The organism is Chromobacterium sp. CCUG 30098, from assembly GCF_059916605.1.
In genome coordinates this window covers 1,093,586-1,150,022 of record NZ_JAUCGS010000001.1, presented here as the reverse complement: position 1 = coordinate 1,150,022, position 56,437 = coordinate 1,093,586, and the positions used below count along the sequence as shown (strand labels likewise).

At 64.7% G+C, this 56,437-nt stretch carries 56 protein-coding genes and 1 tRNA gene (1 of these 57 only partly in view); 19 read left to right on the top strand and 38 right to left on the bottom strand.

The features are described 5' to 3' along the window. The 15 genes from nuoL to tpiA all read right to left on the bottom strand — a co-directional run. Positions 1-1,023: the 5' portion of an NADH-quinone oxidoreductase subunit L gene (gene nuoL / locus QUG03_RS05395; protein WP_107800398.1), read on the bottom strand. 1,011 nt of this gene lie to the left of the window's left edge; 1,023 of the gene's 2,034 nt are visible here — the first part of the coding sequence; it begins with the start codon at positions 1,021-1,023; its stop codon lies off the left edge, out of view. A gap of 32 nt (positions 1,024-1,055) precedes the next feature. Next, positions 1,056-1,361 carry an NADH-quinone oxidoreductase subunit NuoK gene (nuoK, locus tag QUG03_RS05390; RefSeq protein ID WP_019102195.1) on the bottom strand — a complete coding sequence of 102 codons (306 nt, stop codon included), beginning with the start codon at positions 1,359-1,361 and terminating at the stop codon, positions 1,056-1,058. A 26-nt stretch (positions 1,362-1,387) separates the two neighbouring features. Then, positions 1,388-2,047 (bottom strand): NADH-quinone oxidoreductase subunit J, encoded by a 660-nt coding sequence (locus QUG03_RS05385; protein WP_107800399.1) that lies wholly within the window; start codon positions 2,045-2,047, stop codon positions 1,388-1,390. Positions 2,048-2,056: 9 nt separating this feature from the next. Then, on the bottom strand, positions 2,057-2,536 hold the full coding sequence (gene nuoI / locus QUG03_RS05380) for an NADH-quinone oxidoreductase subunit NuoI (RefSeq protein WP_196783887.1): 480 nt from the start codon (positions 2,534-2,536) through the stop codon (positions 2,057-2,059). A gap of 28 nt (positions 2,537-2,564) precedes the next feature. Further along, complete coding sequence (gene nuoH, locus QUG03_RS05375; protein ID WP_048413406.1) at positions 2,565-3,611, bottom strand: NADH-quinone oxidoreductase subunit NuoH; 1,047 nt, start codon at positions 3,609-3,611, stop codon at positions 2,565-2,567. Between the two features lie 3 nt (positions 3,612-3,614). Further along, entirely contained in the window at positions 3,615-5,945 is a 2,331-nt protein-coding gene (nuoG, locus tag QUG03_RS05370) for an NADH-quinone oxidoreductase subunit NuoG (protein ID WP_500819591.1), read from the bottom strand. Positions 5,946-5,948: 3 nt separating this feature from the next. Then, complete coding sequence (nuoF, locus tag QUG03_RS05365) at positions 5,949-7,244, bottom strand: NADH-quinone oxidoreductase subunit NuoF (protein ID WP_107800401.1); 1,296 nt, start codon at positions 7,242-7,244, stop codon at positions 5,949-5,951. Further along, complete coding sequence (gene nuoE / locus QUG03_RS05360; protein WP_107800402.1) at positions 7,244-7,744, bottom strand: NADH-quinone oxidoreductase subunit NuoE; 501 nt, start codon at positions 7,742-7,744, stop codon at positions 7,244-7,246. The genes nuoF and nuoE overlap by 1 nt, the downstream gene beginning before the upstream one ends. Next, the gene (locus QUG03_RS05355) at positions 7,744-8,997 is read right to left on the bottom strand and encodes an NADH-quinone oxidoreductase subunit D (RefSeq protein WP_227104751.1); all 1,254 of its coding nucleotides are present in this window, start codon (positions 8,995-8,997) and stop codon (positions 7,744-7,746) included. Before QUG03_RS05355 ends, nuoE begins: the two co-directional genes overlap by 1 nt. Further along, positions 8,990-9,586: an NADH-quinone oxidoreductase subunit C gene (locus tag QUG03_RS05350; RefSeq protein ID WP_500819590.1), complete on the bottom strand. Its 597-nt coding sequence runs from the start codon at positions 9,584-9,586 to the stop codon at positions 8,990-8,992. Before QUG03_RS05350 ends, QUG03_RS05355 begins: the two co-directional genes overlap by 8 nt. An 11-nt stretch (positions 9,587-9,597) precedes the next feature. Then, positions 9,598-10,074 carry a NuoB/complex I 20 kDa subunit family protein gene (locus QUG03_RS05345; protein ID WP_019103471.1) on the bottom strand — a complete coding sequence of 159 codons (477 nt, stop codon included), beginning with the start codon at positions 10,072-10,074 and terminating at the stop codon, positions 9,598-9,600. Further along, positions 10,065-10,421, bottom strand: a complete 357-nt coding sequence (locus QUG03_RS05340; RefSeq protein ID WP_019103472.1) for an NADH-quinone oxidoreductase subunit A — start codon at positions 10,419-10,421, stop codon at positions 10,065-10,067. The genes QUG03_RS05345 and QUG03_RS05340 overlap by 10 nt, the downstream gene beginning before the upstream one ends. A 90-nt stretch (positions 10,422-10,511) precedes the next feature. Beyond that, positions 10,512-10,596: transfer RNA gene (locus tag QUG03_RS05335), tRNA-Leu, on the bottom strand. A gap of 17 nt (positions 10,597-10,613) precedes the next feature. Further along, positions 10,614-10,964, bottom strand: coding sequence for a preprotein translocase subunit SecG (secG, locus tag QUG03_RS05330; protein WP_500819589.1), 351 nt, complete (start codon positions 10,962-10,964; stop codon positions 10,614-10,616). 1 nt (position 10,965) lies between these two features. After that, positions 10,966-11,712, bottom strand: a complete 747-nt coding sequence (tpiA, locus tag QUG03_RS05325; protein WP_500819588.1) for a triose-phosphate isomerase — start codon at positions 11,710-11,712, stop codon at positions 10,966-10,968. Positions 11,713-11,900: 188 nt separating this feature from the next. Here tpiA and pstS point away from each other — a divergent pair, with 188 nt between their 5' ends. The 5 genes from pstS (at position 11,901) to QUG03_RS05300 (ending at position 17,393) form a co-directional block, all read left to right on the top strand. Beyond that, positions 11,901-12,944: a phosphate ABC transporter substrate-binding protein PstS gene (gene pstS, locus QUG03_RS05320; protein WP_107800407.1), complete on the top strand. Its 1,044-nt coding sequence runs from the start codon at positions 11,901-11,903 to the stop codon at positions 12,942-12,944. A 70-nt stretch (positions 12,945-13,014) separates the two neighbouring features. Continuing rightward, complete coding sequence (pstC, locus tag QUG03_RS05315; protein ID WP_107800408.1) at positions 13,015-13,977, top strand: phosphate ABC transporter permease subunit PstC; 963 nt, start codon at positions 13,015-13,017, stop codon at positions 13,975-13,977. A gap of 35 nt (positions 13,978-14,012) precedes the next feature. Next, a complete protein-coding gene (pstA, locus tag QUG03_RS05310; protein ID WP_233246796.1) occupies positions 14,013-14,906 on the top strand; it encodes a phosphate ABC transporter permease PstA in 894 nt (297 codons plus the stop codon). A gap of 12 nt (positions 14,907-14,918) precedes the next feature. After that, entirely contained in the window at positions 14,919-15,683 is a 765-nt protein-coding gene (gene pstB / locus QUG03_RS05305; RefSeq protein WP_043590752.1) for a phosphate ABC transporter ATP-binding protein PstB, read from the top strand. A gap of 255 nt (positions 15,684-15,938) precedes the next feature. Continuing rightward, positions 15,939-17,393, top strand: coding sequence for an inorganic phosphate transporter (locus QUG03_RS05300; RefSeq protein ID WP_107800410.1), 1,455 nt, complete (start codon positions 15,939-15,941; stop codon positions 17,391-17,393). Between the two features lie 273 nt (positions 17,394-17,666). On the opposite strand, the gene recG is transcribed toward QUG03_RS05300, so the two are convergent. From recG to dusA, 9 genes are all read right to left on the bottom strand, one after another. Beyond that, positions 17,667-19,715 carry an ATP-dependent DNA helicase RecG gene (gene recG / locus QUG03_RS05295; RefSeq protein ID WP_107800411.1) on the bottom strand — a complete coding sequence of 683 codons (2,049 nt, stop codon included), beginning with the start codon at positions 19,713-19,715 and terminating at the stop codon, positions 17,667-17,669. A gap of 87 nt (positions 19,716-19,802) precedes the next feature. Next, positions 19,803-20,231 (bottom strand): DUF2147 domain-containing protein, encoded by a 429-nt coding sequence (locus QUG03_RS05290; protein WP_227104759.1) that lies wholly within the window; start codon positions 20,229-20,231, stop codon positions 19,803-19,805. Between the two features lie 187 nt (positions 20,232-20,418). Beyond that, positions 20,419-21,255 (bottom strand): PhzF family phenazine biosynthesis protein, encoded by an 837-nt coding sequence (locus QUG03_RS05285; protein WP_500819587.1) that lies wholly within the window; start codon positions 21,253-21,255, stop codon positions 20,419-20,421. Next, positions 21,252-21,710, bottom strand: a complete 459-nt coding sequence (locus QUG03_RS05280) for a DUF4124 domain-containing protein (protein WP_500819586.1) — start codon at positions 21,708-21,710, stop codon at positions 21,252-21,254. Before QUG03_RS05280 ends, QUG03_RS05285 begins: the two co-directional genes overlap by 4 nt. Positions 21,711-21,951: 241 nt before the next feature. Then, the gene (locus tag QUG03_RS05275) at positions 21,952-22,332 is read right to left on the bottom strand and encodes a RidA family protein (protein ID WP_043642167.1); all 381 of its coding nucleotides are present in this window, start codon (positions 22,330-22,332) and stop codon (positions 21,952-21,954) included. After that, entirely contained in the window at positions 22,332-23,540 is a 1,209-nt protein-coding gene (hemW, locus tag QUG03_RS05270; protein ID WP_227104765.1) for a radical SAM family heme chaperone HemW, read from the bottom strand. The genes QUG03_RS05275 and hemW overlap by 1 nt, the downstream gene beginning before the upstream one ends. Before the next feature lie 58 nt (positions 23,541-23,598). Next, positions 23,599-24,192, bottom strand: coding sequence for an RdgB/HAM1 family non-canonical purine NTP pyrophosphatase (rdgB, locus tag QUG03_RS05265; protein ID WP_107800416.1), 594 nt, complete (start codon positions 24,190-24,192; stop codon positions 23,599-23,601). A gap of 346 nt (positions 24,193-24,538) precedes the next feature. Next, positions 24,539-25,609 carry an ABC transporter substrate-binding protein gene (locus QUG03_RS05260; protein WP_474454385.1) on the bottom strand — a complete coding sequence of 357 codons (1,071 nt, stop codon included), beginning with the start codon at positions 25,607-25,609 and terminating at the stop codon, positions 24,539-24,541. 318 nt (positions 25,610-25,927) lie between these two features. Next, positions 25,928-26,932, bottom strand: a complete 1,005-nt coding sequence (gene dusA / locus QUG03_RS05255; RefSeq protein ID WP_500819585.1) for a tRNA dihydrouridine(20/20a) synthase DusA — start codon at positions 26,930-26,932, stop codon at positions 25,928-25,930. Between the two features lie 474 nt (positions 26,933-27,406). On the opposite strand from dusA, the gene QUG03_RS05250 reads away from it, so the two are divergent. The 10 genes from QUG03_RS05250 to QUG03_RS05205 all read left to right on the top strand — a co-directional run bounded on the left by QUG03_RS05250 (position 27,407) and on the right by QUG03_RS05205 (position 40,433). Further along, positions 27,407-29,434, top strand: a complete 2,028-nt coding sequence (locus QUG03_RS05250; protein ID WP_500819584.1) for a glycoside hydrolase family 3 protein — start codon at positions 27,407-27,409, stop codon at positions 29,432-29,434. A 156-nt stretch (positions 29,435-29,590) separates the two neighbouring features. Continuing rightward, positions 29,591-30,352: an AraC family transcriptional regulator gene (locus QUG03_RS05245; RefSeq protein WP_048415427.1), complete on the top strand. Its 762-nt coding sequence runs from the start codon at positions 29,591-29,593 to the stop codon at positions 30,350-30,352. Positions 30,353-30,507: 155 nt separating this feature from the next. Further along, on the top strand, positions 30,508-31,464 hold the full coding sequence (locus QUG03_RS05240; protein WP_500819583.1) for a DMT family transporter: 957 nt from the start codon (positions 30,508-30,510) through the stop codon (positions 31,462-31,464). 44 nt (positions 31,465-31,508) lie between these two features. Then, the gene (locus tag QUG03_RS05235) at positions 31,509-32,330 is read left to right on the top strand and encodes a beta-keto acid cleavage family enzyme (RefSeq protein ID WP_374420307.1); all 822 of its coding nucleotides are present in this window, start codon (positions 31,509-31,511) and stop codon (positions 32,328-32,330) included. A gap of 159 nt (positions 32,331-32,489) precedes the next feature. Beyond that, complete coding sequence (locus QUG03_RS05230) at positions 32,490-33,158, top strand: alpha/beta hydrolase (protein ID WP_048415425.1); 669 nt, start codon at positions 32,490-32,492, stop codon at positions 33,156-33,158. A gap of 12 nt (positions 33,159-33,170) precedes the next feature. Next, positions 33,171-34,373 (top strand): 3-oxoadipyl-CoA thiolase, encoded by a 1,203-nt coding sequence (gene pcaF, locus QUG03_RS05225; protein ID WP_500819582.1) that lies wholly within the window; start codon positions 33,171-33,173, stop codon positions 34,371-34,373. Positions 34,374-34,425: 52 nt separating this feature from the next. Beyond that, positions 34,426-35,637: an 8-amino-7-oxononanoate synthase family protein gene (locus QUG03_RS05220; RefSeq protein ID WP_048415423.1), complete on the top strand. Its 1,212-nt coding sequence runs from the start codon at positions 34,426-34,428 to the stop codon at positions 35,635-35,637. After that, complete coding sequence (locus QUG03_RS05215; protein WP_500819581.1) at positions 35,630-36,841, top strand: MFS transporter; 1,212 nt, start codon at positions 35,630-35,632, stop codon at positions 36,839-36,841. Before QUG03_RS05220 ends, QUG03_RS05215 begins: the two co-directional genes overlap by 8 nt. A gap of 17 nt (positions 36,842-36,858) precedes the next feature. Then, complete coding sequence (locus QUG03_RS05210) at positions 36,859-38,463, top strand: carboxyl transferase domain-containing protein (RefSeq protein WP_048415422.1); 1,605 nt, start codon at positions 36,859-36,861, stop codon at positions 38,461-38,463. A 5-nt stretch (positions 38,464-38,468) separates the two neighbouring features. Beyond that, entirely contained in the window at positions 38,469-40,433 is a 1,965-nt protein-coding gene (locus tag QUG03_RS05205) for an ATP-binding protein (protein WP_500819580.1), read from the top strand. Positions 40,434-40,502: 69 nt separating this feature from the next. On the opposite strand, the gene cyoE is transcribed toward QUG03_RS05205, so the two are convergent. The 14 genes from cyoE to QUG03_RS05135 all read right to left on the bottom strand — a co-directional run bounded on the left by cyoE (position 40,503) and on the right by QUG03_RS05135 (position 53,551). Then, positions 40,503-41,423, bottom strand: coding sequence for a heme o synthase (cyoE, locus tag QUG03_RS05200; RefSeq protein ID WP_500819579.1), 921 nt, complete (start codon positions 41,421-41,423; stop codon positions 40,503-40,505). A gap of 7 nt (positions 41,424-41,430) precedes the next feature. After that, positions 41,431-41,751 (bottom strand): cytochrome o ubiquinol oxidase subunit IV, encoded by a 321-nt coding sequence (gene cyoD, locus QUG03_RS05195; protein WP_048415419.1) that lies wholly within the window; start codon positions 41,749-41,751, stop codon positions 41,431-41,433. Beyond that, on the bottom strand, positions 41,748-42,362 hold the full coding sequence (gene cyoC / locus QUG03_RS05190; protein WP_500819578.1) for a cytochrome o ubiquinol oxidase subunit III: 615 nt from the start codon (positions 42,360-42,362) through the stop codon (positions 41,748-41,750). Before cyoC ends, cyoD begins: the two co-directional genes overlap by 4 nt. 15 nt (positions 42,363-42,377) lie before the next feature. Beyond that, the gene (cyoB, locus tag QUG03_RS05185; protein ID WP_048415417.1) at positions 42,378-44,420 is read right to left on the bottom strand and encodes a cytochrome o ubiquinol oxidase subunit I; all 2,043 of its coding nucleotides are present in this window, start codon (positions 44,418-44,420) and stop codon (positions 42,378-42,380) included. A gap of 7 nt (positions 44,421-44,427) precedes the next feature. Next, positions 44,428-45,360 carry a ubiquinol oxidase subunit II gene (gene cyoA / locus QUG03_RS05180; protein ID WP_048415431.1) on the bottom strand — a complete coding sequence of 311 codons (933 nt, stop codon included), beginning with the start codon at positions 45,358-45,360 and terminating at the stop codon, positions 44,428-44,430. A 727-nt stretch (positions 45,361-46,087) separates the two neighbouring features. Then, positions 46,088-48,004, bottom strand: a complete 1,917-nt coding sequence (locus QUG03_RS05175) for a BglG family transcription antiterminator (RefSeq protein ID WP_259041237.1) — start codon at positions 48,002-48,004, stop codon at positions 46,088-46,090. A 47-nt stretch (positions 48,005-48,051) separates the two neighbouring features. Then, positions 48,052-48,786, bottom strand: a complete 735-nt coding sequence (gene dagF, locus QUG03_RS05170; RefSeq protein WP_500819577.1) for a 2-dehydro-3-deoxy-phosphogluconate aldolase — start codon at positions 48,784-48,786, stop codon at positions 48,052-48,054. Then, positions 48,783-49,901: a DgaE family pyridoxal phosphate-dependent ammonia lyase gene (locus tag QUG03_RS05165; protein WP_500819576.1), complete on the bottom strand. Its 1,119-nt coding sequence runs from the start codon at positions 49,899-49,901 to the stop codon at positions 48,783-48,785. The genes dagF and QUG03_RS05165 overlap by 4 nt, the downstream gene beginning before the upstream one ends. Then, on the bottom strand, positions 49,885-51,018 hold the full coding sequence (locus QUG03_RS05160; protein WP_500819575.1) for an amidohydrolase/deacetylase family metallohydrolase: 1,134 nt from the start codon (positions 51,016-51,018) through the stop codon (positions 49,885-49,887). Before QUG03_RS05160 ends, QUG03_RS05165 begins: the two co-directional genes overlap by 17 nt. A gap of 10 nt (positions 51,019-51,028) precedes the next feature. Continuing rightward, on the bottom strand, positions 51,029-51,682 hold the full coding sequence (locus QUG03_RS05155) for a DUF4310 family protein (protein ID WP_019101591.1): 654 nt from the start codon (positions 51,680-51,682) through the stop codon (positions 51,029-51,031). 17 nt (positions 51,683-51,699) lie between these two features. Next, a complete protein-coding gene (locus QUG03_RS05150) occupies positions 51,700-52,476 on the bottom strand; it encodes a DUF4311 domain-containing protein (RefSeq protein WP_166452683.1) in 777 nt (258 codons plus the stop codon). 34 nt (positions 52,477-52,510) lie between these two features. After that, the gene (locus tag QUG03_RS05145; RefSeq protein ID WP_043591096.1) at positions 52,511-52,813 is read right to left on the bottom strand and encodes a DUF4312 family protein; all 303 of its coding nucleotides are present in this window, start codon (positions 52,811-52,813) and stop codon (positions 52,511-52,513) included. 3 nt (positions 52,814-52,816) lie between these two features. Then, positions 52,817-53,179, bottom strand: a complete 363-nt coding sequence (locus QUG03_RS05140; protein WP_107800435.1) for an SFCGS family glycine-rich protein — start codon at positions 53,177-53,179, stop codon at positions 52,817-52,819. Between the two features lie 39 nt (positions 53,180-53,218). Further along, entirely contained in the window at positions 53,219-53,551 is a 333-nt protein-coding gene (locus QUG03_RS05135) for a hypothetical protein (RefSeq protein WP_235086937.1), read from the bottom strand. Between QUG03_RS05135 and QUG03_RS05130 the strand changes: the two genes are divergently transcribed. The 4 genes from QUG03_RS05130 to QUG03_RS05115 all read left to right on the top strand — a co-directional run. After that, on the top strand, positions 53,550-53,741 hold the full coding sequence (locus QUG03_RS05130) for a hypothetical protein (RefSeq protein WP_146176699.1): 192 nt from the start codon (positions 53,550-53,552) through the stop codon (positions 53,739-53,741). The two genes, QUG03_RS05135 and QUG03_RS05130, sit on opposite strands and share 2 nt — an antisense overlap. Before the next feature lie 17 nt (positions 53,742-53,758). Next, complete coding sequence (gene rstA, locus QUG03_RS05125; protein ID WP_500819574.1) at positions 53,759-54,478, top strand: two-component system response regulator RstA; 720 nt, start codon at positions 53,759-53,761, stop codon at positions 54,476-54,478. A 6-nt stretch (positions 54,479-54,484) separates the two neighbouring features. Then, positions 54,485-55,756: a two-component system sensor histidine kinase RstB gene (gene rstB, locus QUG03_RS05120; RefSeq protein WP_107800437.1), complete on the top strand. Its 1,272-nt coding sequence runs from the start codon at positions 54,485-54,487 to the stop codon at positions 55,754-55,756. 147 nt (positions 55,757-55,903) lie between these two features. After that, on the top strand, positions 55,904-56,437 hold a 534-nt coding region (locus tag QUG03_RS05115), incomplete at its 3' end, for a hypothetical protein (protein WP_500819573.1).

Below are 56,437 nucleotides of genomic sequence, written 5' to 3'. Positions count from 1 at the left end.
CGAGTAGGCCGAGGCGCCCAGCGCCACGGTCATATAGCCCAGCTGCGACAGCGTGGAGTAAGCCACCACGCGCTTGATGTCGTTCTGGACCACGCCGAGGAAGCCCATGAACAGCGCGGTGATGGAACCGGCGACCATGATCACGTTCAGCGCGGTGTCGGACAGTTCGAACAGCGGGCTCATCCGCGACACCATGAAGATGCCGGCGGTCACCATCGTGGCCGCGTGGATCAGCGCCGAGATCGGCGTCGGGCCTTCCATCGAGTCCGGCAGCCAGACGTGCAGCGGGAACTGCGCCGATTTGCCCATCGCGCCGATGAACAGCAGGATGCAGGTCACGCTCAGCAGCGACCATTCGGTGCCCGGAATCAGGCTGATGGTCTTGTTAGCCAGCGCCGGAGCGGCGGCGAACACATCGCTGTAGTTCAGCGAGCCGCCGAAGTAGGCCAGCACCAGGCCGATGCCCAGCAGAAAGCCGAAGTCGCCGACGCGGTTGACCAGGAAAGCCTTCAGGTTGGCGTAGATCGCGGTCGGACGCTTGAACCAGAAGCCGATCAGCAGATAGGACACCAGGCCCACCGCTTCCCAACCGAAGAACAGCTGGATGAAGTTGTTGCTCATCACCAACATCAGCATCGAGAAGGTAAACAGCGAGATATAGCTGAAGAAACGCTGATAGCCCGGGTCTTCCTGCATGTAGCCGATGGTGTAAATGTGCACCATCAGCGACACGCTGGTCACCACCACCAGCATCATCGCGGTCAGCGAATCCACCAGGAAGCCTACGGAGAACTCGTAGCCTCCCACCGTCAGCCAGGTGTAAACCGGACCGTTGAACACTTCAGCCTGCCCGGTCAGGAAGGCGTGAAGCACCTTGAGCGACAGCGCGGCGGACAGCGCCACGCCGGCTATCGTCACGACGTGCGAAGCGCGCCGGCCGATGGCCCATCCAAATAGGCCTGCAATGATGGAACCCGCCAGCGGGGCGAGTGCAATCAGCAGGTATAAGCTCTTCATATCCATGCTTGTGTGCTTTGTGTAGGTTCCGGTTTGCCTTAGCCTTTGAGGCTGCCCAAGTCTTCAACGTTGATGGTGCGCAGATTGCGGAACAGCACCACCAGGATGGCGAGACCGATCGCGGCTTCGGCCGCGGCCACCGTCAGGATGAAGAATACGAAGATCTGGCCCGCCGTATCCGACAGGTAATGCGAGAACGCGATGAAATTGAAGTTTACCGCGAGCAGCATCAGCTCGATGGCCATCAGCAGCACGATCAGATTTTTCCGGTTCAGGAAAACGCCCAGCACGCCGATGGCAAACAGGATTGCGGCCAGCACCAGGAAGTGAGTCAGTGTCAGCACATTTCCTCCCTTATGTTGATTGGCCGTCAGGCCTGTTGCTTACCGGATTCGGCCTCGGAGGCCTCCTCCACCGTGGATTCTTCAGCAGGCTGTTCGGCCTGCATCTTCACCAGACGCACGCGGTCGTTGCGCTTGACCTTGACCTGCAGCGCCGGATCGATAGCTTTGGTGTCCTTGCGGCTGCGCATGGTCAGACCGATGGCGGCCACCATGGCCAGCAGCAGCACCACCGCCGCCACTTCGAAAGGCAGCAGATAGGTGGTATACAGCTGGCGGCCCAGCACTTTGACGTTGCTAAAGTCCGCCGCCAGCGGCGCGGCCGCCTGGTAGGCGTCCAGCCGCGCGCTGGGGCTGGCCAGAATCATCGCCATTTCAAACACCATGATGATGCCGACGGCGGCGGCGACCGGAAGATTCCTCCAGAAGCCCTCGCGCAGTTTCTCGATGTTGATGTCCAGCATCATCACCACGAACAGGAACAGCACCATCACCGCGCCCACATACACCACCACCAGGGTGATGGCCAGGAACTCGGCTTCCATCAGCAGCCACAGGCCGGCGCTGTTGAAGAAGGCCAGCACCAGGAACAAGGCCGCGTGAATCGGGTTCTTGGCCGTCACCACGCGGATGCCCGCGAACACCAGGATGGCGGACAGAACATAGAAGACAAACAGTGTGAAGTTCATGACCCCCCCTTAGCGATACTTGGCATCGGCCGCCTTGTTGGCGGCGATCTCGGCCTCATACTTGTCGCCGATCGCCAGCAACATCGGCTTGGTGTAGTACAAGTCGCCACGTTTTTCGCCGTGGTATTCGAAGATGTGGGTTTCCACGATGGCGTCCACCGGACAGGCTTCCTCGCAGAAGCCGCAGAAGATGCACTTGGTCAGATCGATGTCGTAGCGCGTGGTGCGGCGGGTGCCGTCGTCGCGCTGCTCGGACTCGATGCTGATCGCCATCGCCGGGCACACCGCCTCGCACAGTTTGCAGGCGATGCAGCGCTCTTCGCCGTTGGCGTAGCGGCGCTGCGCGTGCAGACCGCGGAAGCGCGGCGAAATCGGCGTCTTCTCTTCAGGGAACTGGACCGTGATCTTGCGGGCGAAGAAGTAGCGGCCAGTGACCATCAGGCCCTTGACCAGCTCCACCAGCAGGAAGGTCTTGAAAAAGTTGCGGATCGAATTCATCTTTTCACCTATCCCCGTCTCAGTGCCACAAGGACAGCGGGGTCATCATCCAGACGCCCACCACCAGGATCCACACCAGGGTCACCGGGATGAACACCTTCCAGCCCAGACGCATGATCTGGTCGTAGCGATAACGCGGGAAGGTGGCGCGGAACCACAGGAAGCAGAACAGCACCATGGCCACTTTAAGCGCCAGCCAGAAGAAGCCGCCCGCGCCCAGAATGCCCCAGGACGCCGGGAACGGCGACAGCCAGCCGCCGAGGAACAGCAGCGCGGTCAGCGCGGCGACCAGGATCATGTTGGCGTATTCGGCCAGGAAGAAGATGGCGAAGGCCATGCCCGAGTACTCGACGTGGAAACCGGCGACGATCTCGGATTCGCCCTCGGCCACGTCGAACGGCGCGCGGTTGGTTTCGGCCACGCCGGAAATCAGGTAGACCACGAACAGCGGGAACAGCGGCAGCCAGTTCCACGACAACACGGAACCGCCGGCCATGCCCTGCCCTTGCTGCTGGACGATCTCCACCAGGTTCAGGCTGCTGGACACCATCAGCACGCCGATCAGCGCGAAGCCCATCGCCAGTTCGTAGGACACGATCTGGGCGGCGGAACGCATGGCGCCGAGGAAGGAGTACTTGGAGTTGCCCGCCCAGCCGGCGATGATCACGCCGTACACGCCCATCGAGGTCAGCGCCAGGATGTAGAGCAGCGAGGCGTTGACGTTGGCCAGCACCAGCTTGTCGGTGAACGGAATCACCGCCCAGGCCGCCAGCGCCGGAGCGATGGACAGCACCGGGGCCAGCAGGAACAGGCCCTTGCTGGAGTTGGTGGGCAGGATGATTTCCTTCATCAGCAGCTTGACCGCGTCGGCGATAGGCTGCAGCAGGCCCAGCGGGCCTACCCGGTTGGGGCCGATGCGGATCTGCATGAAGCCGATGACCTTGCGCTCGGCATAGGTCAGGTAGGCGACGCACAGCAGCATCGGCAATACGATGGCGATGATCTTCAACAGGGTCCAAACCACGAGCCCCGCGTCAGTGCCAAGAATACCTTGCAAGAACTCCATGCTTTACCCCTGGGTGATCTCGATAGCGTCGAACATGCCGCCCAGCGCCAGCGTGGCCGCGTGAGCGGTGGCGATGCGGACCGTATCCTGCGGCAGGCTGTCGTCGGCGACGATGCGCACGCGCGCCTGGCCGGAACCCTGGCTCAGCAATGCGGTGCTGTCGACGGCGATGCCCAGCTTCTGCAGCAGGCCGCTGTGGGCGGAAGCCACCGGCTCGGCCGCGTCGCGGGTCTGTTGCAGCGACTCGGCGCGGCGGCAGACGGCGTCGGCCTGGTACAGCGGCACTTCGCCGATGCGCGCCACGCCGGCGGCCGCGGCGGCCGCGACGTTCAGCGGGTTCAGCGCATTGTTCAGGCGCGCGGCGATGTCGCCCTTGGCCAGCAGCTCGGCGCGCACTTCCTCGGCGCTGTTGAAGTCGAAGCCGGACAGATTCAGCATATTGCCCAGTACGCGCAGCACTTTCCAGGCCGGGCGGGCTTCGCCCAGCGGACGCACCACGCCGTTGAAGCTCTGCAGCTTGCCTTCCATATTGACGAAGGAGCCGGCGGTCTCGGAGAACGGCGCGATCGGCAGCAGCACGTCGGCGTAATCCAGCAGGCCCTGGCCCTTGAACGCGGTCAGCGCGATCACGGTGGCGGCCTGCTTCATCGCGGCGACGGCGGCTTGCGGGTTGTAGCTGTCGAACTCGACTTCGGTGTTCAGCAGCACGTAAGCCTTCTTCGGCTGGGCGATCATCGCGGCGGCGTTGGCGCCCGCGCCTTGCGGCAGCGCGCCCGCCAGTTCCGCGCCCACGCTGTTGGCGGCCTCGGACAGCACGCCGAAGCTGGCGCCGCTCAGGCGGGCGATCTCCTGCGCCACGGCCAGCAGCTGGCTGAACGCCGGATGGTGTTGCGCCACGTTGCCCAGCACCACGGCGGCGGTTTCCGCGCCGCTCAGGCTCTCGGCGATGCGGCGCGCCTCGGCGGACACTTGCACCGCGGACAGATCGACGGCGGTTTCGCCGCCCTTGATCTCGGCCACGGCCTTCAGCACCTGGGCGAAGCCGTTGACCAGGGCCAGCGGCGATACGATCAGCTTGGCGTTGATCTTGATCAGCAGCTCGTCGTCGGCGACATGGATAATGTTAAGCTCGCTGCCTTTCTTGGCCGCGGTGCGCAGACGCGAGGTCAGCAGCGGCTGTTCCTTGCGCAGCGTGGAGCCGACCACCAGCACCGACTTGGCCGCGACCAGATCGGCAATGCCAGAACCCAGCCACTCGGCGCCCTGCTTGGCCGCGTCGGCGGCAAAGTCGCTGCGGCGCAGACGGTAATCAATGCTTTCCACGCCGAAGGCGCGCGCCAGCTTTTGCGCCAGATGCAGTTCTTCGGTGGTGGAGTGCGGGCTGGTCAGGAAGCCGATGGCGTCCTTGCCGTGATCGGCGGACACGCCGTTCAGGCCCTTCACCACGTAGTTCAACGCGGTTTCCCAGTCGGTCTCGTGCCACTGGCCGTCGAACTTGATCATCGGCTGCTTCAGACGCTCGGCCGAGTTCAAGCCCTCGTAGGAGAAGCGGTCGCGGTCGGCGATCCAGCACTCGTTGATGGCCTCGTTTTCCAGCGGCAGCACGCGCATCACTTCATTGCTCTTGACCTGAACGATCAGGTTGGAGCCCAGGCCGTCGTGCGGGCTGACCGATTTGCGGCGCGACAGCTCCCAGGCGCGGGTGCTGTAGCGGAACGGCTTGGAGGTCAGCGCGCCCACCGGGCACAGATCGATGACGTTGCCGGAGATTTCCGAATCCACGGTCTTGCCGAGGAAGGGCAGAATCTCGGAGAACTCGCCGCGATGAGCCATGCCGATTTCCTGGAAGCCGCCGACTTCCTCGGTAAAGCGCACGCAACGGGTGCAGTGAATGCAGCGCGACATTTCTTCCGCCGAGACCAGCGGGCCCATGTCCTTGCCCACCACCACGCGCTTTTCTTCCTGATAGCGCGAGGAGGAGTTGCCGTAGCCCACGGCCAGATCCTGCAGCTGGCATTCGCCGCCCTGGTCGCAGATCGGGCAATCCAGCGGGTGGTTGATCAGCAGGAACTCCATCACGCCGGCCTGGGCCTTCTTGGCCATGTCGGAGTGGGTATGGACCTTCATGCCGTCGGTCACCGGGGTGGCACAAGCCGGCAGCGGCTTGGGCGCTTTTTCCACTTCCACCAGACACATGCGGCAGTTGGCCGCGATGGACAGCTTCTTGTGGTAGCAGAAGTGCGGAATGTACGTGCCCACCGAGTGGGCCGCTTCCATGACGGTACTGCCTTGCGGGACCGTCAGTTTTTTTCCGTCGATTTCGATTTCAAGCATCGCTCAACACCATTTGTGGTCCACCAAGGTCTTTCCGTGTTCGATCGCGTACTCGAACTCGTGACGGAAATGCTTGGTGAAACTGCGAACCGGGAACACGGCGGCGTCGGCCAGCGCACAGATGGTGCGGCCCGCCATATTGTTGCCCACGGAATCCAGAAGCTCCAGATCGCCCGGACGGCCCTGGCCGTTGGCGATGCGATGGATCACGCGGTACAGCCAGCCGGTGCCTTCGCGGCACGGCGTGCACTGGCCGCAGGATTCTTCATGGTAGAAGTAGGCCAGACGCTCCAGCGCCTTGATCATGCACACGTCTTCGTTCATCACGATGACGGCGCCGGAACCCAGCATCGAGCCAGCTTTGGCGATGCTGTCGTAGTCCATCGTGCACTGCATCATGACGTCGGCGGGCAGGATGGGCGCGGACGAGCCGCCCGGAATCACCGCCTTGAGCTTTTTGCCGTCGCGCATGCCGCCGGCCATTTCCAGCAACTCGGAGAACGGGGTGCCCAGCGGGATTTCGTAGTTGCCCGGACGGTTCACGTGGCCGGACACCGAGAACAGCTTGGTGCCGCCGTTGTTCGGCTTGCCCTTTTCCAGGAAGGGCTGCGCGCCGTCGCGGATGATGAAGGGCACCGAGGCGAACGATTCGGTGTTGTTGATGGTGGTCGGCTTGCCGTACAGGCCGAAGCTGGCCGGGAACGGCGGCTTGAAGCGCGGTTGGCCCTTCTTGCCTTCCAGCGATTCCAGCAGCGCGGTTTCCTCGCCGCAGATGTAGGCGCCGTAGCCGTGATGGGCGAACAGGTCGAAGTTGAAGCCGGAACCCAGGATGTTCTCGCCGAGGAGGCCCGCCTTGCGCGCTTCGTCCAGCGCTTCTTCGAAACGCTCGTACTCGGCGAAGATTTCACCGTGGATGTAGTTGTAGCCGGCCTTGGTGCCCATCGCGTAACCGGCGATGATCATGCCTTCGATCAGCGAATGCGGATTGAAGCGCAGGATGTCGCGGTCCTTGAAAGTGCCCGGCTCGCCCTCGTCGGTGTTGCACACCACGTATTTGTCGCCCGGGAAGGAGCGCGGCATGAAGCTCCACTTCAGGCCGGTGGGGAAACCCGCGCCGCCACGGCCGCGCAGGCCGGAGTTCTTCACTTCGGCGATCACGTCTTCCTGGGCCATCTTGCTGTCCAGGATGCGGCGCAGCGCCTGGTAGCCGCCGCGCGCCTCGTAGGCGCTCAGTTGCCAGCAATGGGGATCGGAAGTGTCGACGCCATCGAAAATCACGCCATTGACGAAGATTGCCATTATTTCAGCTCCGCCAGTTTCTTATCGATTGCTTCGGGCGTCATGAAGCTGCACATCTTGTGGTTGTTGACCAGCAAGACCGGCGCGTCGCCACAGGCGCCCATGCACTCCCCTTCCAGCAAGGTGTACTTGCCGTCGGCGCTGGTTTCGCCGATGGCGACGCCCAGCTTCTTGGAGATGTACTCGGCGGCGTTGACGCCGCCGGACAAGGCACAGGGCAGGTTGGTGCAGACAGTGATCTTGTACTGCCCAACCGGCTTCATGTCGTACATATTGTAAAAGGTGGCGACTTCGTACGCGGCTACCGGCGGAATCTGCAGGTAGTTGGCGACGAACTCGATCACCTCGGTATTCAGGCAACGCTCCTCCGGAGCGGAGCCCGCTTCGCGACGTTCAGTCAGCGCGATGCGCAAGGCACCCATCACCGCGGACCGTTTCTGGTCGGCGGGATATTTGGCGACTTCGCGATCGATTTTGGCTAGCGATTCAGCGGACAGCATCAGCGGTCAATCTCCCCAAACACGATATCCTGCGTACCGATGATGGCCACCACGTCGGCGATCATATGGCCCTTGGCCATCTCGTCCAGCGCCGCCAGGTGAGCGTAGCCGGGCGCGCGGATCTTCAGGCGGTACGGCTTGTTGGCGCCGTCGGACACCAGGTAGACGCCGAACTCGCCTTTCGGGTGCTCGGTGCCCACATAAGCCTCGCCCTCCGGCACGTGCATGCCTTCGGTAAACAGTTTGAAGTGGTGGATCAGGTCTTCCATATTGGCCTTCATGCCTTCGCGCGAAGGCGGCGCCACTTTATGGTTGTCGGTGATCACCGGGCCCGGGTTCTTGCGCAGCCATTCCACGCACTGGCGGATGATGCGGTTGGACTGACGCATTTCCTCGACGCGCACCAGGTAGCGGTCGTAGCAATCGCCGTTGACGCCCACCGGGATGTCGAAATCCAGCTTGGAATACACATCGTAGGGCTGCTTCTTGCGCAAATCCCAGGCAATGCCGGAGCCGCGCAGCATCGGGCCGGTCAGGCCCAGGTTCAGCGCGCGCTCGGGCGTCACCACGCCGATGCCGACGGTGCGCTGTTTCCAGATGCGGTTGTCGGTCAGCAGGGTCTCGTACTCGTCCACATAGCCCGGGAAGCGCTGGGTGAACTCGTCGATGAAGTCCAGCAGCGAACCCTGGCGGCCTTCATTGCGGCGGGCCAGTTCGCGGGCGTTCTTGATCTTGGAGACGGTGTACTGCGGCATGCTGTCCGGCAGATCGCGATACACGCCGCCGGGACGGAAGTAAGCCGCGTGCAGACGCGCGCCGGACACCGCCTCATAGCAGTCCATCAGGTCTTCGCGTTCGCGGAAGGCGTACAGGAACACGGTCATCGCGCCGATGTCGAGGCCGTGCGCGCCAATCCACAGCAAGTGGTTCAGCAGACGGGTGATCTCGGCGAACATCACGCGGATGTATTGCGCGCGCTCGGGCACGTCGATGCCCAGCAGCTTCTCGATGGACAGGCAGTAAGCGTGCTCGTTGCACATCATGGACACGTAGTCGAGACGGTCCATATAAGGCAGCGACTGGATGAAGGTCTTGCTCTCGGCCAGCTTTTCGGTGCCGCGGTGCAGCAGGCCGATGTGCGGGTCGGCGCGCTGGACGACTTCGCCGTCCAGTTCCAGCACCAGGCGCAACACGCCGTGCGCGGCCGGGTGCTGCGGGCCGAAGTTGAGGGTGTAGTTACGGATTTCAGCCACCGTAGTTCTCCTCGCGAATGATGCGCGGCGTGATTTCGCGCGGCTCGATGGTCACCGGCTGATAGATCACGCGCTGTTGTGTCGGGTCGTAACGCATTTCCACGTGACCGGACAGCGGGAAGTCCTTGCGGAACGGATGGCCGACGAAACCGTAGTCGGTCAGGATGCGGCGCAGGTCGGGGTGGCCGTCGAAAACGATGCCGAACAGGTCGAACGCTTCGCGCTCGAACCAGTTGACGCCGCTCCAGACGCCGACGACCGAGTCGACCACCGGGAAGGCGTCGTCTTCGGCGAACACGCGCAGGCGGACGCGCTGATTGTGCTTGACCGACAACAGGTGGTAGACAACGGCGAAGCGCGGACCGTCCCATACCTCGTCGCGGTATGCGCTGTAGTCCACGCCGCACAAATCGATGCATTGCTCAAAAGACAGGTCGGCGTGGTCGCGCAGCGTGGTCGCCACGGCGATCAGATCCGCCGCCTTGCATACAATGGTCAGCTCTTCCAGAGCCAGCGTGCTTTGCACGAGCTTGTCGCCCAGCGCCTGCTGCACAGCCGACCCTAACGCGTCCATTTTCTTGGAGGCCATAAGTTTCTACCTTAGCGGGCGATGGTGTTGGTGCGTTTGATCTTGTTCTGCAGCTGAATGATGCCGTACAGCAAGGCCTCTGCAGTTGGCGGACAGCCGGGCACGTAGACGTCGACCGGCACGATGCGATCGCAGCCGCGCACGACTGAATAGGAATAATGATAATAGCCGCCGCCGTTGGCACAGGACCCCATCGAGATCACCCAGCGCGGCTCGGCCATCTGGTCGTAAACCTTGCGCAGGGCCGGAGCCATCTTGTTGCACAGCGTGCCGGCCACGATCATCAGATCGGACTGGCGCGGGCTGGGACGGAACACGATGCCGAAACGGTCCAGGTCGTAGCGCGCCGCGCCGGCGTGCATCATCTCGACCGCGCAACAGGCCAGACCAAAGGTCATCGGCCACAGCGAACCGGTTCGGGTGTAATTGATGAGCTTGTCAGCCGTCGTGGTGACAAACCCCTTCTCCAGAATACCTTCTACTCCCATTCCAGAGCTCCTTTTTTCCACATGTAGACGAAGCCCAGGGTCAATACGCCCAGGAACTCCACCATGACGCCCAGACCATAGGTCCCCAGCTCCTTCAACACCACCGCCCACGGCAGCAGGAAGGCGACCTCGAGGTCGAACAGGATGAAGAGGATGGCTATCAGATAATAGCGGACGTCAAACTTCATGCGGGCATCTTCGAAAGCCTCGAAGCCGCACTCATACGGAGACAGTTTCTCAGGATCGGGACGGTTGGGAGCCAGCAGTTTGCCCAATAAAATAGGGCCTACGCCGACCAACAGTCCGACCATGACAAACAGCAGAATGGGAAAGTAATTTTGCAGCATTTCCCGTACACCCCCACAAAAAAGGGGGTTACCCCCCTTGGCTCCAAATAAAACAGGCCACCGGAGTCCCGGTGGCCTGTTTTTGAATGGTGGTGCCGACAGTGAGACTCGAACTCACACAGCTTTCGCCACTACCCCCTCAAGATAGCGTGTCTACCAATTTCACCATGTCGGCACAGCAAGCTTTAATTGTTACTCCGGTATTTTCGATGTCGTACCCGAAGCTTTATCGCTAGGCACACCGGCCGGGATTTGCGGTGCAACCTGTTCAACCTTGGCCCCCATTACGCCCAAATCGCTTTTTCCGCCCCCAGACAGAAAAACCAGAGCAAGGGAAGTCGAGAAGAACACGGCCGCTGCGACAGCGGTTGTCCTACTCAAGAAATTCGCAGAACCAGACGCGCCGAACAAGCTACCGGAAGAGCCGCTACCGAAAGCCGCCCCCATGTCCGCGCCTTTGCCGTGCTGCATCAAAACCAGCACGATAATAGTCCCTGCAGACAGGATATTTACAATCCAGATAAGCGTCTTAATAAGTTCCATACTATATCAATTTTCCTGCGGCTTGGCAAATTGCCCTGAATGAACCGGCGTCCAGAGATGCCCCTCCAACAAGGGCTCCGTCGACATTTTCAGTCGCCAGAATCGCTTCGGCATTCTCTGCCTTGACACTGCCGCCGTAGAGGACGCGAATATTATCGGAGGCCTTGACGTTTTGCAAGCACCAATTTTTGATCGCGCCGTGGATTTCGGCGATTTGCGCCAGCGTCGCCACCTTGCCGGTGCCGATGGCCCAGACCGGTTCATAAGCCACAACGTATTCACCATGGTCTATCTCGGACAGAAGCGCAAGCTGATCTCTAATCACCTCCAACTGACGGCCCGCCTCGCGCTCGTCCAGCGTTTCCCCGACGCACAGCACCGGCACCAGGCCGGCGGCGATGGCGGCGCGCATCTTCTTCAGTAGAACCGCGTTGCTCTCGCCAAAATATTGGCGGCGCTCCGAGTGGCCCACCAGGGTGTAAGCGCAGCCGATGTCGGCCAGCATCGCGGCGCTGGTCTCGCCGGTGAAGGCGCCGTCCTGATCGAAGGCGCTGACGTCCTGCGCGCACAGGCGCAAGGCCTGACCGCGCAGCCGCTCGCCCAGGCCGGCCAGGTAGACCGCCGGCGCGGCCACGCCGACCCAGCCGCGGTTGCTCGTCTCATCCGCCAGCAGCGCCTGCAGCAGCGTCTGCGCGCTGTCGGCGCGGGTATTCATCTTCCAGTTGCCAATCACCAGCTTGCCGGCCATCTCCGCCTCCCGCGATTCTTGAATATCCGCCGATTATATCCGCAGCCGCCATCTTGGCTCAAACCGGCATCCGGCTGATGTTGATTGTCCGCAAACGAAGCCGTTTCGACGACTTGTAATATTCCTGAAAAATTTCAGCCTTAGCATGCGCCCATCACCACGCACCTCATCCATTCTCAGGAGTAGGCATGAAACAGTCTGTTCGTCTGGCCGCATCGTTTGTACTGGGTTCCGTCTGCCTGTCCGGCGCGGCCGTGGCCGCCGACATCACCGGCGCGGGCGCCACCTTCCCGTACCCGCTGTACGCCAAATGGGCCGCCGCCTACAAGGCCGGCACCAATAATAATCTGAACTATCAATCCATCGGTTCCGGCGGCGGCATCAAGCAGATCCAGTCCAAGACCGTGGATTTCGGCGCGTCCGACATGCCGCTGAAGCCGGAAGAGCTGGAAAAATCCGGACTGACCCAATTCCCCACCGTGATCGGCGGCGTGGTACCGGTACTGAACGTGCCCGGCATCACCCCGGGACAAGTGAAGTTCACCGGCCCGCTGCTGGCCGACATCTACCTGGGCAAGGTGTCCAAGTGGAACGACCCGGCCATCGCCAAGCTGAACCCCGGCGTCAAGCTGCCGGACCTGCGCATCTCCGTGGTGCGTCGCTCCGACGGCTCCGGCACCACCTTCATCTTCACCAACTACCTGTCCAAGGTCTCTCCGGACTGGGCCAAGGAAGTGGGCTCCAACACCGCGGTCAGCTGGAAAGGCAACCCGGTGGGCGGCAAGGGCAATGAGGGCGTGGCCAACTACGTGACCCGCATCAAGGGCGCGATCGGCTATGTGGAATACGCCTACGCCAAGCAGAACAAGCTGGCCTTCGGCCTGATGCAGAACCAGGCCGGCAGCTTCGTCAAGCCGGACGAGTCCAGCTTCAAGGCCGCCGCCGCCAACGCCGACTGGAAAAAAGCGCCGGGCTTCTACCTGCTGCTGACCAACCAGCCGGGCAAGGACAGCTGGCCGATCGCCGGCGCCACCTTCATCCTGATGCACAAGAAACAGGACAAGCCGGCGCAAGGCGGCGAGGTGCTGAAGTTCTTCGACTGGGCTTACAAGAACGGCGACAAGACCGCGCTGGATCTGGACTACATCCCGATGCCGGACGCGATCAAGGGCGTGATCCGCGCCAGCTGGAAGCAAATTGCCGACAACGGCGGCAAGCCGGTGTGGAACTGAGCCGCATACAATGCACGCAAGCGGCCGGGGACGCGCTCCCCGGCTTTTTGTCTGATAAATGAGCATGCATATGCAAAAGTTGAGCAATCCGCAGCAAATCAAAACCCAGTTATTGCTGGACAATCTGTTCCGCTGGGTCACCCGTTTTTTCGCCTTCCTGGTGCTGGCCTTGCTGGTGGGCATCCTGATTTCGCTGTTGATCGGCGCGTTGCCGAGCATCCACGCCTTCGGCTTCAAGTTTCTGGTCACCAGCGACTGGGACCCGGTCAATGAGCGGTTCGGCGCGCTGGTGCCCATCTTCGGCACCCTGGCCACCTCTTTCATCGCCTTGCTGATCGGCGTGCCGGTCAGCTTCGGCATCGCCCTGTTCCTGACCGAGCTGTGCCCCACCTGGCTGAAGCGGCCGCTGGGCATCGCGGTGGAACTGCTGGCCGGCATCCCGTCCATCATCTACGGCATGTGGGGCCTGTTCGTGTTCGCGCCCATCTTCGCCGACCACGTGCAGCCGCTGCTGATCGACACCCTGGGCGAGGTGCCGCTGCTGGGCGTGCTGTTCCAGGGCGCGCCGATGGGCATAGGCATTTTCACCGCCGGCCTGATCCTGGCCATCATGATCATTCCCTTCATCGCCTCGGTGATGCGCGACGTGTTCGAAGTGGTGCCGGTGATGCTGAAGGAGTCCGCCTACGGCCTGGGCTCCACCACTTGGGAAGTGGTGCGCTACGTGGTGCTGCCCTATACCAAGACCGGCGTGGTCGGCGGCATCATGCTGGGCCTGGGCCGCGCGCTGGGCGAGACCATGGCGGTGACCTTCGTCATCGGCAACTCCACCCGTTTCGCCGCCGGCCTGTTCGAGCCGGGCAATTCCATCGCCTCCTCGCTGGCCAATGAGTTCGCCGAGGCCAACGGCGAGCTGTATCTCTCCTCCCTGATTCAACTGGGCCTGATTCTGTTCTTCATCACCTTCGTGGTGCTGGCGTGTTCTAAACTGCTGTTGCTGCGCCTGAAGAAACAGGAAGGTCGTCCTTCCTGAGCATGAGAGACGCTAACCGCATGAGCCAAACCGTTATGAATTCCGCCCTGCGCCCACCCCAGTCCGCCATCGCCGCCAAAGCCGACAGCAGCGTCTATCGCCGCCGCCGGCTGGTGAACCGCGTCAATATGGGCGCCTCGATGTTCACCATGGCCTTCGGCCTGTTCTGGCTGTTCTGGATTCTGACCACCCTGTTGCAGCACGGCCTGTCCGGGCTCAACTGGGAGGTGTTCACCTCCAGCACCCCGCCGCCGGGCAGCACCGGCGGCCTGGCCAACGCCATTTACGGCAGCCTGATGATGACCGGCTTCGGCACCTTGTTCGGCACGCCGATCGGCATCCTGGCCGGCATCTATCTGGCCGAGTTCGGCCAGCGCGGCTGGCTGGCGCCGGCCACCCGCTTCATCAACGACATCCTGCTGTCCGCGCCGTCCATCGTCATCGGCCTGTTCATCTACGAAGTCTACGTGGTGTCGGTCGGCCACTTTTCCGGCTGGGCCGGCTCCTTCGCGCTGGCCATCCTGGTGATTCCGGTGGTGGTGCGCACCACCGAGAACATGCTGCGCCTGGTGCCGGGCAGCCTGCGCGAAGCCGCGTCCGCGCTGGGCGCGCCGCAGTGGAAGGTCACCTTGCACGTCACCCTGCGCTCGGCCAAGGCCGGCGTGCTGACCGGCATCCTGCTGGCGGTGGCGCGCATTTCCGGCGAAACCGCGCCGCTGTTGTTCACCGCGCTGAACAACCAGTTCTTCAACAGCAATATGAACCAGCCGATGGCCAACCTGCCCATCGTGATCTTCCAGTTCGCGATGAGCCCGTACGAGGACTGGCACAAGCTGGCCTGGGCCGGCTCCCTGTTGATCACCTTCAGCGTGCTGACGCTGAACATCGTTGCCCGCTGGATGGGCAGCCAGAAAAACCAATCGCATTAAGGCTTGCAGACCATGGCTGAAATCCACTCCAAGCTTCAGGTCAAGAATCTGAACTTCTTTTACGGCAATTTCCACGCGCTGAAAAACATCCAGCTGGAAATCGCCTCGCGCAAGGTCACCGCCTTCATCGGCCCGTCCGGCTGCGGCAAGTCCACGCTGCTGCGCACCTTCAACCGCATGTACGAGCTCTACCCCGGCCTGCGCGCCGAGGGCGACATCCTGCTGGACGGCCACAACGTCCTGGGCCGCGACGTGGACGTCAACCTGCTGCGCGCCAAGGTGGGCATGGTGTTCCAGAAGCCCACCCCATTCCCGATGTCCATCTACGACAACATCACCTTCGGCGTGAAGCTCTACGAAAAACTGTCCAAGGGCGAGATGGAGGACCGGGTGGAATGGGCGCTGCGCAAGGCCGCGCTGTGGGACGAGGTCAAGGACAAGCTCAAGCAGTCCGGCAACTCGCTGTCCGGCGGCCAGCAGCAGCGGCTGTGCATCGCGCGCGCGGTGGCGTCCAAGCCGGAAGTGCTGCTGCTGGACGAGCCCACTTCGGCGCTGGACCCGATTTCCACCGCCCACATCGAAGAGCTGATCCATGAGCTCAAAGAGGACTACACCATCGCCATCGTCACCCACAATATGCAGCAGGCGGCGCGGGTGTCGGACTACACCGCCTATATGTATCTGGGCGAATTGATCGAGTTCGGCGACACCGACTCCATCTTCACCACCCCGCAGAAGAAGGCCACCGAGGACTACATCACCGGCAAGTTCGGCTGATTCCGCCCCGGCTCCCAGACCGCCGTCATGACCGTTTCCGGCATGACGGCCGTTGGCGTTTCCACGCGGGCAAAAGCGCATGACGGCGGCAAAAAACGGCCTAAATCCGCCGTTCTCCCCGCCCGGTCTGTCAAGGCGATTCCGCATGCTTTTCCGGCAAATGCGACACCATTTATTTTTTTTTTATAAGTACTTGACGGCATTGGCCTTGGACACAACAATCCCGCCTTTACGATACTGCGTGCACATTTCACCATGTTGGACCTGTTTTCCGGGCTTGAGACCCACGTCGCCATCACCTTGGTGCTTTCCCTGGGCTTCGTGCTCGCCTTTGAGTTCATCAACGGCTTCCATGACACCGCCAACGCGGTGGCAACCGTTATCTATACCCAATCGATGAAACCGCGTCTCGCGGTGTTCTATTCCGGCATTTTCAACTTCCTCGGCGTGATCACCGGCGGCCTCGCCGTCGCCTACGCCATCGTGCACCTGCTGCCGGTGGACCTGCTGATCTCGATCAACACCACCCGCGGCATGGCCATGGTGTTCGCGCTGTTGACCGCCGCCATCGCCTGGAACCTGGGTACCTGGTATTTCGGTCTGCCCGCGTCCAGCAGCCACACGCTGATCGGCGCCATTTTGGGCGTGGGCGTGGCCAACAGCCTGATCCACGGCACCTCGCTGTCCCACGGCATCAACTGGAGCAAGGCCATCGACGTCGGCGCCTCGCTGCTGGCCTCGCCCGTGGTGGGCGCCCTGCTCGCCGCGCTGATCGTCATTCTGCTGCGGCGCTACCGGCCGCACAGCAATGTGCACAAAACCCCCTACCAACGCCAGCAGGTGGAAGGCCGCAAGCATCCGCCGTTCTGGACCCGCTTCATGCTGATCGTGTCGTCCATGGGCGTCAGCTTCGCCCACGGCTCCAACGACGGCCAAAAAGGCGTGGGCCTGATCATGCTGGTGCTGATCGGCATCGTGCCGGCCAAATTCGTGCTGGATCTGGACAGCACGCCTTACCAGCTGGACCGCACCCGCGACGCCGCCATTCACCTGCAGAAGTTCTATGAGCGCCATCAGGTCGAACTGAGCAAGATCATCGTGCCGTCCAAGGGCAGCAGCCAGTACGAGTGCCATCCGCTGGAAACCGGCGACACCGTCAAGCGCCTGCTGAGCACCATGGGCGACGGCGGCGACTACCACGCGCTGAGCTCGGAACAGCGTTGGAACGTGCGCACCGAGCTGCTGTGCCTGGACGACGCCGCCAAGAAGGCCTCCGCGCTGCCCAAGCTGTCCGCCGACGACAAGCAGATGCTGCAGAACCTGCGCAAGGATCTGACCACCACCACCGAATACGCGCCCACCTGGGTGATCGTCGCCGTGGCGCTGTCGCTGGGCATCGGCACCATGGTGGGCTGGCGCCGCGTGGTGAAGACCGTGGGCGAAGGCATAGGCAAGAAGGACATGACTTACGCCCAGGGCGTGTCGGCGCAGATGACCGCCGCCATCTCCATCGGCCTCGCCAGCCAGTTCGGCTTCCCGGTGTCCACCACCCAGGTGCTGTCCAGCGCCGTGGCCGGCACCATGGTGGCGGACAAGGCCGGCCTGCAGATGTCCACCATCCGCTCCATCGCGCTGGCCTGGCTGTTCACCCTGCCGGTGTCCATGCTGCTGGCGGGCGGGCTGTACTACGTGGCCTCGCTCTGGCTGTAATCAAGTCCGGTCACGGTCTTTCAGCCTCTGTTTAAGGCTGCCGGAAAAAACAAAGCCACCGCACCGCGGTGGCTTTTTCTTTTGGCATTTCCGCCCGGAAAATTTTCGATTGACCTGGGTCAAGCTTTAAGCCCGGATTGCTTGTGCCAATATTTTATAAATTGCTAATATTTGCTCGCTTCATCATGGTTTCTCCTTTGTTGTTTGCAGCAATCCCTTTGCGCCTCAGCCCCCCAGCCGAGGCGCTTTTTTTTTGCCCGATTCATGGCGCACTCAAGCCTTGAGAAACTGCTCGCGCCCCGCCAGCCAACGGTCCAGATGAGCGTCCACCGCCTGCGGATGGCGCTCCAGCAGCAAGGGCGCCAGCTCGCGCGCCGCTTCCAGCAGTTCCAGATCCTCTTCCAGGTTGGCGAAACGCAGCATGGGCAGGCCGCTCTGACGCGCGCCCAGCAGTTCGCCGGGGCCGCGGATCAGCAAATCCTGGCGCGCGATCTCGAAACCGTCAACATTCTCGTAAATCACTTTCAAGCGCGCCTTGGCCAAGTCCGACAAGGGATTGTCGAACATCAGCACGCAGACGCTGCGCGCGCTGCCGCGCCCCACCCGGCCGCGCAATTGATGCAACTGGGCCAGGCCCATGCGTTCGGCGTGCTCGATCACCATCAGGCTGGCGTTGGGCACGTCCACGCCCACCTCGATCACCGTGGTGGCCACCAGCACTTGCAGCTCGTTGCGGGCGAAGGCCGCCATCACCGCCGCCTTTTCGTCCGCCTTCATCCGGCCGTGCACCAGGCCCACGCCCAAATGCGGCAGATCGGCGGTCAGTTGCTGGTGGGTGTCCACCGCGGTCTGCAATTGCAGGGTTTCCGATTCTTCGATCAGCGGGCACACCCAATAGGCCTGCTGCCCGTCGGCGCAGGTCTTGGCCACGTGGGCGACGATTTCCTCGCGGCGCGCGCTATTGATCAGCTTGGTGACGATGGGTGTGCGCCCGGGCGGCAATTCGTCTATCACCGACACGTCGAGATCGGCGTAGAAACTCATCGCCAGCGTGCGCGGAATCGGCGTCGCCGACATCATCAGCTGATGCGGCTCGCCGCCCTTCTCTTTCAGCGCCAGCCGCTGGCCCACGCCGAAGCGATGCTGTTCGTCGACGATGACCAGGCCCAGGCGCTCAAAAGCCACCTCGTCCTGGAACAGCGCGTGAGTGCCCACCGCCAGCCGCGTTTCGCCGCTGGCGATGGCCGCCATCGCCTCCTGTTTCTGCTTCTTGCGCAGGCTGCCGGCCAGCCAGCGCACCGGGACGCCCAGCGGCTCCAGCCAGGCGGACAGCTTGAGGAAATGCTGTTCGGCCAGGATTTCGGTCGGCGCCATCAAGGCCACCTGGTAGCCGGATTCGATCGCGGTCAGCGCCGCCAGGGCCGCGACGATGGTCTTGCCGCTGCCCACGTCGCCCTGCAGCAGCCGGTGCATCGGGTGCGGCTGGGTCAGGTCGGCGCGGACTTCCGCCAAGGCGCGCTGCTGCGCGCCGGTCAGCGTGAACGGCAGGCGCTCGGCCAGCGCCCGGCTCAAGGCGCCGTCGCCGCGCAAGGGCGGCGCGCGGCCCAGCCTGCGCGCGCGATAGGCCAGCCGCATCGACAGCTGCTGCGCCAGCAACTCGTCGAATTTGAGCCGCTGCCAGGCCGGCAGGGCCGGATCGGCCAGCTGGCCGGCGCTGTAGTCCGGCGTCGGCAGGTGCAGCAGGCGGATCGCCTCGGCGAACGGCGTCAGCCGCAACGGCGCTGCCAACTCCTCCGGCAGCGTCTCGCCCAGCGGCTGGCTGTCCAGCTCGGCGTGGATCAGCTTGCGCAGCGCCGGCTGGGTCAGGCCGTTGACCGTGGGATAGATGGGCGTCAGGCTGTCCGCCAGCGGCGCGCCGTTGCCCACTTCGCGGATCTTGGGATGCACCATCTCGTCGCCGGCGAAGCCGCGGCGGATCTCGCCCAGCGCGCGCACCCGGTTGCCGGTGGTGAACTGCTTGACCTGGTTGGGGTAGAAATGAATGAAGCGCAGCACCAGGCTGCCGCTGGCGTCCTCGATGCGCGCCACCAGTTGGCGGCGCGGTCGGAACTGGATCTCATGGGCGATCACCTCGCCCTCCACCAGCACCGCCTGGCCGTAAGGCGCGTCGGCGATGGCGTACAGATGGGTCTCGTCCTCATAGCGCAGCGGCAGATGCAGGACCAGATCGAAACGGCGGCGTATGCCCAGCTTTTCCAGCTTCTTGGCCAGCGCCGGCGCCACGGCCGGCGGCTGATTGGCGGGGTCGATTAGGGAGCTCATCAGCAGCGATTGTACCCAATAAAGAAAAAGGCGGAAGCTGTTCGCGCTTCCGCCTTGCTCACGCGCGCCGCGTCGCGGCCCTTGCGCTTACTGCCGCTCCCACACCTGGGACCGGAAGAAGGGGCCGATGTAGCCGCGCACGCGCAGCTTCTTGCCGTCTTCGATCAGCTTGGCGCCGGAGGTGTAGATCTTGCCGGACTTGGGATCCAGGATTTTGCCGCTGCCCCACTCCGCGCCGTCCTTCTTCAGGCCCCACAGGATTTGCATGCCGTTGACCGGCTTGCCTTTGCGGTCCCCTTCGCACTTGTCGCACACCGCTTCCGGGTTGGCGAACAGCTTGATGATCTTGCCGTTCAGCTCGCCGCCGGCGCTTTCGGTGATCTGCACCAGGGCCTTGGCCTGCTTGGTTTCGTCGTCTATCGTCTTCCAGACGCCGGCGGCGCTGTCGGCCAGCGCCATATGGCTGAACAGGCCCAGCGCGGACGCCAGGCAGGCGGCTTTGGCGAATTTGCTCATCTTGATTTCCTCGCGAATCGGACCGCGAGGCCGCGCCGCGAACGGGCGGCCGCAGCGGCCTTTTAATTATCTGAACGCCGCCCCGGAACCGCCGGCACGCCGAAAAGAAACGTTGGTTTGGAGCAGCGGCTCTAGGATGCCAACAGCCAATGCCGACGTCAAGAATGGAAACGAGGGACGATGAAACTCACAGGGATATCTCGCCGCGGCCTATCCGCAACACCCGCCCGCCCACCAGGATATCGCCCGCGGCGTCCACTTGCAGATGCAGCACATTGGGCCGCGCCAGCGCCGCGCCCTGCTCCACCCGCCACTGCAAGGGCCCCAGGCCGTTGAGCGCGCACCAGCCGCCCAGATTGGCGCAGGCCGATCCGGTGCCCGGGTCTTCCAGCACCGCGCCCTGCTGTTCGAAAAACAGCCGCACGGTGGCGACGCCGCCGTCCTCGTGCCACAGATAGGCGACGCTGCGCCCCGGCCTCAAGGTGGCGCCGCGCAACAGCAAGGCGTGCACCGGGCGGGCGCGCAGCACCGCGCCGGCGCTGGCGGCGCGGATCAGCAATTGTTCGCTGCCGGTGTCCACCCATGTCGGCTCCAGCGCGATGTCCTCCTCGTCCAGCCCCAGCATCGCCGCGGTCTGGCCGCGGCTGAGGCCGGCGTCGCGCGCGCTTGGCGGATTCGCCCGCAAGGTGTAAACGCCGTCGCTGTGGAGGATGGGGATCAGGCCGGCGTTGGTGCGCAACTGAAAGCGGGAATCCAGTTCGCCGCGCCAGTGCAGCACCGCCGCCGCGCCCAGGGTGGGATGGCCGGCGAAGGGCAGCTCCTGGCTGGGCGTGAAGATGCGCAAGCGCGCCGCCGCTTCGCCGTCCGGAAACAGGAATACGGTTTCCGACAGATTCATCTGTCTGGCCAAGAGCTGCATCTCGCGCTCGTCCAGCCCGCTGGCGTCGGTGAACACCGCCAGCGGATTGCCGCCGAAGCGCTCCTCGGCGAACACATTGACCAATTCGAACGAATACCCGCTCATGCCCCCTCCTGGAATCGATGACACGCCGCCGCGGCCAGTTTCTCTTCCACGCCGGCCAAGCGCTCGGCCAGGGATTTCCTGGCCGGCGCCGCCGCCGCGGACTGCCGCAAGCGCCGTTGCTGAAGCTCCAGACCATGACAGCGGCGGCGCGCTTTGTCCAGTTCCCGCGCCTGCGCGCGTTCGTCGCGGCGTCGCTGCGCCTGGCGCCTCCTGGCCTCGCGCGCCTCGTCGGCGGCCCAGCGCCGGCCTTGGTCCTGGTGCTTGGCCGCCTCGCGGCGCTGGCGCTCGTCTTGCTCCACCACATTGAGCGGCGGCGGCTGGAAGGTTTCCGCCGCGCCGCCGTCGGCGCAAGCCCGATCACTGTAGGCCAGCCGGCCGTCCGCGCTCCGACATTTGTAAACCTGGGCCCAGGCCAGACCCGGCAGCAATAGCAATAGCGCGATCCGGACTCTCATGCGACCTCCGCGACGAAGATGGGGGACACGGATAGTTAACATGAAAAAAGGCGGCCTGGGCCGCCTTGTGGTCTGACATTTGGAGCAGTCGGTGCTCCGAGCCTGTTCAAAGTCTCGCGAGCAAGGGCGAAACAAGGCGAAAACGAGCGAAAAAGCGGAATGTACTCGTGGTACATGAGCATTTTGAGCTGGTACTCACCGTGCAAGGCTGCACGAAGCGCAGCAGACTTTGAACAGGTTCTCAGAGTACCAGAACCGCTTCCGCCTCCACCAGCACGCCCTTGGGCAGGCTGGCCACGCCGACGGCGGCGCGCGCCGGGAAGGGCTGGCTGAAGTACTGGCCCATGATTTCGTTGAAGGTGGCGAAATTGGACAGGTCGGTCAGATAGGCGTTGAGCTTGACGATCTGGTCCAGGCTGCCGCCGGCGGCTTCGCACACGGCCTTCATGTTCTTGAACACTTGATGGGTTTCAGCGGCGAAACCGCCTTCCACCACGTTCATGGTGGCCGGGTCCAGCGGGATCTGGCCGGACAGGTAAACGGTGTTGCCGGCTTTCACGGCTTGCGAGTAAGCGCCGATGGCGGCCGGAGCCTTGTCGGTGTGGATGATTTCCTTAGCCATTATTCATCTCCTTCTTTCAGGAACAGGGTTAATAAATCATTGAGGAAACGCTGGCCCTTGAGCGTGGGCCGCAACATCACGGCGTCGCGCGCGATCAGGCCTTGCGCCTCGGCTTGCGTCAAGGCGGATTGTATGACGGACAGCGGCAGGCCGGTGCGCTCCTGGAACAGGCGCAATTCGAAGCCTTCGGTCAGCCGCAACAGATTCATCATGAATTCGAAGGGCAGTTCGCTCCGCCCCACCTTGCGGCTGTTTTGCAGGGGCTTGCCCTCGGCCACCGCCTGCAGGTAGGCGGCCGGCTGCTTGTAGCGCATCTGGCGCACGATGCCGGCATGGCTGCTGATCTTGCCGTGGGCGCCGGCGCCGATGCCGATATAGTCGCCGAACTGCCAGTAGTTGAGATTGTGGCGCGCGCGGCGGCCCGGCCGCGCGAAGGCCGAGGTCTCGTAATGTTCGAAGCCGGCGGCGGCGAGCCGGGCTTCTATCGCCTCCTGCATGTCGGCGGAGACTTCGTCGTCCGGCAGATTGCGCGGCGTCTCCACGGCGAACAGGGTGTTGGGTTCTATCGTCAGATGGTAGGCGGACAGATGGGTGATGCCGTAGGACAGCGCGGTGTCCAGATCGGCCAGCGCTTCGTCCAGGGTCTGCCCCGGCAGCGCGTACATCAGGTCCAGATTGACGTTGTCGAAGTGGCTCAGCGCGATGTCGATGGCGCGACGCGCTTCCTCGCCGTCGTGAATGCGGCCCAGCGCCTGCAAATGCGCCGGCTTGAAGCTCTGGATGCCGATGGACAGCCGGTTGATGCCGGCCTCGCGGTAGCCGCGGAAACGCTCGGCCTCGAAGGTGCCGGGATTGGCCTCCATGGTGATTTCCGCGTCCGGCTGCAGCCGCATGCGCGCGCGCACGCCGGCCAGCAGCGCGTCCATCGCCTGAGGCGAGAACAGGCTGGGAGTGCCGCCGCCCATGAAGATGCTGCTCAGCGGACGGCCCCAGACCTCGGGCAGGCTGAATTCCAGATCGCGCAGCAAGGCGTCGACATAGGCCATCTCGTCGAAGCCGCTCTTGGGCTCGTGCGAGTTGAAGTCGCAATACGGGCATTTGCGCACGCACCACGGGAAGTGGATGTAGAGCGACAGCGGCGGCAGCTCTTTCAAGCCGACTTGACCGCCCAGCCCAAGCGCGGACAGCGAAATCTTGCTCACCTGCACGTCGCGGCTCCTTGCGGCTCCAGCCGCGCCGGCCGGGCGCTGAACGAAGGGACCCGCTTCATGCCAGCGCGCGCAGCTTGGCCAGCAGCGCTTGCAGCGCCTGGCCGCGGTGGCTGACGCGGTTTTTCTCCGCCGCGTCCATCTCCGCCACGCTACAGCCGTGCTGCGGCAGCCAGAAATGCGGGTCGTAGCCGAAGCCGCCGGCGCCGGCCGCCTCGTCGCGCACTTCGCCGAACCACATGCCGTCCGCCACCAGCGGCTGCGGATCGTCGGCGTGGCGCACCAAGACCAGCACGCAGTAATACCAGGCGCGGCGATTGGCCTCGCCCTGCAGCGCCGCCACCAGCTTGGCGTTGTTGGCGGCGTCGGACTTGGGTTCGCCGGCGTAGCGGGCCGAGTACACGCCCGGCGCGCCGGACAGCGCCTCGACGCAGATGCCGGAGTCGTCGGCCAACGCGGGCAAGCCGCTCACGCGGCTGGCGTGACGCGCTTTTTCCAGCGCGTTTTCCAGGAAGGTGTGGTGCGGTTCCGGGCATTCCGGCACTTGCAGTTCCACCTGCGGAATCACTTGTATGCCCAGCGGCGCCATCAGCGCGGCGAATTCCTTCAACTTGCCGGCGTTGTTGCTGGCCATCACTAATTTGTCGAACATGAGAACTCCATCGAATGCGACGCAGCCCCGACGACGCCGGGGCTGCGGACATAAGTATAAGAACTTATTCAAAGTCTAGCGAGCTAGAGCGAGACAAGGCGAAAACCGCTGAGAAAGCGGAATGTACACGGGGTACATGAGCATTTCGAAGCCGTTTTCAACGCCGTATCGCCGACGCGCAGCAGACTTTGCTCAAATGCTAAGAGCCTGTTCAAAGTCTAGCGAGCTAGAGCGAGACAAGGCGAAAACCACTGAGAAAGCGGAATGTACACGTGGTACATGAGCATTTCGAAGCGGTTTTCAACGCCGTATCGCCGACGCGCAGCAGACTTTGCTCAAAACAAGCTTAACGGCTGACCTTCACTTCCGTCCACATCCGCGCCAGCGAGCGCCGCTCCGCCGGCGTCAGTTCACGCAGCACCGTCCATTTTTTCACGGTGTCCGGCGTCGGATCGATCACCGGATGGGTTTTCAAGTCCGCGCGGAAAAAGGGCGCGGCGGTCTTGACCGGATTGGTGGCGCCGTTGAGGTTGGTCAATTGGGCGGCGTTCTTGCCGTCCAGCATGAAGTTGATGAACTGATGCGCCAGGTCCGGGCGTTTGGCGCTGGCCAGCACCGCCATGGTGTCCACGCCCAGCTCATTGCCTTCCTTCTGCGCCACATTGGCGATGCGGAAGCGGCGCTTGGCCTGGCGCGCGTCCTCGGCGGCCTGGAAGAACTCGGTGGAGTAGCCCAGCGACACCCAGATATTGCCCACCGCCAGCTCTTTCAGATAACTGGCGTTGGAGAAAGTGGCCCAGTAGGGCTTGGCCTGCTTGATCACCGCCTGCGCCGCGCGATAATCGGCCTGGCTGGCGGTGTTGGGGTTCTTGCCCAGGTAGAACAGCGCGGCGGCGAACACCTCGCGCGAGCTGTCCAGCACCGTGACCTTGCCCTTGATCTTCTGCAGCACCTTGGGATCGAAGATCACCGACCAGCTGTGCGGGTCGATGCCCAGTTTCTGCAGACGCTCCGCATTGTAGCCGACCGAAGTCAGCGACAGCACCGTGGGCACGGTGTAGCGGTTGCCCGGATCGTAGCTTTGGGACAAATAGGCCGGGTCGACATTCTTCAGATTCGGCAATTTGGCGTGATCCAGCGGCCGCAGCAGCTTCTGCTTGCTCATCGCCTCGATCACGAAGCTGGACGGAAACACCATATCGTAGCCCTTGGCCCCGGCCGCCAGCTTGGCCAGCATTTCCTCATTGTCGCCGTAGTAATTCTGCACCACGCGGCAATCACAGCTTTTCTCGAACTGGCGGAGGATGGCGTCCGACAAGGAGCCGCTCCAGTTATAGATGTGCAAGACGTCCTTGGGTCCGGCCCAGACGGCGGACGACAGGATGGAGGACAATAGGACAAGCTTCAGCGGTTTCAATTCAGATTCACCTCCAGACGGCCATGACCAGCATGGCGAACAGAAAAGGCGGCAAGCCGCCATGGCGGGCTCCCCCTTGGGAAGTCCCGCGACTTGGAACCTGTTCACGATCCGCAGCGCTTCGCGGGAGCTGACGCGGCGTCGAGACGCTCTTGCGCCACCCGCGGCTTCCGCCTTGTCTCGCGCTTGCTCCTTGGATCGTCAACACGTTCTTAATATGGCGGCGTCGGGCCCTGCCTCAGCAAGAACAGCGCTCTCGCCTTGCTACAGCAGACTCCGGCGCCGCGAATCCGTTCCTGGCCGCGGCGGCCAGGCGGTTTATTCCGCGCGGCGGGCGGTGCCCAGCGTCGCTTCCAGCGCCTGTTGCAACAGGCGCTCGTCGGCGCCGTCCAGCAGTTTGGCGTCGGACAACATGCGCCGCCAGTTGCGCGCGCCGGGAATCCCCTGGAACAGGCCCAGGATGTGGCGGGCGATATTGCGCGTCTTGTGGCCCTCGCTCAGCCGCGCCGCCACATAGGGCATCATCGCGGCCACCACCTGCTCGCGCTCCGGCGCGGCGGCGGCGCCGTAGTAGCGCTGATCCCAATCCGCCATCAGCCAGGGATTGTGGTAGGCCTCGCGCCCCACCATCACGCCGTCGACATGGCGCAGATGCTCGTCGATCTCGGCCGGGCTCTTGACCCCGCCGTTGATCAGGATCTCCAGATCCGGACGCTCCCGCTTAAGCCGGTAGACGTAATCGTACTTCAAGGGCGGGATTTCGCGGTTTTCCTTGGGGCTCAGGCCCTTGAGGATGGCGTTGCGCGCGTGCACGATGAAGGTGCGGCAGCCGGCGTCCGCCACCTGGCCGACGAAGTCGCTCAGATAATCGTAATGCTCGATGCGGTCGATGCCGATGCGGTGTTTGACCGTCACGTCGATGGACACCGCGTCGCGCATCGCCTTGACGCAGTCGGCCACCAATTGCGGCTCGGCCATCAGACAGGCGCCGAAAGCGCCCTTCTGCACCCGCTCCGACGGACAGCCCACGTTCAGATTGACCTCGTCGTAGCCCCATTCCGCCGCCAGCCTGGCGCAACGCGCCAGTTCCGCCGGCTCGCTGCCGCCCAGTTGCAAGGCCAGCGGGTGCTCCGCTTCGTCGAAACGCAGATGGCGCTCGACGTCGCCGTGCAGCAGCGCGCCGGTGGTGACCATCTCGGTGTACAGCCAGGCCTGCCGGGTGATCTGGCGCGCGAAATAGCGGTAGTGGCGGTCGGTCCAGTCCAGCATCGGCGCCACCGACAGTCGGCGCGCCGGCAGCCCGCCGCCGCTCTCCTTAGCCATAGAATGCTTCACCCCGCCGTCCTGCATCGTATTCATATCCACCCGAAACCAAATCGTCGCCCAGCGCCGGCGGCAAACCGGCCCGCAAGCGCGCTAAGCGTTTGAAAAAAGGCATGAATTATCCTCCCGCAGCCGAGCAAGGGTCAAGTATTTAGACAAAAACGCCGAGCAATCAAGGGGATGCGGCGCTTGCGGCGCGACGATTCGCCGCCGCAGGCAACTTTTTCAGAAATTGAATTTCATAAGCTTTAGCCTCGGCGGCCTCTGCTTCGCCCCGAACGCTCCCTGGCAGGGGCGTCCGGCGCGGCCACTCAATTCCAACTAAAACAATTCACAAATGAATATATTCACAAAAAGAGAACCCAGCCCCGCTGCTGTCCGCGGGTCCGGCCCTAGCGCCGGACCCACGTCAAAAGCGGCAAGGCGGGCCTGCCCGTCATTCCGGATGTTTCCACTTCACCACAAGGTTGAGCCATGTCCAAACCCCACTTCCCGCGCCTGCCGGCGCTGATGCTGTTGCCGGCGCTGCTAAGCGGCTGCCTGGAGCAGCCCAGCGTCGAACAGCAAGCCGCGCGCATCGTCGAACAAATGAGCACCCGCGAGAAAATCGGCCAGAAAATCATGATGGCCTTCCGCTACTGGTGCCCTGACGATCAACCCGCCTGCACCGCCGGCATGACCGAACTGCCGGACGCGGCCAGCCGCGCGCTGCGCGACAACGCCATCGGCGGGGTGATCCTGTTCGCCAATAATCTGAGCGATTTGGCGCAAACCCGCCGGCTGTCCGAGCAGATCCGTCGGGCGCGGCCGCAGAACAGCCCGGTCGGCCTGCTGATCGGCTCGGATCAGGAGGGCGGCAACGTCTTCCGCCTGCCGCGCCCGCTGGCCACCAGCTTTCCCGGCAATATGGCCTTGGGCGCCGCCTATCAGGCGACGCGGGACAGCGGCCTGGCCCGCGACTCCGGCCGGGTGCTGGCCGCCGAGATCCGCGCCGTCGGCTTCAACGTCAACTTCGCGCCGGACGTGGACGTCAACAGCAATCCGCTCAACCCGGTGATCAATGTCCGCGCCTACGGCGACGACCCGGCCACCATCAGCCTGCTGGGACAGGCCACCACTCAAGGCATGCGCGAACAAGGGGTGATCGGCTCCTTCAAGCACTTCCCCGGCCACGGCGACACCGCCACCGACTCCCACTACGGCCTGCCGGTGGTCAATAAATCGCGCGCCGACGCCTACGCCATCGACCTGGCGCCCTACCGCCAGGCCATCGCCTCCGGCCAGGCGCCGGAGATGATCATGACCGCCCACATCCAGTATCCGGCGCTGGACAGCAGCCTGATCACCGCCCGCAACGGCGAACGCATGATCGCGCCGGCGACGATGTCGCGCAAAATCCAGCACGATCTGCTTCGCGGCGAGATGCGCTACCAGGGCGTCACCGTCACCGACGCGCTGGACATGAAGGGCATCAGCGATTTCTTCGAGCAGGCCGACGCGGTGATCAAGGTGTTCCAGGCCGACGTCGACATCGCGCTGATGCCCACCGAGTTCCGAACCGCCGCTCAGGCCGGCCGGCTGCGCCAGCTGATAGACCAGGTGGCCGCCGCGGTGGCGGACGGCCGGATCAACCGCGCCGAGCTGGACCGCTCGGCGCGGCGCATCGTGGCGATGAAGCTGCGCAACGAGGTCACCCCGGCCGGCGAGGCCAAGCCGCTGCCGGAACTGAGCACCATAGGCGGCGCGGAGCATCGCGCGGTGGAAGCTAAAATCACCCGGCAATCCATCACCCTGCTGCGCAATCAGGGCGCGGCGCTGCCGCTGCGCTCGCCCAGCCAGCGCATCTTCATCCTGACGCCCTGGGGCGAACAGGCCGAGGCGATGCGCCGCCGCTTCGATGAGAAGGGCTATCGCCAAGTCAGCGGCGCCAAGCTGAGCGCCACGTCGTGGGACGCGCAGAAGCAGGCGATCGATCAGGCCGACGTGGTCGTCATCGGCACCCTGGCCACCGGCGTCAGCCCGGTGGAGCGCAACGGCGACCCCAACGCGCCGGCCTTCGCGCCGCGATTGAAGCGCAGCCTGCCGCCGGAACCGTTCCCGGTCTCGAGCAATGGCTCCCTGGTCTTCAATGTGGCGGAAGACCTGCCCGCGCCGCAAACCCGTTTCGCCCGCAGCCTGTCCGCGCCGCCGCTCAGCGAGGCGCAGCAAATGCGCAATGCGATGGAATACGCCAAGCGGCAAGGCAAGAAGCTGATCCACGTGACCCTGCGCGCGCCTTACGACGTGATCAATTACGACGATCTGGCCGACGCCACGCTGGCCACCTACTCCTACTACGGCTATGAGAACGGCCTGCGCGGCCCGTCGATGCCGGCGCTGGTGGACGTGATGCTGGGCGCGAACCCGCCCGGCGGCAAACTGCCGGTGGCCATCCACGCGCTGGATGAAAACGGCCAGCCGGGCGCGTTGCGTTACGCGCGCGGGTTTGGGCTGAGTTTCTAAGTCCGGTTCACGGCGCCAAAGAACCGGGCCCGCACGCGGGCCTGGTCAGCGAACTTCATATCGAAGCCGACAAATTTATACTGTATGAATATTTTGTGCGCTGCAGTATCATTTCTTGCGTTGAACCGGACTACCCTCAAACAAGAAAGCAAGCGCATGGCCATAGAATCTAATGACGCCCTGCCGGACTTCGCCGCGTGGAGCATGTCCAAGGACTTTCCCAGCGGCCATCAAATCGGCCGCCACCAACACCGCGAAGGCCAGTTGATTTTCGCCGTTTCCGGCGTGATGGAGCTGTCCACCGCCGACGGCCTGTGGCTGGTGCCGCCTCAGCGCGGCGTCTGGATGCCGCCCGCGGTGGAACACAGCATGCGCGCCCGCGGCACGGTGTCGCTGCGCACGCTGTACATCCAGTCTCCCCACTACCTGGCGCAGTTGCCGCTTTGCTCCAGGGCCATCGCCATTTCGCCGCTGATGCGGGAACTCATCATCCGCCTGATGCGCACTCGCGGCATTCCGCACGCGGACCAGAAGGAAGGCCGCTTGCTGGACTTGCTGATAGACGAAATCGAATGGTCTAACGAGACCGCCCTGCCGCTGCCGCCGCTGGGCGACCCGCGCTTGCAGCGCGTGTGCGCGGCGATTCTGGCCAATCCCGGCGACCGCCGCGGCCTGAACGAATGGGCGGAGCTGGTCGGCGCCTCCAGTCGCACGCTGGCGCGGCTGTTCCAGCAGGAGCTGGGGGTGTCCTATCTGTACTGGCGTCAGCAGGTGTGCGCGATGTCGGCGCTGCCGCGGCTGGGCGCCGGCGAGCCGGTGACCCTGATCGCCTCCGACCTGGGCTATGAAACGCCCGGCGCCTTCTCCGCCATGTTCCGCCGCATCATGAACGCGGCGCCCAGCCAGTACTTCTCCTGAGCTCGGGCCGGCTCCCTGGCCGGCCTCTCCTCCGCCCCGCCCGTCCGCGCGCCGACACGGTTTTGTCGCAGCGCAGCATGATTGTCCGTTTTGAAGCAGTAATTGTCCGCTTGCAAGAAGCCTGAACCAAACCGTTTCAATATGATAAATGGCTATTGAAACCGCTGTCTGGCCAGGTGACCATGTCCCATCCAAGCTATAACGCCAAACGCTACTGGCTGCTGATTCTGGCCGCTACCTTTCTGTTCGGCTCCACCTTTCCCACTTCCAAGATCGTGCTGTCGGAAATGCCGCCCCTGTGGGCCGCGGTGGCGCGCTTCACCGCCGCCGCCGCCGGCATCGTGCCCATTTTGCTGTGGCAGCGCTTCCGCTATCCGCGCGCCTTCGTCCGCCCGCGCCCCTGGGGCGTGCTGGCGCTGATCGGGCTGCTGCAGACCGCCGGCTCGATGGGCTTTCTCAATATCGGGCTGCGCAGCACCACCCCGGCCAAGGCCGCCATCCTGATGGCCTGCACTCCGCTGATCGTCGCCCTGATGTCGCGGCTGGCGCTGAAGGAAAAAATCCATCCGCTGGCCGCCGTCGGCCTGGCCCTGGCCTTCTTCGGCGTCGCCGTCTGCATAGGCTTGAACAAGCTGGACGGCTTCGGCGCCGGCGACGCGCTGGTGCTGTGCGGCGCGGCCTGCTGGGCGGCGTCCACGCTGGTGATCAAGGGCAGCCGCATCGTGATCAACGTCTGGGCGCTGACTTTCTGGCAAATGCTGGTGGGCTCGGCCTGCCTGGCGCTGCTGGCCTGGGCCGGCGGAGAAATCCCGACGCCGCCGCACAGCCAGCGGGTGCTGGCCGCCTTCCTGTGGCTGGCGCTGCCGGCCACCACCGGCGCGATGGCGCTGTGGTTCATGGCGCTGGACCTGGGCGGCGCGGTGCGCACCAGCGGTTTCCTGTTTCTGTCCCCGCTGTTCGCCACCCTGATTTCCTTCGCCGCCTTCGGCTATTCGCTGTCGCTGCATGAATTGATCGGCGGCGTGCTGATCGGCGTCGGCATTTATCTGGTGTCCAAGCGCCCGGACGCCGCCGCGCAGTCGCAAACCGCGCCCGTCGGCGACAAGATCTGAACACCGCAGCTTTTTCCTCTTTCATTCACATGAGCGTTCCCACCATGCAAAAACTCATCATCACCGCCGCCGTCAACGGCGGCATCACCAGCCGCCAGAAACATCCGGGCGTGCCGTTTTCGCCGGAAGAAATCGCCCAGGCCGCCTATGAATGCTGGAACGCCGGCGCTTCGGTGGTCCACATCCACGCCCGCAACCCTGACGGCACCCCCAGCTACGACGCGGACATCTACGGCGATATCGTCCGTCGCATCCGCGAGCGCTGCGACATCCTGATCAATCTGAGCACCTCCGGCCTCAACCTGCCGCCGCAGCTGGAGAAGAAGGAAGCCTGGAACCATCTGCCCTTCCGTCCGGACATCGCCTCCTTCAACTGCGGCTCGGTCAACCACGGCAGCAAGCCCTTCATCAATCCGCCGGAGCTGGCGCGCGCGCTGGCGCTGGACATCCGCGAATACCGCGCCAAGCCGGAGATCGAGGTTTACCACCAGGGCATCATCGGCGAAGCGCTGAAGCTGCAGGAAGACGGCTATCTGAGCGGCCCGCTGTGCTTCAGCTTCGCCATGGGCATACAGGGCGGCGCGGCCGCCACTTGCAAGAACCTGCTGCATTTCGTCGAAAGCATTCCGCAGGACAGCGTGTGGTCGGCACTGGGCATAGGCAAACACCAGCTGGCGATCAATCTGCACACCCTGCTGCTGGGCGGCCATGTGCGCACCGGCCTGGAAGACAACGTCTATTACCGCTACGGCGAACTGGCCCGCGACAACGCCCAATTGGTGGAGCGCCTGGCGCGCCTGGCCGGCGAAGTCGGCCGCGAGATCGCCTCTCCCGCCGAAGCCAAGCAGATTCTGGGCATCCACTAAGAACATGTTTACGTTCTCGCGAGCAAGAGCGAGACAAGGCGAAAACGGCTGAAGAAGCGGAGTGAGCATACGGTGCATGAGCATTCTGAAGACGGTTTCAACGCCGTATCGCCGACGCGCAGCAGATCGTAACGCCAAGCCATTCAAAGGACACACTATATGAGCACGATCGATCCCAATCCGCACAAAGAACAGGGCCTGGAAATCTACGGCGCGCCGCTGAACCAGGCCAAACTCGCCGTGGTGTTGCTGCACGGCCGCCGCCAGAGCGCCCAGGACGCCTACAAGAACGGAGAGGCCATCGGCCTGGCCGACGTCGCCTACATCCTGCCCAGCGCCAAGGACCGCACCTGGTATCCGCACAGCTTCATGGCGCCGCTGGACAGCAATCAGCCCTCGCTGGACCAGGCGCTGGATTGCGTCGCCGCCACCATAGAAGAGCTGCGCGGCTACGGCTTCGCCGACCGCCAAATCGTGCTGATGGGCTTCTCCCAGGGCGCTTGCCTGGCCGCCGAGTACATCTATCGCCGCCCCGGCCCGATAGGCGGGCTGATCGCCTTCTCCGGTGGCCTGTTCGGCCCCGACGAGGCCGCCTGGGGCGCGCCGTCCGCGGCGCTGGACTTCCCGGCCTTCTTCGGCACCAGCGACAGCGACAGCTGGATGCCGCTGGAGCGCATCGAGCGCAGCGCCGACGCCTTCCGCCGCGCCGGTGCCGAGGTGGATTTCCGCGTTTACCCGGACATGCCCCACCACGTCTGCGCCGACGAGATCGACGCCGCGCGCGATCTGCTGTCCGCGCTGCTGCAACCGCAAACCAGCCTGAGCTGAAAGGAGACCGCGATGACCGACGCCTTCATCTGCGACGCCGTGCGCACCCCCATCGGCCGCTTCGGCGGCGCCCTGTCCGGCGTGCGCGCCGACGATCTGGCCGCGGCGCCGCTGCGCGCGCTGCTGGAACGCAATCCGGGCCTGGACCCGGCGGCAATCGACGAAGTGATCCTGGGCTGCGCCAATCAGGCCGGCGAGGACAACCGCAACGTGGCCCGCATGAGCCTGCTGCTGGCCGGCTATCCGGAAAGCACCCCGGGCCTGACGGTGAACCGCCTGTGCGCGTCCGGCCTGGACGCGGTGGCGCTGGCGGCGCGCGCAATCAAATCCGGCGAGGCCGAGCTGCTGATCGCCGGCGGCGTGGAGTCCATGTCGCGCGCGCCCTTCGTGATGCCGAAATCGGAAAAGGCCTTTGGCCGCGACATGCAGATCTACGACACCACCATAGGCTGGCGCTTCGTCAATCCGGCGATGGAGAAGCAATACGGCGTGGACACCATGCCGGCCACGGCGGAAAACGTGGCGCGGGAATTCGGCGTCAGCCGCCAGGATCAGGACGCCTTCGCGCTGCGCAGCCAGCAGCGCTACTTCGCCGCGCTGGAAACCGGCGCCTTCGCCGAGGAGATCGTGCCGGTGGCGATTCCGCGCCGCAAGCAGGACCCGCTGATCGTCAGCCGCGACGAGCACCCGCGCCAGACTTCGCTGGAGGATCTGGCCAAGCTCAAGGCGCTGTTCGGCCCGGAGTCCAGCATCACCGCCGGCAACGCCTCCGGCGTCAACGACGGCGCGGCGGCGATGATCGTCGCCTCGGCCGCGGCGGCGCAACGCCACGGCCTGCGTCCGCGCGCGCGGGTGCTGACTTCGGCCAGCTCCGGCATCGCGCCGCGCATCATGGGCGCGGGCCCGATCGAGGCCAGCCGCAAGGCGCTGCGCCAAGCCGGCCTCGGCATCGAGGACATCGACGTCATCGAACTGAACGAAGCCTTCGCCGCCCAGGCGCTGGCGGTCACCCGCGCGCTGGGCCTGCCGGACGACAGCGAACGGGTGAACCCCAAGGGCGGCGCCATCGCGCTGGGCCACCCGCTGGGGATGAGCGGCAGCCGACTGGTGTTGACCGCCGCCGCGCAATTGCAGGCCAGCGGCAAGCGCTACGCGCTGTGCACCATGTGCGTGGGCGTTGGGCAGGGCGTGGCCCTGATTCTGGAACGGGTATAGGCCGGACGGGGCGGCCATCGCGGCCGCCGCCAAACCATACGAGGGGGGAAACATGCATCAACACGCCAATATCAAAAAAGCCATCCAGTTGAGCAACAGCTTCTGGGACATCACCACCCAGGCCGGCATGGCCAATATCGTCACCCGCAACCTGGGCGACGGCCGTCACGAGGCGGTGTCCAACGGCCGGCGCTTCGTCAATATGTCGTCCTATTCCTATCTGGGCCTGGACTCGCACCCGGACATCCTGCAAGCGGCGGCGGACGCGGTGCTGAACACCGGCTCGCTGAACACCTCGATTTCGCGCATCCGCGTGCAGTTCGACATCCTGCAGCAGGCGGAGGACGCGCTGGCGGAACTGGTGGACGCGGAAACGCTGACCGTGCCGTCCTGCGCCGCGGCCGCCGCGGCCGCCCTGCCCCTGCTGGCCTCCGGCGCGCTGACCGAAAACGTGCCTCCCTTGATGGTGTTCGACAAGAACGCCCACTTCTGCCTGAACATGATGAAGCCGATCTGCGCCGACGAGGCCGAGATCCAGACCATACGCCACAATGATCTGAACGCGCTGGAAGATCTGTGCAAAACCCATGCGCGCGTGGCCTACGTCGCCGACGGGGTCTACAGCACCGGCGGCATGGCCCCGGTGCCGGAGCTGCTGGCGCTGCAGGACAAATACGGCCTGTTCCTGTTCTTCGACGAAGCCCACGGTCTGTCCACGCTGGGCCGCCATGGCCGCGGCCTGGTGCTGGAAACCATGGGCGGCATCAATGAGCGCACCTTGATCGTCACCTCGCTGAACAAGGGCTTCGGCGCGTCCGGCGGCGCCATCTTCCTGGGCCCGCGCCACGACGCGGAGCGCCGCAAGCTGGCCACCCGCTTCGGCGGCCCGGTGACCTGGTCGCAGCGCATCAACACCGCCGGCCTGGGCGCCATCATCCAGTCCGCGGCCATTCACCGCTCCGAGGAGCTGCCGCGGCTGCAACAGCGGCTGCAAGACAATATCCGCCTGTTCGACCAACACGTGGCCTCGGACAACAGCGGCGAGCCGCTGCCCATCCGCTTCGTCTCCATCGGCTCGGAGGAAAACACCATTTTCTACGCCAAGAGCTTGCTGGAAGACGGTTTCTACACCTCGCCCATCTTCTTCCCGGTAATCGCCAAGGGCCGCGCCGGCCTGCGCATCATGATCCGCGCCAATATGACGACTCAGGAGATCGAACGCTTCGCCGCCTGCCTCAATCAGCTGCGAGCCGCTCATGAATGAGAAAACCCTGAGCGCTCCGCAAACGGCGCTGGCGCAGCCGGCCGGCCGGCTGATGGCGCTGGCCTGCCTGATCGTGTTCATGGCGCAGATGGCCACCACCGTGTATCTGCCGTCGCTGCCGGCGGTGATGCGGGAGCTGGCGATGAGCCAGAGCCTGGTGGAGATGTCGATTTCCGGCTATGTGGTGGGCGCGGCCTTGCCGGTGCTGTTCTGGGGCTCGGCGGCCGACCGCTGGGGCCGGCGCGGTCCGCTGCTGATGTCGCTGGCGCTGTTCGTCGTCTGCAGCCTGTTGCTCGCCTTCGTCTCCAGCGCCGTCGAGCTGCTGGCGCTGCGGGTGGCGCAAGGCATCGCCGGCGGCGGCGCGGCCATCATCGCCCGCATCATCGTGCGCGACCACTGGCGCGGCGACGATCTGGCGCGCAAATTGTCCGTGCTCTCCATCGCCTTCATCACCGCGCTGGGCGGCGGCCAGTTCATCGGCGGCCTGATCGGCAAATACAGCCACTGGGAAGCCGGCTTCGCCTTGATGGCGGCCACCGGCGCCGCGGCGGCGCTGCTGACCATGGGCCTGCCGCTGCAAGCCGGCCGCCCGGCCGCCGCGGCCTCCGGCCCCAGCCCGTACTGGTGCATCCTGCGCCGCCCCGGCTTCCTGTGGCCGGCCTGCGCCGGCGGTCTGGGCTTCGCCACCACGGTGACTCTGCAAGAGGTCAGCCCCTTTGTGTTTCAGGAGCACTTCGGCCTGGAAGTGGCCGGCTTCGGCAACGTCGGCCTGTTGATCGGCCTGTCCTACTTCAGCGGCGCCATGGTGGTGAACCGCCTGGTGGCTCGCGTGGGCGGGCTGCGGCTGATGCGCGCCGGCGCGGCGCTGCTGGCCGCGGCCACGCTGGCCATGCTGCTGGGCTGGCATCTGGGCCTGCTGGAGCGCCTGCCCGGCCTGTGGCTGTTCATCGGCCTCTACTGCCTGACCATTTTCGGACAGGCGGTGCTGTTTCCCAACAGCATGGCCACCGCCGTCAGCGACGCCAAGGAACACGGCGCGCACGCGATGGCGCTGTGCGGCTTCCTGCAACAGGGGCTGGCCGGCATCGCCGCCACCGGCTCGGTGCTGCTGCATCACGACGGCACCTGGACGCTGGCGGTGGCCGCCCTGGGCCTGTTGACCCTGTCCCAAGTGCTGTTCAAGGTGCGCGCGCGCGCCGCCTGAATCGAGGAAGCTTATTCATGTCCCGTATCGAATCCCGCGTTCCCGCCTCGGGCGAGGCGTTTGAACGCAATGTCGAAGCCTACCGCCAGCTGCGCGAGCGCATCGCCGCCGCCCGCGACGCCGCCGTGCAAGGCGGCGGCCCGGAGGCGCGCGCCAAACAGGCGGCCAAGGGCAAGCTGTCGCCGCGCGAGCGCTTGTCGCTGCTGCTGGACCCCGGCACGCCCTTTCTGGAGATCGGCCAACTGGCCGCCCACGAGGTTTACGACCACGCGGTGCCTTGCGCCGGCATCGTCACCGGCATCGGCATCGTCGCCGGCCACGCGGTGGCGGTGTTCGCCAACGACGCCTCGGTCAAAGGCGGCACCTATTACCCGCTGACGCTGCGCAAGCATCTGCGCACCCAGCAGATCGCCCGCGAACAAGGCCTGCCCTGCCTGTATCTGGTGGATTCCGGCGGGGTCTACCTGCCCTTGCAGGAAGAAATCTTCCCGGACGAGCAGCACTTCGGCCGCATTTTCCGCAATATCGCCGAAATGTCGGCGCTGGGCCTGCCGCAGATCTCGGCGGTGCTCGGCTCCTGCACCGCCGGCGGCGCCTATATCCCGGCGATGAGCGACGAGACCATCATCGTGCGCGGCAACGGCTCCATCTTTCTGGGCGGCCCGCAACTGGTGCGCGCCGCCACCGGGGTGATCGTGGATGCGGAAACCCTGGGCGGCGCCGACGTGCATACCCGCGACAGCGGGGTGGCCGACCACTACGCGCTCAGCGACGAGCACGCGCTGCGGCTGATGCGCGACATCGTGGCGCGGCGAGGCAGCGGCCGGCAATACGCGCCGCCGCAAGCACCGCGGCCGCCGCGTTACGACCCGGCGGAGCTGGCCGGCATCGTCAGCGCCAACCCGCGCGAAGCGATTCCGGCGCGGGAAATCCTGGCCCGGCTGCTGGACGACTCCGCCTTCGCCGAATACCGCGCCCGTTTCGGCGCCACCATTCTGTGCGGCACCGGCCACATCGGCGGCTATCCGGTGGGCGTGCTGATCAACGACGGCGTGCTGTTCTCGGAGAGCGCGCAAAAAGCGGCCAACTTCATCGAACTGTGCGCGCAGCGCGGCATTCCGCTGCTGTTCCTGCACAATATCAACGGCTTCATGGTGGGCGCGGAATACGAGGCCGGCGGCATCGCCAAGCACGGAGCCAAGATGGTCAACGCCGCCTCCTGCGCCCGCGTGCCCAAATTCAGCATCCTGATCGGCGGCAGCTACGGCGCCGGCAATCTGGCCATGTGCGGCCGCGCCATCGGCCCGCAGTTGATGGCGATGTGGCCCAACGCCAAGACCACGGTGGTGGGTGGCGAACAGGCGGCGACGGTGCTGGCGCTGATCCGCGCCGAGCAACTGGAGAAACAGGGCAAGGCCTGGACGCCGGAAGAAGAGGAAAGCTTCAAGCGCCCGATCCGCGACGCCTACGAACGCCAGGGCCAGGCGCTGTACGTGGCCTCGCGCATGTGGGTGGACGCCATCGTCGATCCGGCCCAGACCCGCGAATGGCTGGCGCTCAGCCTGGCGCTGGCCGCCGCCGCCCCCGTCCAAGACACCCGCTTCGGCGTTTTCAGGATGTAAACACCATGTTCAAACGAATTTTGATCGCCAACCGCGGCGAGATCGCGCGCCGCATCGCCCGCAGCTGCCGGCGGCTCGGCATCGAGCATGTCGCCGTCTACTCCAGCGCCGACGCCGACGCCGCGCATCTGGAAGGCGCCGCGGAACTGCGCTGGATAGGCGAGGCCCCGGCCAGCGCCAGCTATCTGAACGGCGAGGCCATCATCGCCGCGGCGCTGGCCAGCGGCTGCGAGGCTATCCATCCCGGCTACGGCTTTCTGTCGGAAAACGCCGACTTCGCCCGCGCGGTGGCCGCCGCCGGCCTGGTCTTCATCGGCCCGGACGCCGACACCATAGCCCAGATGGGCGACAAGGCGCGCGCGCGCCAGTTGATGGCGGCGGCCGGCGTGCCGGTGACGCCGGGTTCGGCCGAGGCCACCGAATCCTACGGCCTGATTCTGGAGAGCTGCGCCGAGATCGGCTATCCGGTCATTCTCAAGCCGGTGGCCGGCGGCGGCGGCAAGGGCATGCAGGTGGTGTGGGAAGAAGCCGCGCTGCGCGAGGCGGTGGACGCCGCGGTGCGCGTCGGCCGCTCCAGCTTCGGCGACGGCCGGCTGCTGGTGGAGCGCTACATCGCGCGGCCGCGTCACCTGGAAGTGCAGGTGTTCGGCGACCGCCACGGCAATGTGGTGCATCTGTTCGAGCGCGAATGCTCCTTGCAGCGCCGCCACCAGAAAATCATCGAGGAGGCGCCGGCCTGCGCGATGCCGGCCGCCACCCGCGCCGCGCTGCTGGACACCGCGGTGCGCGGCGCCGCGGCCATCGGCTACCTCAACGCCGGCACTTTTGAATTCATCCTGGCGCCGGACGGCCAGTTCTATTTCCTGGAGGTGAACACCCGCTTGCAGGTGGAGCACCCGGTCACCGAGGCCGTCACCGGCCTGGACCTGGTGGAATGGCAGCTGCGCGTGGCCGCCGGCGAAGCCCTGCCGCTGCGCCAAGAGGAGATCCGCGCCGACGGCCACGCCATCGAATGCCGGATTTACGCCGAAGACCCGCTGCGCGAGTTCGCGCCCATGCCGGGCAAGGCGCTGCTGGCGCGCTGGCCGCAAGCCTGCCGCGTGGACGCGGCCTTCGACGGCGACGGCGGCGAGGTGCCGGCCTTCTACGATCCGATGTTGGCCAAGCTGATCGCCCACGGCGGCAGCCGCGGCGCGGCGCTGGACGCGTTGCAGGCCGCCGTGCGCGACACCGCGCTGCCGGGCCTGAGCAACAATCTGGGCTTCATCGACCGGCTGCTGCGCGAACCGCGGGTGCGGGCCGGCCAGCTGGACACTCATCTGGTCGACCAGCTCGCCGCCGCGCCGGAAGCCGCGCCGCAGGCCGAAGCCGTCGCTTGCGCAGCCGCCGTCGCGCTGGCCCTGGCCTGCGTCGAAACGTCTTCCCCTTGGCAGGGCGGCGTCGGCCCTCACGACCGCGCCACGCTGGACCCGGACGCGCCCTTGGGCCGGCTGAGCTATCGCGCCGGCGCCGCGCGCTGGCAGGCGCGGCTGCTGGAGCGCTCCGGCGCCCATGCCCGCGTGGCGGTGGCGGAGCGCAGCCTGCAAGTGAGGCTGCGCCGCGACGGCGAGTTGTGGAGCGGCGAGGTGGACGGCTTGCGCTGGAACGCCCTGCCCTGCGGCGACGATATCGAGCTGACGGTGGGCGGCCATAGGCTGCGCTTGCAGGCGGAGCAACCGGAAACGGCCGAGGCGGACGCCGACGCCGGCCAACGGGTGGCCTCGCCGATGCCGGGCACGGTGGTGGCGCTGCCGGTGGCCGTCGAGCAGCGGGTGGAAGCCAATCAGGTGCTGGCCGTCGTCGAAGCGATGAAGATGGAAAACCGGATCTACGCGCCGCGCGCCGGCGTGGTCAGCGCGCTGCACTGCCGGGTGGGCGACATCGTCGCCGCCGATCAGTTGTTGGTCAGCGTCGCGGCCGACGAGGCTTGATCCGTCTCCGGCGGCGACCATGAAAAAAGCGCGGGCCACGGCCCGCGCTTTGTCTTGGCTTGCTTGCGTTCAGGACTGCGCGGACGCGCTCAAACCGGCCAGCTGTTGGCGTTCCGGCTGCCGGAAATCCACCGCCATCATCACCGACAACGCGGTGATGGTGACGATGGAGAAGAAGAACACCTGACGCGCCCAGACGCGGTCGTCGGTGCTGCTCTTGTAGCCGGACAAGGCCATCTTCAGCCACCACAGGCTGGTGGCCCCGGCCACCGCCAGATAGCCGTAGCCGGCGTAGCCGCCGAAGGCCAGCATCGCGGTGGCGGCGCCGAAGGCCAGGATGTAGAGCACGATCTGGCGCTTGGCGCTGGAAATGCCCTTGACCACCGGCAGCACCGGAATCCCCGCCGCCTGGTAGTCCTGGAAACGGAAGATGGCGATGGCGTAGGAATGCGGCATCTGCCACAGACAGAACATCAACAGCAGGATGGCCGCGCCGGCGTCGAAACGGCCGGTGACCGCGCAGTAACCGGCCACCGGCGGCACCGCGCCGGACAAGCTGCCCACCAGGGTGCCGTACACCGAATGGCGCTTCATATAGAGGCTGTACACCCCCACATAGATGACGAAGCCGAACAGCACGCAGCCGAAGGCCAGCGGATTGGTCCAACGCCACAGCGCGTAGAAACCGGCCAGCCCCAGCAGCAGGCCGTGAGCCAGCGCCGCCCGGGTGCTCATCGCGCCGGTGACCAGCACCCGCTTGCGGGTGCGGGCCATCTTGGCGTCGATGTCCTGGTCTATGCAGTTGTTGATCGCGCAGCCGGACGCCACCACCAGCGAGAGGCCGGCCAGCGTGGCCAGCAGCAAGCCCCAGTCAACCCGGCCCTGGGCCGCCAGCAGGAAACCGCCGACGGCCGAGATCAGGTTGCCGAAGATGATGCCCGGCTTGGTCACCTGCAGATAACGCTTGAATTTCAAGACGATCTCTCTCAAGCCCGCCTCAACGCATCATCAGCGCGTCGGCGGTGTAGATGATCCAGATCGACAGCCCGACCAGCAGCACGATCACCATGCCGGTGAACAGGAAGGACATGGTGTTGAGCTTGCCCTCCTTGCTGAAGTCCAGGTGCAGGAAATACTTCAGGTGCACCACGATCTGCACCACCGCCAGCGCGAAGATGCCGATCGCCGTCGCCTGCGGCGTGAAGGCGCCGCCCATCACCATCCAGAACGGGATGGCGGTGAGCACCACCGACAGCAGGAAGCCGATCAGATAGCTTTTCACGCTGCCGTGCGCGGCGTGTTGATGTGCCTGGCTCATCCCATGGCTCCTTTCAGGTAGACGACGGTGAACACGCAGATCCACACGATGTCGAGGAAGTGCCAGAACAGCGACAGGCAGTTCAGGCGCGTCATCGCGCGGCCGGTCAGGCCGGTCTTGGCCACTTCCATCATCATCACCGCCATCCAGATCAGGCCGGCGGTCACGTGCAGGCCGTGCAGGCCCACCAAGCCGAAGAAGGCCGACAGGAAGGCGCTGACCTGCGGGCCGTGGCCCTCGGAGATCAGATGGTGGAACTCGTTGATTTCCAGGCCGATGAAGGCCGCGCCGAACAGGAAGGTCATGCCCAGCCAGCCCAGCACCGCGGATTTGTTGCCCTTCTGACCGGCGATCATCGCGAAGCCGTAGGTGATGGAGGACAGCAGCAACGCCGCGGTCTCCACCAACACGTATTGCAGATCGAAGATCTCCTTGCCTGACACGCCTTCCGCCACGTTGCGGAACAGCACGGCGTAAGCCGCGAACGCGCTGGCGAACAGGATGCAGTCGGTCATCAGGTAGAACCAGAAGCCCAGCACGGTTTGCGAACCGCTGTCGTGGTGCTCGTGGTCCTCATGCGCTTCGTGCGCGTCTTTTACATAAGTCATCATGTCGGATTCAGCCCCTTACGCGGTGGTGGTCGGACGCGCAGCCTTGTGCGGCTTGGCCGTGTCGCGTTCGGTGTAGTTGTCCACGTCGATGCCCAGCTTCTCGAAGCGCTCGCGCTCGATGGCTTCCACTTCCTCCGGCTGCACGTAGTAGTCCAGATCGTTGTCGTAGGCGCGCGCCAGCATGCAGCCGACGATGCCCACCAGGCCGACGATGGCCAGCCACCAGATATGCCAGATCAGGGCGAAGCCCAGCACCGTGGTGAAGCCGCCGATGTAAACGCCCATCGCGGTGTTCTTCGGCATGTGGATGGGTTCATAGGACTTGGGCACCGCGTAGGCCACGCCCTTTTCCTTCATGTCGGTGAAGGCGTCGATGTCGTGCACCACCGGCAGCTTGGCGAAGTTGTAGAACGGCGCCGGCGACGAGGTGGACCACTCCAGGGTATGGCCGTTCCACGGGTCGCCGCTGACGTCGGCCAGCTTCTTGCGGTCGCGGATGCTGACCACGATCTGCAGCAGTTGGCAGGCGATGCCGCAGGCGATCAACAGTGCGCCGAACAGCGCCAGGTACAGCCACGGCTCCCATTCCGGGTTGGTGGTGTAGTTCAGGCGGCGGGTCATGCCGAGGAAGCCCAGCACGTACAGCGGCATGAAGGCGAACATGAAACCGATCTGCCAGAACCAGAACGAGGCCTTGCCCAGTTTCGGATTCAGCTTGAAGCCGAACACTTTCGGGAACCAGAAGGTCACGCCGGCCAGGTAGCCGAACACCGCGCCGCCGATGATGGTGTTGTGGAAGTGGGCGATCAGGAACAGGCTGTTGTGCAGCACGAAGTCCGCGCCCGGCACCGCCATCAGCACGCCGGTCATGCCGCCGATGGAGAAGGTGACCATGAAGCCCAGCGTCCACAGGATGGGGGTTTCAAAGCGCAGCCGGCCGCGGTAGATGGTGAACAGCCAGTTGAACAGCTTCACCCCGGTCGGGATGGAGATGATCATGGTCGCGATGCCGAAGAAGGCGTTGACGCTGGCGCCGGAACCCATGGTGAAGAAGTGATGCAGCCACACCATGAAGCCCAGGATGGAGATCGCGCCGCTGGCGTAGATCATCGACTTGTGGCCGAACAGGCGCTTGCCGGTGAAGGTGGACACCACCTCGGAGAAAATGCCGAAGGCGGGCAGCACCAGGATGTAGACCTCGGGATGGCCCCAGGCCCAGAACAGGTTCAGATACATCATCGCGTTGCCGCCGGCTTCCGCGGTGAAGAAATGGAAGTCCAGGTAGCGGTCCAGGCTCAACATCGCCAGCGCGCCGGTCAGGATGGGGAAGGAGCTGGCGATCAGCACATTGGCCCAGGTGCAGGTCCAGGTGAAGATGGGCATGTCCATCAGCTTCATGCCGGGCGCGCGCATCTTGATCACGGTGACCAGGAAGTTGATCGCCGTCAGCGTCGTCCCTATCCCTGATATCTGCAAGGCCCAGGTGTAATAATCCACCCCCACGTCCGGACTGAAGGCGATGCCGGCCAATGGCGGATAAGCCACCCAGCCGGTGCGGGCGAAGTTGCCGACGCCCAGCGACAGGTTGACCAGGATCACCGCGGCCACCAGCAGCCAGAAGCTCAGCGAGTTCAGGAAGGGGAAGGCCACGTCGCGCGCGCCGATCTGCAGCGGCACCACGATGTTCATCAGGCCGGTCATGAAGGGCATGGCCATGAAGATGATCATGATCACGCCGTGGGCGGTGAAGATCTGATCGTAGTGATCGGGCGGCAGCACGCCGTGGCTGCCGCCGGTGGCGATGGCCAGTTGCGCGCGCATCATCAGCGCGTCGGCGAAGCCGCGCAGCAGCATGATCATGGCGACGATGATGTACATCACGCCTATCTTCTTGTGGTCGACCGAGGTCAGCCACTCATGCCACAGATAACCCCATTTGCCCATCTTGGAGATCAGGGCCACCAGCATCAGCCCGATCAGGCCGGCGCCGCCCAGCGCGCCCATCACGATGGGTTCGTGGAAAGGGATGGCGTCCAGCGTCAGTTTGCCTAACAGCATGTCTTGATTACTCCTTCACCGTCAGCGGTTCGCACAGGCTCTTGGCCAGCGCGGCCAGCTTGACGTCGGCCTCGGTGGCGGCCAGCGAGGTGCGGCCGGTCATGTATTTGTGCAGCACGCCCTGGAACAGATAGGGGGTGACGGCGCCGTAATAGGCCACCGGATTCTTTTCGCTAGGCAGCACCAGGCCGCGGTAGCCGTTCACGTCCAGCGTCTTGCCGGAAGCCTTGACCTTGGCCACCCAGGCGTCGAACTCGGCCGGCGTCTTGGTGGCGACGGCGTTGAACTTCATGCCGGAGAAGCCGGCGCCGCTGTAGTTGGCGGAGAAGCCCTTGTACACGCCCGGCTCATGCGCCAGCAGATGCAACTGGGTCTGCATGCCGGCCATCGCGTAAATCTGGCCGCCCAGTTGCGGGATGAAGAAGGAGTTCATCGCCGCGTCGGAAGTGATCTTGAAATTCACCGGCACATTGCTGGGGAAGGCCAGCTCGTTGATCGTGGCGATCTGCTGCTCCGGGTAGATGAACAACCATTTCCAGTTCAACGCCACCACCTGCACCTCGATCGGCTTCTGATCCGAATCCAGCGGGCGGTACGGGTCCAGCTTGTGGGTGGTTTCCCAGGTCAGCACGGCGAGGAAGGCGATGATGATGCAGGGAATCAGCCAGACCACCAGCTCGATCTTGGTCGAGTGCGACCATTTCGGCTCGTAGACGGCGTCCTTGTTGCTGGCGCGGTATTTCCAGGCGAAGAAGAAGGTCATCAGGATCACCGGGATGACCACCAGCAGCATCAGCGCGGTTGCCGTGATGATCAGGGACTTCTGCTCCGCCGCCACCGGGCCCTTGGGGTCAAGGATTCCGCCTTGACACCCGGCGAGCAGCAACGCCGAAGCAACAGCAAGTCCCCGCCACAGGCGTGAGGGTCTTTGGTTTCTCATCATTTACGACTTTACGGGTTGAACATTCTTGTTATCCCGCCCGGGCGTGAACGGCTGCGCGCCATCGGCCCCGGCGACGGTAATCCAGGCCCGGCTCCAGGCCGGGCGGCAACGGCAAGGGCTTGCGCGGCCAACGGCCAAGCAAATGCCAATGTCATAGCAAAAAGCAATGCGGAACTCGCAGCGCGAGCTGATCAAAATCGAAAAGTCGGCATGATCAATCGACAGGGGCGACGCGAATCGCCCCGAGTGGATGACGCGACAGGAGAGCGGCGACAGCCGACCTTCCCCTGCTGGGACATCACAACGCTGACAGCCGGCGAACCCTCGGGCGGAGACGCGTCTTCCGGCGGGCAAGCAAGCCCAGGACGGCGCAGAAAGCGGCGGGAGCATCCCGGTTGTGAAGCCAGGCGGCGCTATTAAAAACAGTTCGCCCCCAACTTTCAAGGGCAAATTTGATCCAGATTAATGGCCAGCCGCAAGCTAAAACCAGGGAGCTTGTTACAGATCAATGACGAAAACATCGCCCAAGCGCCGACATGGCGTGATCTAGAACGAAAGCATGAAGTAAATACTCGAACCTATATACAGTTTCAAACTGTTACAAAAAAGCTGGAACTCCACCCCTTGCAGTGCACAAAAACAACGTTATTCAACACAAATCGCAACATAACCATAAACCAAACAATATTGATTGACAGCCGTGCAAAACCTTATCCGGCGCGGCTCAGACCTCAGGCAGGCATGACAGCGCATTGCGCAGGAACTGCTCGAAGCTGCGGCTCTCCACCAGCCGGGCGCCGGCGCGCTGACGCATGAAAGAGACGAACAGCTCGTAGATCGCCATCGCCTCCTCGTACTCGGTCTTGCTGATCGCCAGCAGGAAGATCACCCGCGCCACCCCGCCCTCTCCCCAGGCGACGCCGTGCGGCGCGATGATGGTGCACACCGTGGTCTTGCGCGCCAGCAGGCCCAGCGAGTGCGGCAAGGCGATGCCGTCGCCCAGCATGGTGCTGAGAATGTCCTCGCGTTCGCGCACCGAGGGCAGGAAATCGGCGTCGACATAGCCCTCCTCGCGCAACTGCCCGCAGACGCGCTCGAACAGCGCCTGCTGGCTCAGCCCCGGCTCCGCCACCCAGAAATGCTGGGCGGAGAAATAGCGCTCCAGCATATAGGGCCGGGTGCGGTCCACCGCCACCAGCCGCGCCAACTGTTCCAGCTGGTAATCCGATGGAAACGGCGACAGCAAGGCCACCGGCTTGCGCTTGTCCTCCAGCCGCACCGTGGACACCACGAAATCGGCGCTCACATGTTCCAGCGCCTCGTATTCCTGACAGGACAAGGCGGCGCATACCTCCAACTGCGGAAAGCGGCGGCGCAGCACCGCCTCCAGCGTGCGCAGCGTGGCGTTGCCGCCGTCGCACACCAGCAGGGCCTGCGGCCGGCGCAGATAGCCGATCTGATAATGACGCTCCAGCCCCACGCCGATGTGCAGCACCAGATAGCCGATCTCGTTCTCCGAGATCCGGTACGGCGAGTGCTTGGCCCAGCTGGACACCGCCGCCAGCGTGAAATCGTAGGCCAGCGCGTAATGCTGCTTAATGTCGGCCAGCACCGGATTGGGCAGCGTGATCTGGTAGCGCACCCGGGTGATCATGGTTTTGACGTGGGTGACCAGGTCCTCGCGCAATTGCCGGTCGGCGCGCAGATCGTAGCGGTAATGGCGGTTGATGTAGTCGAGGATGTAGCGAACCAGCGCGTCGGCGTCGTCGGCGTTGATCGCGCTGGGCAGCATGCCGCTCAGGCTGCGCGCGGCGATGTTGACGCGGAGGAAGGCCCGCTCGGCGGCAGCGATCTCCACCCCGCTCATGCGCCGCAGCAGGTCGACGATGTGCGCCGCGGCCTGGTCCACCGCCGGCAGCGTCTCCTCGCCGCGGAAATCCTGCAGCGGAAAGCCGTCGACGATGCGCTTGGCCGCCACCGCGCAATAAAAGCTCAGGAACTGGGCGCCGTCGTCGCTGAGGCGGACGCCGGCGCGGCTCAAGCAGCCGGGCAGGCCGGCGCGCACCGTCGCCAGCGCGTCGGCCAGCACCGGATCCGCGCTCAATAGCGGGTGGTCCGGCCGTTCCGCGGCCAGCTGCGCCAATAGATCGCTGAGGCAGACGCGGATGGAGGATTCCGCGCCCAGCAGCTTCATGCCGTAATGCGGCTTGGCCTCTATGCTCAGGCCGTAGCCGGCCAGGCGCTCGCGCACCTCGGCCATGTCGGCCTGCAAGGTGGCGCGGCTGACGCACCAGGCGTCGGCCAGGTCCTGCAGCTTCAAGGCGTAGGCGGAGCCGAGGAACTGTGCCAGCAGGTAATGCACCCGCTCGCCGGCCTGGCGCGGAATGGCGCGGCCGGAACCGGCCTGCGGCCGCACCTGCTGGAAGCGCTCCGGGTCGTCGGCCTGCAGCCGGTAGCCCTCGCCGCGCTTGAGCACGAAACGCGCGCCGTGCTCGGCAAGGATGGCGTTGAGCGCGTCGATGTCGTTGCGCACGGTGCGGGTGGACACCGCCAGCCGGCGCGCCAGTTCTTCCTGCGGCAGCGCTTCCGCCTGCAGCGCGGCAAAGGCCTGGGCCAGCCGTTGATAGGGGAATTTGACCATGAGCCTCCTTCTTTGAACCCACCCGCGCCCGGCCTCCCCGGGCGCGGCTACAACAAGGCTTTCACCATCGACAACAGCCGCTCGACGTCGCCGGGCCGGGTTTCGCCGTTCGCGTCGATGATGGAACTGTACACATGCGGAATCACCTTGGACACGCCGGCCTCAAGCGCCAGGCGAACGATCTCGCCGAAATTCTCCAGCGTGATGCCGCCGGTGGGCTCCAGCCAGAAATCATGGCGCGCGCAGGCTTCCGCCACCGCCAGGTATTCGTCGCGGCAATCCAGCCCGCCCATAGGAAAGTACTTGATCGAGCTGCCGCCCATATCCTTGAGCATGGCGATGGCAGTGTCCACCGGCGCGGCGCAGACTGGCGCGCCGGCGCTGAGCGGGCCGGTGGAAATCCTGACCAGGCCGGGAATGCCGCTGGGCGACACCAGGCCGTTGACCACGGTCCGCGCCTGGCCCAGCTGCGCGCGGCTGGCGCCTACGCCGGTGAACACCTGATTGACGTGCTGCGGCTGCACCTGGCCGACGATGGCGCTGACCATGTCGGACTGGCGCGGGTCGCCGGCGCCCAGGCCCACCGACAAGGCGTTGTCTATCAGCGCCGCGTACTCGCGCATGTCCGCCACCGCGCTGTCCACATCGGCGTAGTTTTTCGACAGCACGCCCACCAGCACATGGCCTTCCGCCGCCTGATGAATCTGACGGGCATTGTGCTTGCTTCCGGCCAGCACATTCAAGCACACGCGATCTTGATAAAAATTGGGTTCCAGTTTCATGCTTGCTCTCCCTTCAGCAGGCGGCGGATGCGCTCGCCTATCTGTTCCAGCTGGGCCGCGTCCACGCTGCGCGCGTCCACCTCCAGCCGGCCTTCGTTGGCCCGGTACTCCCGGAAATAAATGGCGATGTCGCCCTGTTTCAGCGCGGCCGCGGCGGCCACCGCGCTGACGCCGGTGGCGCCGGCGTCGAAAGCGATCTCGGCGCGGGCGATGTCGCGGCCGGCCGCGTCCCAGACCAGGCGCGCGCTGACGCCGGCCAGCTGGTTCAGACCGGCGATGAAGGGCCGCAACCGCTCCGCCATCGCCGCCCCGCTTTCCTTGTCCTGCTTCAGATAGCGCTCGATTGCGCAAGTCAGGCCCAGAATGCCCTCCTTGCCCACCTTCATCGCCCGGCCTATGCCCTGGCTTTGCAACTTGACCCATTCCACGTATTGGCGACGGCCCAGCACCAGGCCGCTGGTCGGCCCCTCGATCGCCTTCGCGCCGCTGTAAATCACCAGGTCCGCGCCCAAGCGGTAATAGGTGCGCAAGTCCTCCTCCGCCGCCGCGTCGACGATCAGCGGCAGATTCCGACGACGCGCCACCTCGGCGGCCTCGGCCACCCCGAGCACGCTTTTCTGCAAGGCGTGGTGCGACTTGATATAGAGAATGGCGGCGGCGGCGGGGCCGATCGCGGCCTCCAATTGCGCGGCCGAGCACTCATTGCCCCAGCCGGCCTCCACCACCTGGCCGCCGCCCAGCGCCACCATGGAGCCCACCGGCGCGCCGAAATTGACGTTGTGCCCCTTGGGCAGCACGATCTCACGCGGTCCGGCCACCGGCTGCGCATGCAGATTCACCAGCAGGCGCGGATCGTCGCGGACGATGACGGCGGCCACGGACTGGGCGATGCCGGCGGCCGCGCAGGACACCACCGTCGCGGCCTCCGCCTCCAGCAGCCGGGCGATGTAGTCGCCGGTCTTGTCGACCAGATCCTTCATCTCGAAATAGCGCTCCAGGCCCTGGACCATCGCCGCCCTCACTTCCGGCGCCGGCGTGGACACGCCGAGCAGGGTCATGCGGCCGGAAGCGTTGATCACCGGCTTAAGCTGGTACTGCTCATAGATCGAAGACATGACAAGCCTTTCCTTGTTCGGTGGGCAGCAAGACGCCGCCCGCCACCGCCGCCAGCGGCGTCAGGTGCCGCACGCCGGTCAGCGTGTCGCCGTCGCAGTCGCTCTGCGGCCGCGGCGCGGTTTCAATGTCGAAGATGGTCAGATCGGCGTCCGCGCCCGCTTCCAGCCGGCCTTTGCCGCTCAGTCCCAGCGCTTCCGCCGGCCGCCGGGTCACGCAGTCCAGCACCCTCTCCAGCGGCATGCCCAGGCTCAGGAATTTGGACATCACCGCCGCCAGGCCGAACACCGGCCCGGCCACGCGGTTGCGGCAATAGATGTCCGAGCTGATGGTGTCCGGGTACAGGCCCAGCGCCATGGCTTCTCGCGCCACGCGGAAACTGAAGCTGGCGCTGCCGTGGCCGACGTCCAGCAGCACGCCGCGCTCGATCGCCGCCCGCACCGAGGCGCGCAGCGCGCCGGCGGCGTCCAGGATACGGTTGGGCTTGCCGTTGAAGCAGTGGGTGACGATGTCGCCCGGCTCCAGCCATTCGGCGATCTCGTCCAGCGACGGCGGGGTGTTGCCGATGTGCACCATCAAGGGCAGCGGCCCGAAGCGCCGCTGTATCTCCTTGGCCCGCGCCAGCGGCGCGACGCCGTTGGCGCCGACCACGCTGCCGCTGAGCCGCGCCTTGATGCCGACGATGAAATCGCGATGCGCGCGGATGGCCGCGCCGGCCAGCGCCACGTCGACGTCGTCCAGATTGGCCAATTCATGCTGGGTAACGAGGCCGATGCGCGAGATGTTCAGCAAGGCGCGCACATCGGTGCGGCAAGCGCCGGCCAGCTCGCAGAAGGCGGCGACGTCGTCGGCCCCTACGCTGCCGGCGTCCACCACCGTGGTGACCCCGCCGGCCACGCCCACCTGATCCGGCTCGTCGTGATAAATCGGCGAGGCCGGGTTGCAATGCACATGGCCGTCTATCCAGCCGGCGCTGAGCCGCCAGCGTCCGTCCAGCCGCAGCGTGCGCCGGGCCGGGCCGTCCAGCCGCCCCAGCCCGGCGATCTTGCCGTGACGGATAGCGATGTCCAGCACCGAGCCGTCGGCCAGCAAAGCGTCCTTGATCAGCAAATCATCCATCGCCGCCTCCTCAGGCAATCGCCACCGGGAACAGCGTGCCCAGCAGCATCGCGCCCAGGATGGCGCCGCCGGTGATGGGCTTGCCCCACAGATAGAAGACCAGCGCGCCCAGCAGCGAGCCGACGCCGATGGGAATCGACGCCGCCATCGCCGACAGGATGATCAGCGGGCCGAGGAAGCGGCCGGAGGAGTTGCCCGCGCCCATCATCACGTCGGCGCCGTAAGTGGAATTGCCCTGATTGATGGTGAATTTGCGCGCGAAAATAATGACCGCGCCGATCAGCAAGCCGATCACCATCCCGGTGGCCAGCGCCGCGCCGAAGTTTTCCACCGGAAACAAGATGCCGGCGCCGAGGAACATCGCCGGAATGCCCAGGCCGACGCCGGTCATGATGGCGCCGCCGATGTCCAGGATGCCCACCAGCGAGCCTTCTATCACCCGGGCGAACAAGAAGCTGGCGCCGAAGGCGGCCACCGCGCCGTAGACGCCGGTGTCCATGCCGGCGCGCAGCATCGATACGAAGGCCACCTCGTTGAAAGCGCCGATGCCGTAGACGTAATACATATGCGTGCCGGCGAACACGCCGGCGGACAACAGCCCCACCAGCAAGGGAAAAGACCAGTCCGCCAGCCAGAAACCCCCGGTTTGTGCTTGTTCAGTCATCATTCTCTCCTTCAACCTCAAGCGCCGCGCACGGCGGCGTGCAGCAGTTCCAGCCAGGACGGGGCGTTCAGGTGGAAGCTGCTCAGCAGCTTCAGATCAAAGCCGCGGAAGAAGGCGCTGAGCGCGAACAGCGCCACGATGGCCGCCATCATCAGCTTGGTCACCTTGTTCCAGCCGCCCTCGTCCACGCCCTTGCCGATCAGAATGCCCAGCACCAGGCCCGGCACCGCATTGCCCATGATCAGCTGGGCCAGACCGCCGAACACCGTGCCCCACAGACCGGAACGCCGGCCGGCCTCAATCGCCGCCAGCCAGAAAATCACCGGCATCACGGTGTTGACCAAGAGGTTGGCCGCGGGCACCAAGACCTTGACCGCGGTGATTTGCAGCGAAGCCGGCACCGCCGAAGCGGTGGTGTTCAGGAAGGCCACCAGCAGCATGCCGATTACCCCGCACACCAAGGCCATCTTGCGCGGGTTGTGCAGGGTCTCCGCCAGATTGCGGTTGCGCGCCAGCAAAGCCGCGGCGCCCCAGTGCGGAATCACCCGGTGGTCGATGTCCTGGGTGAAGGCGCCGGCGGCCACCGACGAGGCCCAGGCGTTGAAGAAAAAGCCCAGGCCGAAGGAAAAATGCGAGGCCGGGTCGCCCTCGCAGGAATTGAGCTCGCCCAGGGTGCGGAAAGCGCCCATGCCCTGGGAAGTCGGCGCGTGGAACATGCGGGCCGCGCCGGCGCCTACCGCGACGCCGACCAGACCGCCTATCAACAGCGACTTGAGAAGAATGATCAGAAGCATGGCTTCCTCCTCGGAATAAAACGACAGCCGGCGCCTAAACCTGGCGCGCGACGAAGGGCACGGCCTCGATATCCAGCGCCGTCACGCTGACCTCCACCTCCAGCGTGACGGCGTAGCTGAGCCTGTCCCGCGGCAGGAAGAAGAACAGAAAGCGCTCGCGGCGGCGGATCTCCTCCGCCGCGACCACCGTCACCCGCATGGGCTCGATGCGCAACAGCACCGGGTGGCCGGCCGCCGTCACCGCGCGCTGCACGCCGGACAAGGCGTCGGCGCAAGCTTGCGCCTTGCTGTCGCCGCGTCCGCTGACCGTCACGCTGGACTCGAAACGCCTTTGCATCGCTCAGCCGCCGTATTTCTTCTGATAGGCCGCCACCAGCCGCTGCCCTAGCTCTTCCTTGTCCATGAAGCCGAAGCCGAGCACGGTGTAGCCCTCCTCGATCGCGGTCACGCCCTCCTCCACCGAACGCATGCCGTACTTGGCCTTGTAGCCGTACTTGGTCTGCGCGGTGATGGCGCCGGCGCCGCCGCTGCCGCAGAAGGAAATGCCCAGCTGCGCGCCCTCCGCCTGCATCACGTCGCCCAGCTTCATATCCGCGGCCATGCCCGCGATCACCACCGCGCGCGCGCCGGCGGCCTCCGCGCCCGCGCCCACTTTCTGTCCCTTGCCCAGACGGTCGCCAATCACTACGGTTATCTGCGTCATTGTCTTCTCCTCTATCTCTCTATCTATGCACGGCGGACTTCAGGCCTTGTTCTTGGCCATCTCGAAATGAATGGACAGCAAAAGCGCTTCCTCTTCCGGCAGATTGCCGAACAGGGCCACCACCGCGGCGGACAAACGCCGCGTGGTGTCCGAGATCTCGTCGAACAGGCTCTTGTCGAAATCCGGCAGCCCTTCGCCGGTCAGCGAGCGGCGCGCCATCGCCAGCACGTGCGAATCCAGCTTCTGCTGCTGAACCTCGGTCAGAGACTTGCCGGCCGCGTCCAGCAAGGCGGGAATCTGCCCCAGAATCTGGTCCGCCAGGCGGCGGATCGCGGTCTGGTCGACGGCGGCGGGACGGACTTGATCGTTCATGAGCTTTCCTTTGCAAAACGGTTGGCGATGTCAGGAAACTGTAATCAAGCCGCCGGCAACTGTGGACCGGTGGATTTTCCGCTTCGAAACGGAAATCGCCTGCTCGCCGGGCGGAAACAAGGCGGTCCTGACCGTGCTTGCAGTTGAAGCGCGCGGCGGCTCGGGCGATACTTCGCGGATTGACCACTGAATAGATGGATGCAAGGCATGACCCACCGCATCGTGTTTGTAGAAGACGACGCCGACCTGGCCGAGCTGATCAGCGACTTTCTGTCCCGCCATGAAATGGACGTGGTGGTGGAACCGCGCGGCGACGCCGCGCTGGACACCATCGCCCGCGAAGCGCCGGACCTGGTGCTGCTGGACATCATGCTGCCCGGCAAAGACGGCCTCTCCATCTGCCGCGAGCTGCGTCCCAAATTCGACGGCCCCATCATCATGCTGACCTCGCTGGACAGCGATATGAACCAGATCCTGGGCCTGGAACTGGGCGCCAACGACTACATCCTGAAAACCACGCCGCCCTCGGTGCTGGTGGCGCGGCTGCGCGCCCAGCTGCGCAATCTGCGGCCCGCTTCGGCCAACGCCGACGCCACCGCGCCCAAGCCCGGCACCCGCAAAGTGGTGTTCGGCCAACTGGCGATAGACCCGATCAGCCGCGACGTGACGCTGGCCAATGAAAAGATCCCGCTGTCCACCTCGGACTTCGATCTGCTGTGGCTGCTGGCCAGCCACGCCGGCGAAACCCTGAACCGCGACATCCTGCTCAAGGAAATGCGCGGCGTCAGCTACGACGGCCTGGACCGCAGCATAGACGTGGCCATCTCGCGGCTGCGCAAGAAACTGGGCGACAATCCCAGCGAGCCGTTCCGCATCAAGACGGTGCGCAACCGCGGCTATCTGTTCTCCTTGTCCGGCTGGGAGTAAGCGCGCATGCGCCGATTGTTCATCCAGTTCTACCTGCTGCTGATGACCTGTTTCCTGGTGGCGGTGGTCTTGGTGGGCGCGGTCTACAAGCAGGCGGTGGACGACGTGGGCGAGCGCTATCTGTCCGACCTGCTGCGCACCACGCTGTCGCTGATCGAAGCCGATCTGCGCGGCGTGCCGGAAGACCGCTGGAGCGAAACGCTGGCCAACTCCGACCACGGCTTCACCTTCCGCGTCAAAGTGGAGAAGATGAGCAGCTATCTGCTGGACGACGAATCCAAGCAGGCGCTGGACCGCGGCGAAATCGTGATGCTGGAAGACAAATACGTGTTCCTGCAAAAGCTGGAGGACAGCAACTACCTATTGGTGGCCGGTCCGCTGCGCTATCTATTCTTCCTGCACCAGCTCAAATGGTTCGACTACGCGCTGCTGGGCTTCATCGGCCTGTCGCTGGCGATACCGGTGTTTCTATGGATGCGGCCGCACTGGCGCGACCTGGTGGCGCTGGAGCAAACCGCCGGCAAGCTGGCCAGCGGCAATCTGTCCGCCCGCGTGGACCTGCCGCCGCGCTCCGGCGTCAGCCAGCTGGGCGTCGCCTTCAACCACATGGCCGACAATATCGCCGCGCTGATCAATAGCAAGAAAACCCTGACCAACGCCGTGGCCCACGAGTTGCGCACGCCGCTGGCGCGGCTGCGCTACCGGATGGCGCTGCTGGAAGGCGACGAGAGCAGCCCGGAGCGGCAGGCGATAGAGCGCGACCTCTCCGCCATCGACAAGCTGGTGGAAGAGCTGCTGCTGCACGCGCGGCTGGACCGGCCGGAAGCGCCGCTGAAGCTCAGCAGCTTCGACGCCATTCCCTGGGCCAAGGACCGCATCGCCGGCCAGGCCGCGCTGACGCAGGACATTCAATGGCTGGAGCCGGCCGGGGCCAGCCTAGCCATCACCGCCGACGAACACCTGCTGACCCGGGTGCTGGACAACTTCCTGTCCAACGCCCGCCGCCACGCCAACCGCCTGGTGCAGACCAGCATCATCGTCGAGCAGCGCCACTGCATCATCATGGTGGACGACGACGGCCCCGGCATTCCGGAACAGGACCGCGGCCGGGTGTTCGACGCCTTTGTGCGGCTGGACGAAAGCCGCGGCCGCAAGACCGGCGGCCACGGCCTGGGCCTGGCCATCGTCGCCGGCATCGCCCGCGCCCACCGCGGCGAGGTGAAAGTGGAAAGCTCGCCGCTGGGCGGCGCGCGCTTTCTGTTCCGCTGGCCGATCTGACATCCGCCGTCGCCACGCCTGTACATTCCGTAACATTGGGATACACAGAAGGCATAGACTCAGCCCCTTGTCATGGTTAGCATTTCGGCCTGAAAAGGACTACATGTCCACTTTCATACCAATCCAAGAAACTTAGGAGTTTCATAAATGAAAAAGCTGGCTCTGCTTGCTCTGACCGCTGCTTTCAGCCTGGTGTCCGTTAACGGCTTCGCCGCTGAAAAAGCTGCTGCTTCCGCTCCGGTTGCGATCCACAAGGCTAAGAAAGCCGAGAAAAAAGTAGCGAAGAAAGAAGCTTCCGCTGCTCAAAAAGCTCAGGCCGCCAAAGCCGAAGCTTCCGCTCCGAAGGCTAAAAAAGCCAAGAAGCACGTAGCTAAGAAAGAAGCTTCCGCCGCTCAGAAAGCTCAAGCCGCCAAAGCTGAAGCTTCCGCTCCGAAAGCTAAAAAAGCCAAGAAGCACGTAGCCAAGAAAGAAGCTTCCGCCGCTCAGAAAGCCCAAGCCGCCAAGGCCGACGCTTCCGCTCCGAAAAAAGCCAAAAAAGCCAAAAAGCACGTAGCTAAGAAAGAAGCTTCCGCTGCTCAGAAAGCTCAAGCCGCTAAAGCCGACGCTTCCGCTCCGAAAGCTAAAAAAGCCAAGAAGCACGTAGCCAAGAAAGAAGCTTCCGCCGCTCAGAAAGCCCAAGCC

Excerpts from the sequence above, each read along its gene's own strand:
- QUG03_RS05385 (WP_107800399.1), bottom strand. The coding sequence starts at position 2,047 with ATGAACTTCACACTGTTTGTCTTCTATGTTCTGTCCGCCATCCTGGTG.
- nuoH (WP_048413406.1), bottom strand. The coding sequence starts at position 3,611 with ATGGAGTTCTTGCAAGGTATTCTTGGCACTGACGCGGGGCTCGTGGTT.
- nuoG (WP_500819591.1), bottom strand. The coding sequence starts at position 5,945 with ATGCTTGAAATCGAAATCGACGGAAAAAAACTGACGGTCCCGCAAGGC.
- nuoF (WP_107800401.1), bottom strand. The coding sequence starts at position 7,244 with ATGGCAATCTTCGTCAATGGCGTGATTTTCGATGGCGTCGACACTTCC.
- nuoE (WP_107800402.1), bottom strand. The coding sequence starts at position 7,744 with ATGCTGTCCGCTGAATCGCTAGCCAAAATCGATCGCGAAGTCGCCAAA.
- QUG03_RS05350 (WP_500819590.1), bottom strand. The coding sequence starts at position 9,586 with ATGGCCTCCAAGAAAATGGACGCGTTAGGGTCGGCTGTGCAGCAGGCG.
- QUG03_RS05345 (WP_019103471.1), bottom strand. The coding sequence starts at position 10,074 with ATGGGAGTAGAAGGTATTCTGGAGAAGGGGTTTGTCACCACGACGGCT.
- QUG03_RS05340 (WP_019103472.1), bottom strand. The coding sequence starts at position 10,421 with ATGCTGCAAAATTACTTTCCCATTCTGCTGTTTGTCATGGTCGGACTG.
- secG (WP_500819589.1), bottom strand. The coding sequence starts at position 10,964 with ATGGAACTTATTAAGACGCTTATCTGGATTGTAAATATCCTGTCTGCA.
- tpiA (WP_500819588.1), bottom strand. The coding sequence starts at position 11,712 with ATGGCCGGCAAGCTGGTGATTGGCAACTGGAAGATGAATACCCGCGCC.
- pstS (WP_107800407.1), top strand. The coding sequence starts at position 11,901 with ATGAAACAGTCTGTTCGTCTGGCCGCATCGTTTGTACTGGGTTCCGTC.
- pstC (WP_107800408.1), top strand. The coding sequence starts at position 13,015 with ATGCAAAAGTTGAGCAATCCGCAGCAAATCAAAACCCAGTTATTGCTG.
- pstA (WP_233246796.1), top strand. The coding sequence starts at position 14,013 with ATGAATTCCGCCCTGCGCCCACCCCAGTCCGCCATCGCCGCCAAAGCC.
- pstB (WP_043590752.1), top strand. The coding sequence starts at position 14,919 with ATGGCTGAAATCCACTCCAAGCTTCAGGTCAAGAATCTGAACTTCTTT.
- QUG03_RS05300 (WP_107800410.1), top strand. The coding sequence starts at position 15,939 with ATGTTGGACCTGTTTTCCGGGCTTGAGACCCACGTCGCCATCACCTTG.
- recG (WP_107800411.1), bottom strand. The coding sequence starts at position 19,715 with ATGAGCTCCCTAATCGACCCCGCCAATCAGCCGCCGGCCGTGGCGCCG.
- QUG03_RS05290 (WP_227104759.1), bottom strand. The coding sequence starts at position 20,231 with ATGAGCAAATTCGCCAAAGCCGCCTGCCTGGCGTCCGCGCTGGGCCTG.
- QUG03_RS05285 (WP_500819587.1), bottom strand. The coding sequence starts at position 21,255 with ATGAGCGGGTATTCGTTCGAATTGGTCAATGTGTTCGCCGAGGAGCGC.
- QUG03_RS05280 (WP_500819586.1), bottom strand. The coding sequence starts at position 21,710 with ATGAGAGTCCGGATCGCGCTATTGCTATTGCTGCCGGGTCTGGCCTGG.
- QUG03_RS05275 (WP_043642167.1), bottom strand. The coding sequence starts at position 22,332 with ATGGCTAAGGAAATCATCCACACCGACAAGGCTCCGGCCGCCATCGGC.
- rdgB (WP_107800416.1), bottom strand. The coding sequence starts at position 24,192 with ATGTTCGACAAATTAGTGATGGCCAGCAACAACGCCGGCAAGTTGAAG.
- dusA (WP_500819585.1), bottom strand. The coding sequence starts at position 26,932 with ATGGCTAAGGAGAGCGGCGGCGGGCTGCCGGCGCGCCGACTGTCGGTG.
- QUG03_RS05250 (WP_500819584.1), top strand. The coding sequence starts at position 27,407 with ATGTCCAAACCCCACTTCCCGCGCCTGCCGGCGCTGATGCTGTTGCCG.
- QUG03_RS05245 (WP_048415427.1), top strand. The coding sequence starts at position 29,591 with ATGGCCATAGAATCTAATGACGCCCTGCCGGACTTCGCCGCGTGGAGC.
- QUG03_RS05235 (WP_374420307.1), top strand. The coding sequence starts at position 31,509 with ATGCAAAAACTCATCATCACCGCCGCCGTCAACGGCGGCATCACCAGC.
- QUG03_RS05230 (WP_048415425.1), top strand. The coding sequence starts at position 32,490 with ATGAGCACGATCGATCCCAATCCGCACAAAGAACAGGGCCTGGAAATC.
- pcaF (WP_500819582.1), top strand. The coding sequence starts at position 33,171 with ATGACCGACGCCTTCATCTGCGACGCCGTGCGCACCCCCATCGGCCGC.
- QUG03_RS05220 (WP_048415423.1), top strand. The coding sequence starts at position 34,426 with ATGCATCAACACGCCAATATCAAAAAAGCCATCCAGTTGAGCAACAGC.
- QUG03_RS05215 (WP_500819581.1), top strand. The coding sequence starts at position 35,630 with ATGAATGAGAAAACCCTGAGCGCTCCGCAAACGGCGCTGGCGCAGCCG.
- QUG03_RS05210 (WP_048415422.1), top strand. The coding sequence starts at position 36,859 with ATGTCCCGTATCGAATCCCGCGTTCCCGCCTCGGGCGAGGCGTTTGAA.
- QUG03_RS05205 (WP_500819580.1), top strand. The coding sequence starts at position 38,469 with ATGTTCAAACGAATTTTGATCGCCAACCGCGGCGAGATCGCGCGCCGC.
- cyoD (WP_048415419.1), bottom strand. The coding sequence starts at position 41,751 with ATGAGCCAGGCACATCAACACGCCGCGCACGGCAGCGTGAAAAGCTAT.
- cyoC (WP_500819578.1), bottom strand. The coding sequence starts at position 42,362 with ATGATGACTTATGTAAAAGACGCGCACGAAGCGCATGAGGACCACGAG.
- cyoB (WP_048415417.1), bottom strand. The coding sequence starts at position 44,420 with ATGCTGTTAGGCAAACTGACGCTGGACGCCATCCCTTTCCACGAACCC.
- cyoA (WP_048415431.1), bottom strand. The coding sequence starts at position 45,360 with ATGAGAAACCAAAGACCCTCACGCCTGTGGCGGGGACTTGCTGTTGCT.
- QUG03_RS05175 (WP_259041237.1), bottom strand. The coding sequence starts at position 48,004 with ATGGTCAAATTCCCCTATCAACGGCTGGCCCAGGCCTTTGCCGCGCTG.
- dagF (WP_500819577.1), bottom strand. The coding sequence starts at position 48,786 with ATGAAACTGGAACCCAATTTTTATCAAGATCGCGTGTGCTTGAATGTG.
- QUG03_RS05165 (WP_500819576.1), bottom strand. The coding sequence starts at position 49,901 with ATGTCTTCGATCTATGAGCAGTACCAGCTTAAGCCGGTGATCAACGCT.
- QUG03_RS05160 (WP_500819575.1), bottom strand. The coding sequence starts at position 51,018 with ATGGATGATTTGCTGATCAAGGACGCTTTGCTGGCCGACGGCTCGGTG.
- QUG03_RS05155 (WP_019101591.1), bottom strand. The coding sequence starts at position 51,682 with ATGACTGAACAAGCACAAACCGGGGGTTTCTGGCTGGCGGACTGGTCT.
- QUG03_RS05150 (WP_166452683.1), bottom strand. The coding sequence starts at position 52,476 with ATGCTTCTGATCATTCTTCTCAAGTCGCTGTTGATAGGCGGTCTGGTC.
- QUG03_RS05145 (WP_043591096.1), bottom strand. The coding sequence starts at position 52,813 with ATGCAAAGGCGTTTCGAGTCCAGCGTGACGGTCAGCGGACGCGGCGAC.
- QUG03_RS05140 (WP_107800435.1), bottom strand. The coding sequence starts at position 53,179 with ATGACGCAGATAACCGTAGTGATTGGCGACCGTCTGGGCAAGGGACAG.
- QUG03_RS05130 (WP_146176699.1), top strand. The coding sequence starts at position 53,550 with ATGAGCTTTCCTTTGCAAAACGGTTGGCGATGTCAGGAAACTGTAATC.
- QUG03_RS05135 (WP_235086937.1), bottom strand. The coding sequence starts at position 53,551 with ATGAACGATCAAGTCCGTCCCGCCGCCGTCGACCAGACCGCGATCCGC.
- rstA (WP_500819574.1), top strand. The coding sequence starts at position 53,759 with ATGACCCACCGCATCGTGTTTGTAGAAGACGACGCCGACCTGGCCGAG.
- rstB (WP_107800437.1), top strand. The coding sequence starts at position 54,485 with ATGCGCCGATTGTTCATCCAGTTCTACCTGCTGCTGATGACCTGTTTC.